The organism is Rhizobium sp. P1_E6 (genome assembly GCF_056405875.1).
Genome location: NZ_JBFUBG010000019.1, coordinates 1 through 57319, shown reverse-complemented (window position 1 = coordinate 57319; position 57319 = coordinate 1). Strand labels below are relative to the sequence as shown.

Below are 57319 nucleotides of genomic sequence, written 5' to 3'. Positions count from 1 at the left end.
TGGCGTCGTCGGCGCGCTCAACTCCTATATCCAGAACGTTCGCCAGAAGGGCTTCGAGGACGCCATCAAGAGCGACGGGATCGAGACGTCAGGGGTTGTCGACGGCCAGAATATCCAGGACAATGCGCTTGCCGCTGCTGAAAACCTCATCACCGGCAATCCTGACATGACGGCGATCTACGCAACGGGCGAGCCGGCTCTCCTTGGCGCGATCGCTGCCGTTCAAAGCCAGGGCAAGCAGGACAGCATCAAGGTCTTCGGCTGGGATCTGACTGCGCAGGCGATCTCCGGTCTTGACGATGGCTATGTCGTTGCCGTGGTCCAGCAGGATCCGGCCGGCGAGGGCAAGGCCGCGGTCGAGGCTCTCGCCAAGCTGAGCGCCGGCCAGAGCGTCGAAAAGAGCATCTCCGTTCCGATCACGATCGTGACGAAGGAAAATGTCGAGCCTTACCGGGCCGTCTTCAAATGATGAGTGACAACCGGCCTGTTTATGCCGGAGCCGGGGAGGCGCAAGCCTCCCCGCATTCCTCCGGCTCGTCTGCGCGAACGCCAGCCGTATCGTTGCGTGGCATCAAGAAGACCTTCGGTTCGCATCAGGCGCTGCGTGGCGTTGACCTCGACCTCTTTCCGGGCGAATGCCTCGGCCTCGTCGGCGACAACGCCGCCGGCAAGTCGACGCTGACCAAGATCATTTCCGGGACCTATCTGCCGGATGACGGAACGATTTCACTGAACGGCGAAGAGGTTCGCCTTTCCGGGCCTGCGGATGCCCGCGACCGCCATATCGAAATGGTCTTCCAGGATCTGAGCCTGTGCGATCACATCGATGTCGTCGGCAACCTGTTTCTTGGGCGTGAGCTGACCAAAGGTCCCTTTCTCGATCGTCAGAAAATGATGAGTGAGGCGCGCAGGATGCTGGATGCGCTGGAGATCCGCATTCCGCGGCTCTCCGCCAAGGTGGAGAAGCTGTCGGGTGGCCAACGCCAGGCAATTGCGATCGCCCGAGCGGCGTCGTTCAACCCCAAGGTCCTGATCATGGACGAGCCGACCTCGGCCCTTGCTGTCGCCGAAGTCGAAGCCGTGCTTTCTCTGATCAATCGGGTCAAGGCAAAGGGCGTGTCTGTCGTCCTCATCACCCATCGCCTTCAGGACCTGTTCCGGGTCTGCGACCGGATCGCCGTCATGTACGAGGGCACGAAGGTCGCCGAGCGCGATATCGCCAAGACCAATCTCGAGGATCTCGTCAAGCTCATCGTCGGGGGAGAAAGACATTGACCGTCTACACCGAACGCGCCAAAGGCTCGCCGATGGCCGACTTCCTGAGTGAAAACGCCCAGGTCCTGTCGATCGCCTTCTTCTTTCTGGCATGCCTCGTCTTCTTTTCGCTGACGACCACCACCTTCATGACGACGGGCAACATCCTGAACATCGTGCGTCAGGCTGCACCGATCCTCGCCGTCGCGATCGCCATGACGCTCGTCATCGTGACCGGCGGCATTGATCTGTCTGTCGGCTCGATGCTGGCGCTGATCAACGCCGTCGCGGCCATTACGCTCGCCACCGGCATTCCTTGGCCGGTCGTCTGCCTCAGCATGCTTGCCCTCGGCGGCATTATCGGCCTTCTGCAGGGCTGGTTCATTGCCTATCAGAATATTCCCGCCTTCATCGTTACCCTTGCCGGGCTTTCCATCCTGCGCGGCGTGGCGCTCTACCTTACGCAGGGCTATTCCATTCCGATCAACAACGAGCCAGGCTTCTTCTACTTGGGACGGGGGGAACTTGCCGGTTTTCCCGTTCCGGCGCTGATCGCAATCCTGGTCGCGATCGTCGGATATGTCATCATGGCCGTTACCAAATACGGTCGGCAGATCGTGGCGGTCGGATCCAACATGGAGGCCGCACGCCGGGTCGGCTTGCCCGCCAAATGGATCGTCGCCTCGGTCTATCTGGTATCAGGGGTCGCTTCGGCGCTGGCGGGCCTGTTGATCGCGGCCCGTCTCGGTTCCGGTTCTTCGAATGCTGCTGTCGGCTTCGAACTGCAGGTGATCGCGGCCGTCGTGCTCGGCGGCACCTCGCTGATGGGCGGACGCGGCACCATGATCGGGACCGTCCTCGGCACGATGACCATTGCCGTCATCGGTAACGGCCTGATCCTCATGCATATCTCGCCCTTCTTCACCCAGATTGTCACCGGCGCAATCATCCTGGTTGCCATCTGGCTGAATACCCGCATCTTCACCGCCAACTTCCGCTTGGCAGGCAGGAGGAAGAGCTGATGCCGCCGAACGAGCTTTCGCCGGGTCACGTGCGCTCCGGCAATGTAATGACGGTCCAGGGGCCGGTTCCGGTGTCGGATATCGGCATCACGCTGATGCACGAGCATATCCTCAATGACTGCCGTTGCTGGTGGCACGCGCCGAAGGAGCCCGAGCGGCAATATCTCGCCGAGGGTTTCGTCTGCATGGAGATCCTCGGCGAACTTAGGCAGGATCCCTTCGTCAACAAGCACAACATTACGCTCGACGATGAGAAGCTTGCTGTCACCGAGCTCAAGGATTTTGCCGGTCTCGGCGGCCAGACAGTCGTCGAGCCGACATGCCAGGGCATCGGTCGCGATCCGCTGGCCCTGCGACGGATCTCCAAGGCGACGGGACTGAATATTGTCATGGGAGCCGGCTTCTATCTCGGCTCTTCGCATCCCCAGAAGGTTGCGGGCATGTCGGTCGGGCAGATCGCCGACGAGATCGTCTCGGAAGCAACTGTTGGCGCTGACGGCACGGATGTCAGGATCGGCCTGATCGGCGAGATCGGCGTGTCCTCGGATTTCACCGCCGAGGAGGAAAAATCGCTGCGCGGTGCCGCACAGGCCCAGGTACGCACCGGTCTGCCCCTGATGGTCCATCTTCCCGGCTGGTTCCGCCTCGGACACAGGGTTCTGGATGTCGTCGCCTCGGAAGGTGGCGATCTCAGGCATACTGTGCTCTGCCACATGAACCCGTCACATGACGATCTCACATATCAGTCGGAACTCGCCGCCCGCGGCGCATTTCTCGAATATGACATGATCGGCATGGATTTCTTCTATGCGGACCAGCAGGTGCAATGCCCGAGCGATGAGGAGGCGGCGCGCGCGATCGTCAAGCTCGTCGAGATGGGACACACCGACCGTCTTCTCCTGTCCCACGACGTCTTCCTGAAAATGATGCTCAAGCATTATGGGGGCAATGGCTACGCCTATATCCTGCGTCACTTCCTGCCGCGCCTGAAGCGCCACGGTCTCGATCACGCAACGCTCGACATCTTCATGCGCGCCAACCCGCGATCGGTCTTTCAGGCAAGTGCCTGAGTACAAACATAAAAAGAAATGGAAACATCATGACAAAGAAGGTTCTTCTCGTCGGCGAAAGCTGGGTCAGTTCGGCCACGCACTACAAAGGTTTCGATCAGTTCGGCAGCGTCACCTTCCATCTGGGCGCCGAGCCGTTGGTCAAGGCGCTCAAAGGCAGTGCGTTCGAACTCACCTACATGCCGGCGCACGAAGCGGTCGAACAATTCCCCTTCGATATGGCAGGGCTCGATGCCTATGACGCGATCATCCTGTCAGATATCGGCGCCAATTCGCTGCTTCTTCCCCCGGCGGTCTGGCTGCATTCGAAGACCGTTCCAAACCGCCTGAAACTGATCAAGGCCTGGGTCGAAAAGGGCGGCGGCCTGTTGATGGTCGGCGGCTATTTTTCTTTCCAGGGCATTGATGGCAAGGCGCGCTGGCGCCGCACCCCGGTCGAGGATGTTCTGCCGGTCACCTGCCTGCCTTACGATGATCGGGTCGAAATCCCGGAGGGGACGACGCCTGTCCTCGTCAAGTCGGGTCACGAGACCGTAGCCGGTCTCCCGGGCGAATGGCCACTGCTTCTCGGCGTCAATGAGGTAGAGGTGCGTGAGCGCGACGATGTTGAGGTCATCGCCCGTTTGCCGGATACGGAGGGCGGTCATCCACTGCTGGTCACCGGCCGCTTCGGCAAGGGCAAGACGGCTGCCTGGACGTCCGATATCGGCCCACACTGGCTTTCGCCCGCCTTCTGCGAATGGGAAGGCTACGGGCGTCTCTGGAAGAACATCCTCGGCTGGCTGACGGAGGCGAAATAGGCGTCAATCGCCGGCAAGGATGCCGGCGAGTTCCGCCTTGCTCGGAAAGGCCGAACGCGTGCCACGGCGGCCGACGGTGATGGCAGCCGCAGCGGTCGCATGATGGATGGCCTTGGCGTCGAGCATGGTGGAGCGGAGCGCGGCCGAGGCAAGTGCTACGGCCATGAAGGTGTCGCCGGCGCCGGTCGTGTCAACGACCTCGACGGCACGGGCCGGAACGGTTGCAAGCACCTGATGTCCGCTTGCAAGGATAGCGCCGCTGCCACCGAGCGTCAGGACGGTCTGTGACACTCCGGCTTCGGCCAGACGACGGATCGCGGCCTCGCCGGACGATCCGGTCAGACTTTCGGCCTCGCCTCTGTTGAGAAAGGCGATGTCGACAAGCGGCCAGAGCTCGGCGAAGTAAGGGCGGAGCGGCGAGGGGTTGAAGGCGGTCTTAAGGCCGCGGCGTCTGGCTTCGGCAAGAATGCCGCGGGTGATGTCTTCGCTGAGATTGCCCTGCAGCACGACGAGGTCGCCGCTGACGGCGTCGCCAAGCGGGGCGAGCGCCTCTGACAGGGTCAAGGCTTCGGCCGATTCCGTCGTGGTGACGATGGCGTTTTCGCCGTCCGGCGTGGTGAAGATGATGGAGAAATCGCTGGTGCGATGCGGGCTGCCCAACAGACGGGCATCCAGCGCCTCGCCGGCAAGCTGGTCACGGATCGTCTGGGCGCGAAAATCCTCGCCGACAGCGGTGACGAGCGTCGTGGGAAGGCCCGTGCGGCCCATCACGACAGCCTGATTGGCGCCCTTGCCGCCAAGGTCGCGGGTCTCCTCCCGACCGAGGATCGAGGCGCCCGCTTCGGGCATGGACATTACGGAAATGGTTTCGTCGATGGCGACGTTACCAATGACATAGGCACGCATGGCTGGCTTTCAGAGAGGAAAGAAAAATGCAGCAGATATCGGATAAGGCCACAAGCGCCATACGGGAAATATTCGGCACTGACAAGGCGTTGATCGGGATGATCCATTGCCCGCCTTTCCCGGGTGCTCCACGCTATCGTAGCGCAGCGATGGAGACGATCTACGACACGTGCATGCGCGACGCAGACGCGCTCGTCAAAGGCGGCATACACGGATTGATCGTCGAAAATCACGGCGATATTCCCTTTTCCAAGCCCGAGGATATCGGCCATGAGACCGCGGCCTTCATGTCGGTCGTGACCGACCGCATCGCGCGCGCCGCTGGCGTGCCGCTGGGCATCAACGTGCTTGCCAATGCGCCGATCCCGGCCTTCGCGATTGCGGCGGCAGGCGGGGCGCGCTTCATCCGCGTCAATCAATGGGCGAACGCTTATGTCGCCAATGAAGGTTTCATGGAAGGTCGGGCGGCTGAGGCCATGCGCTATCGCTCGGCTCTGCGCGCCGAGCATATCAAGGTGTTTGCCGACAGCCATGTGAAACATGGCGCGCACGCCATTACCGCTGATCGCACGATCGACGAACTGACCCGCGACCTCGCATTCTTCGATGCAGACGTGGTGATCGCCACCGGCCAGAGAACGGGCAATAGCGCAACGATGGGAGAGATCGAGGAAATCGGTGCCGCCACCCACCTTCCGCTGCTCGTCGGGTCGGGCGTAACCAGGGATAACATCGTCGACATCCTCAAGCGCACTGACGGCGTCATCGTCGCCTCGTCGCTCAAGGAGGGCGGCGTCTGGTGGAACCCCGTGGACCCGGCCCGCGTGGCAGCCTTCGTCGAAGCCGCAAAACCCGGCCTGGAGGCGTAGCGATCATGGGCGGCCCCCTTTCGCAACAGATGCTCGACGAGAACCGTGACGTTTTCGAAGCCATGGTGAACCATCGTTTCGTCGCGGATATCAAGGCCGACCGCCTTTCGAACGAAGCATTCGAGCGATACCTCGTCTTCGAGGGCGCTTTCGTCGACACGGCGATTGCGATCTTCTCCTATGCCACCGCCAAAGCCGAAACCATCGGCCAGAAGCGGTGGCTGATCGGCGTTCTGGATGCGCTCGCAAACCAGCAGATCGCCTATTTCGAAAAGACCTTTGCGGCACGCGGCATCGACCCTTCACGGCATGATACAGGCCGGCCCGATGTTGCGGCCTTCCGCGACGGCATGCTGGCGATTGCCCGTGACGGTGGTTTTCTCGACACGATTGCTGCCATGTTCGCCGCCGAATGGATGTACTGGACCTGGTCGACGGCGGCGAACTCGACCGCAATCAGCGATCCCTTGCTCAAGGAATGGGTCAAGCTTCACGCAGAACCAGAGTTCGAAGCGCAGGCGCGCTGGCTGAAGGCTGTTCTGGACGACGCGGGCGAAACCATGGATTCTGCCGAACGGAAGCGGTTAAGTGCGATATTCGGACATGCGCAACGTCTTGAGATCGACTTTCACGAAGCAGCCTATTCCTGAAAGGCCGTACGATGACTGCGGATATCGATATCAACGGGGCGCGCCTGCTGGGTCGCCTCGACCAGTTTGCCGAGATCGGCGCGACCGCGCGGGGTGGCGTCAACCGTCAAGCCTTGACCGAACTGGATCGCGAAGCCCGATCCTTGCTGGCCGGGCTGGCCGCTACACGCGGGTTTGCCGTGTTCCAGGATCCCGTCGCCAATCTCTTCATCCGCCGTTCCGGCAGGGACGACCGGGCGCCGCCGCTCTTGATCGGCAGTCATCTCGACAGCCAGCCAGCCGGCGGTCGTTTCGACGGCGCGCTCGGAACGCTCTCGGCCTTCGAGGTTCTCGAAAGCCTCGAGGATGCTGGTATCGAAACGGACAGGGCGATTGAAGTCGTCGCCTGGACCAATGAGGAAGGATGCCGCTTCGCACCCGGCTGCATGGGTTCGTCCGCCTTTTCGGCGGGCGCGATCCCTGCCGCATGGCCTGACCTTGTTGCGACTGACGGTGCCGTGTTCGGCGACGAATTGAGGGAAACGCTCGAGGCTCTTCCACAGGCTGCGATGCGCGATCTTGGCATGCCGGTCCATGCCTATCTCGAGGTGCACATAGAGCAAGGCCCTTCGCTGGAGAAGGACGATATCCCGATCGGTATCGTGACTGGTATTCAAGGAACGCGATGGCTGCAGGTGGACGTATCGGGTCAGACGGCCCATGCCGGCACGACGGCTCTTTCCTACCGCCGAGATCCTCTGCGCGCCATGATCTCGGCGCTGGACACGCTCTATTCCACTGTCATGCCGCAGGACGAAAGCACCCGATTTACCATCGGGCGCATCGAGGTGGAGCCGGGCGCGATCAACGCCATTCCGGCGCTGGCGCGCTGCACTATTGATATCCGTCATCCCGATCCATTGACGATCGACCGGCTTAACGCGACGATCGAGCAATGCTTTCGCGAGCGTGCTGAGGCTCAGCGTTGCGAGGTTTTGTTCAAGCAAAGCTTTGACATGCCACCGGCAACCTTCCCCGAAAAGTTGCTGACGGTACTGGAGCGCGCCGCGGAAGGCACCGGGCTGGCGACGAAAAGGATGGTGTCGGGCGCTTTCCACGACGCTCTGTTCGTCAATCGGATCGCGCCTTCGGCGATGATCTTCGTACCTTGCCGTGACGGCCTCAGCCACAATGAAGCCGAATATACCGCGCCCGGGCATGTCGTTTCAGGCGCGAGATTATTGCTGCAGTCGACGATCGAGCTTGCCAAAGGCTGAGAGAAGAGGATCGCTGGCGCCAATGCCGTCATTAGGGCCTCGCTGCGGGCCTAGAATGATCAAGCGTTCCGCCATGCGAATAGGTCGATCCGAGCGTAGCCAGCGATCAAAAAAGGCCTGTCCCTGGAATGCAGGTCAACCTTTCCTCCTCCGGCTTTCCTCCTCCGGGCGCTCGAGATTTGGCAGCCTTGTCTCTTGTTTCAGCAGAAGCCGTTAAGCTTGAGAATCTTATGGGCGTCGATTGCAGCCCGAAGCTCGTCTTCCGAGTTCCGATCTCCGCTGTTAGCATCAGGATGATGCATCTTTAACTTCTGCTTGTAGCGGCTTCTGATCTCCGCGGGTGTTGCCTCTGGCGGAAGACCAAGTGTTTCGAAAGCTTTGGCTTCCAGCACCTTCAATTTACGTCGTTGAAGATCCGCTTTTACCGCCTGGCGTTCTGCCGCGCTTTTGCGAGCATTCGTCGCCTTTGCCGAACCCGAACGGACTGTGAAGGGGAGTGGCATCTCAGTAGGCTGGTGGATCCTCTGTCCCCAGGTCGGGCGGGCGCCGCTTGCCGCTTCTCTCTGATAGCGGGCGATGACAGGATCGGACAGATTGGTCGCGAAATTGTACCCTTTGCCATATTCCTTCACATGCTCAGAACAGAACAGCAGATACAGTCCCTCCGCATCACGTCCCACCGGAGCGCGATGAAGGCCACCCTTGTCGCACCCGTCCCATTGGCATTTTGGAGCATCTGGGTTTCGGTCTGAAACTAACTTTTTGCGGATCGGCCGCAAGCCAACGAAAATCTTGGAATCTGGACTCATCGCGCCTTATATGGCGATCCGGCCCACGCCGACAAGTGGAGAGAACAAGGTAGGCGGTCAGTTGCCCCCAACCGCTTTTAACTGACTGTGCTCAGTGAACCCAAAACTGTCGATTCTATAAATCAATGGGTAGTCGTGAAGTGAACGCATCCGACATTCAGTCAGGGGCTGAACTTTACCCTCAGGAGCAGTTGATCCTGCCACAAGCATGTCGTCAGGTCTTCGTCCGACAGGTCATGCGACTGATGGCTGGAGCGATCCACACGCCCTGATCTTACCTGGTCGCTATGGTGCGCCAAGTTTGGGAGCAGCGTCGGAGGCGTAGCGAAACGCAATCGGATTGCTGGCGGGACGGGCCGCACTGCCAAGGGATAGATGAACCTGTCGAGGAATTTCACAGGTGAATTTCTTGTGAGGGATCTTTTGTCGGTCGCAACCTTAAGGAGAAAATCCATCAGTGAGGAAGCTAATCGTTGACCAATCGAGCCGACCACACTATAGAGATGTTCATCGATCTTTTGCTTGCCGAACTTTGTCTACCGCGTGAGTGGCACCGCGCTTTAAGCGAACTTCCTTTCAAAAACAGTCGTTGTCGCAGTCTGCGGAGCCTTCGCTTCGCGGTTCCTCACTCTATGCTATGAAAGGGTTCATCAATGACCACTGGCACAGTTAAATGGTTTAATTCCACCAAGGGCTTCGGCTTCATTCAGCCTGATAACGGCGGCGCCGATGCGTTCGTTCACATCTCTGCCGTTGAGCGCGCCGGAATCCGCGAACTCGTCGAGGGCCAGAAGATCGGCTTCGACCTCGAGCGCGACATGAAGTCGGGTAAGATGTCGGCCTGCAATCTGCAGTCCGCTTAATCGATATCTGCTTCCCTTTGACCACGGATGTACTGGCACTGCCGGGAGCACCTATCCAATTAAAGGCCAGGCGTGTCGCCTGGCCTTTTTCGTTTCGGCTTGCCAGCCGAATTACTCAGGAACCCAATGAAACAAGCACACAGCAAATCCCGCCAGCAGGCGGAGATCGCCTTCGGCAACGTCCAGACGCAGTTTTTTGCCAAGAATAACGCGGTGGAAGAGCTCGAATCCGTCGCCCAGGCTCGGGACGCCAAGACCTTAAGGCTGCGAGAGGCACGTCTTGCCAAGGAACTGGCCGACCGGACGTCGGCAACGTCCGCCCTTCTTGCCAAACGCGCCAAGACGCGCTGATCACTGGCCAACACCGATTATCAGGATAAAAATTTGAAGAAAGCTAGAAACAGCGAGCTCTCTGACCGCCGTGCAGCATCCGCGGACGCCAAGACTGCTCTCCTCAATGCCTTCCGTGCGGCAAAAACTGCGGCCGAACCAGGTAAAATCGCAAGGCAGGCAGAACGCCTTGCCATTGTCTCGGCTCGTGAGGAACGACGCCTGGAGCGCGAACGCCTGAAGGTCGAGGAGCGCAAGCGCGTTGAGACCGAGGCGGCAGAACAGCGAGCAACCGCGGAGGCCGAAGCGTTGGCCGTGACCGAAGCTCGCGAGAGCGCCCAAAACGCTCGTGTAGCGCGGGTGATCGAAGATGAGGCGGCGCGAAAGGCCGAACGCGACCGTCGCTACGCCAACCGCAAGGCAAGACAAGCCTAGCCTTCTGCCGCCACCGCGCCAACCCCACAGCATGACAGTGTCATGCTCAATTCAGTCGTGCCATGGAGCCTCCGAGGCACCGGGTACGAACGAACGTCAGGCGATCAACAGGTCCTGGCAAGTCGCGATCCAGTAAATTCTGCCCATGATCATCCGTGACAGATACCATGCCGGAGGCGAGGCCGCATGCAAGTCATATATCAAACGCATCGAAGAGGTGCATGGGAAGCGGGCACCTCGATAGGTCGCCCGCTTCATTTGAAAGCGTAGTCAGTTACAGCCGGTTTGCTCGGTAGCGCTGGCGCTCCGCTTCGATCTGCTCCGGCGTATAGGGCGCTGCAGCTTCGTCGAAGCGCATCCAACCCTGTTCCTGATAGTTGGATCGGCGAGAGGCGAAATCGACTGGACGCGACCGGTCGAGGATGGCCTTCGCTTCCGCAACCCTTCCATCATCGACCTTCGCAGTCACGACCGAACCGCCACGACGGATCCCTTCTGCGTAGAAGTTCGCCTCCTCTTCCGGAACACCTTCATTAACCATCGCGCCGACAATGCCGCCGACTGCGCCGCCCGCGACTGCGCCCGCGGCAGCGCCGGCGGCCGTCGCTGCCAGCCAGCCAGCTGCAACGACTGGACCGACACCAGGAATGGCGAGCAGGCCGAGGCCGGTCAAAAGGCCGCCGGCGCCGCCCGCGACCGCACCGACACCGGCGCCGGCGCCAGCACCTTCCGCAGCGTAGCTGCCCTGGCCTTCGACGTCGGTCTTACCGTTCGCCTTGTTGGTGACGATACTGATGTCGTCGGAAGGCACCCCCGAGTCTTCCAAAGCCTTCACTGCCGCACGGGCGTCGTCGTAGCTGTCATAGAGTCCAGTAACTGTTCGCATGGGTCGTCTCCTTGGATTTTTTACTTGGCCATCGTCACATTGCCCTGGAAGTCCAGGGAGACGCCGGCATCCTTGCCATCCTTCTTGGCGGCCGCGCGCCAGACGCCCTGGTCGTCGAGCTTCAATCCGGTGACGTCTGTATAGCCCGCACCTTCGATACGCTCCTTGGCCTGTGCTTCCGTGAAGCTGTTCTTGCCGGCCACCGGTGCGCCGGGGTTGTGTTCCGTGTTGACGGCAGGGGTCGTCTGTGACGTGGAAGGGGTCTCGCTCTGGGCGTAGGCTGTAGTGGCCGACAGCAGCAGGGCGAACGAAATTGTCGTAATCTTGGTCATTTGTGTTTCCTCATGTGCCAATGAAAAACAAAGGAAAATGCTGTTTGTTCCGAGAGTTACGAAAACTTTTTCAAATGTGCTCAGCGATGCGGTGAAGGGAGAGGGCGAAGGTGATCGCGCTTGGATTTGACACCACAGCCAGTGCTCCACCATGCGCTTGGCAATCTCGCTGGCAATGTCCAGACCGAAGCCGGAGGCCTTCCTTTCCGTTTCCTGCGGCTGGGGTGAACGGCTCGAACAGTCGCTCCGTTGCAGCCGCCGAGATCGGTTGGCCTGTATTCTGGACGGAAAGTTCGAAGTCGCCGGCATCCAGCCGCGCGCCCGTGCGCGATCGCTAGCCGCTCCGGTGCGAGCTGTGCGATACTCTGTCCGTCGCAGATGACGAGAAGTGGCCATGGCAGGTCGACGTCGATCTCCCGGTCCGGATGCGCATCGGCGAACTCATTCACGACTCGCCGAAGAACAGGATCGAGATCGGTCTCCTCCAGTTCCGCCGACACGCCGCCCCAGCCTTACACGGCCGGATGTCCCCGGGATCGTATTCAGCCGAGAGTATGACGCTGAGGAAGACAGCCTGCGCGCAACTCCTTTTTCGATGCGTTGGCCTGCATGGGCGGCGATCCGGACGTGGCTAGCCTTCTCAAAGGGCGGCCTGAAACACGGGTAACGACGCCTTGAGAGCGGATGAAAGCGGTCAGGATCGATGGGAAACGCCTTCGGTTCAGCCCCGAAGTGTTCGCGAAAAAAGTCGGAAGGGGAGGAGCCTGAACGATGATGGCGGCAAAGACTGACACGGCTCTTGCCGCCGCAGCTTCGCGCGCCATCTGATTGGCTCAGACACCGGTTTCGAATGGAGGAAAAGATGGGGTCGAAAGAGGATCGGATCAGGCAGCGGGCCTATGAGATATGGGAACGGGAAGGCCGGCCACAGGGCGAGGATATGAAGCACTGGCTGCAGGCGTTCCAGGAGATCGCAGCGAGCGCCGAGGCGGATGGCCAGGCTGTCAAAAAGTCTCGAGGGAAGAAGCCGGCGGCCCTGGCTGCGCCGGCGAAGACGAAAGCCAAACCGAAAACCGGAAGCGGCGCGCAGAGCGTTCCGACGACAACGCCGCCTCCTAAGCCTGCCAAAACACCACGGGCTGCCACCAGACACTGACATGACCTGCTTGGTCGTGAGAAGCATTCCGACCGGACGTGATTTGGCGTTACCGTAATCCCGCTCGGCGATGTCACTTGTGAAAAAGTGAGGATCTCCAGTCCGTGTCGTCGAGCGGGACCGATTGCTCGAAATGCCTCTCGCAGGCTCGTGGGACAGGTGGATGAGCGTCTGTCGCGCTCAGAGCGGTCTGACGTTTTCCGCCTTTGACTTGCCCGTCTTCCGATCCTGACCGAGATCGTAGGAGACGCTTTGGCCTTCCTTCAGGACGTCGCCGTATTGCAGGGCGGAGACGTGGACGAAGACATCAGTTCCGCCGTCTTCCGGTGTGATGAAACCAAAGCCCTTGTCCGCGTTGAAAAACTTGACCTTGCCAGTCGGCATGAAAATCCTCGTGTTTGAGAGTTGATCGCACCAGCAATTTAGCGGTCAGCAGCGGTCGGAGCAAGCCTGTCGGCCGTAGTTGTTCTCGGATTTCGCGCTGGAAGAAAAGGTCGACTTTTTTCGACCGAATCGCGGTTTACGCCTTGGAGCGGTTTAGGTCGGGAAACTGGTCTTCGTGATCGTTATGCAATTTTCGGGACTCGGCCCACTCTTGAACCCCATCGGGCCCTCAAAAGGTGTGACGGCCGAGGCCGGGATGCAAAGCGTCGCCCTAGGCTGGATGGATTAAACACAGCGTGACAATCTTGCTAGGGTCCCGAATTCACGACGACAATCCGAATTGCTGGTTGCAACCCTCGCCTGTTGCGGGCAGTCGAATGGCTTTCTGTTCACATGAACTGAACTCAACTGATATCACATCAATGCCTGCCGATAGGATGCCGCCAAGTCGGTATCCTGAGCAATCAGGGCGGGAGCGGCGCAAACCGCCTTTTCGATTACGGTCTGCGCCTTGCTGCAATCGAAGGATTGCGCGTGTCAGACCGTCGAAAAAGGGCGCAACCGAGGGCAACAAGCACACGCAGGCGGAAGACGAATGCCATGAATAACTCGTTTCTTAGGTGGCCGGCACACTAGTGAATATGAGCATCCTTGATCAAGACAAGAGCGCCTCAGCGGATGCAGCAAGCCGAGAACCGCTAACAAACAAAATGTTTGACGGTGTGGCTTCGACACCCTTTCGCCTTCCTTAAAGGCGACCTGACACCGAGGCTTGTTTAAATGCCTGAGCCGTCGAAGTTTTGGTCGTCCTCGCCTTCCCAGGGGGCGGGCATCGAGTTGCGACTGAGGTTGGCCGAGGGCATCGGCATCCAACACTTCAATTCCGGTTCGGCATATTCGATGATCTGCCCGGGCGAGGAATCAGACGCGCGCCAGCCTTCTCCCCCGAACCGATCGCCTTTCGACCAGTAAGCGAGGTCAACTTCTGCCGGGCCCTGTTCGGACTGGCGGATCGTGACCAGGATCCGACTACCGTCTTTCGGTGCGTTTGCCATATGGTGCCAATGGTCTGGGTCGTCCATCGTTTTTCCTCCTGCCTCGCTGCAGGTTGGGAATGTCGCCTCGCCATCGAAAGCGGTCAACTCAAACTTTGGACCGGCACGTGGTCGCGTCGGCAAAAAACGAAAGCAATCATCAAACTGTGCGGATAGCCCGGTCACGGACTTCAGGTGAAAACTTGTTCGTCGTCATGATCATATCGGCTCCGCTCTCTCATGAGCTGAAGCCTCCGCTGAACCGGTGCGGTTCAAATCTCTCAATTGAGAAGGATCAGGCTTGCGGCGCCGATCAAGCCGGCATGCCTTCCGAGTTGCGCGGGCACGACCGGCACATCGCGATAAGCGGGCATCGCCCGCTCCTGAATGGTGGCCTCGATCGGGTTGTGAAGGAGATCGTAGCCGTGGGAAATTCCACCGCCCATGACGATCATGTCAGGCGAGTAGAGATGGAGCAGATTGGTAAAACCGATGCCCAGCCAGCGGGCTTCCCTGTCGATCAGCGCAAGGGCTGCTTCGTCGCCGCCGCGCGCAGCCTCGACAACGTGTCGGCCCGTCACTTCACCGTCGTGGGACAGTGTTCGAAGCGCCGAACCGTCGCCCGGCTTTGTCAGAGCCGTCGCACGTCGGCCGAGTGCAGTCCCCGACGCCACCGCCTCGAAGCAGCCCACCGCCCCGCAAAGGCATCGTTCGCTCTCGCTTGTGATGGTCATATGGCCGATTTCGCCTGCGAGCCCGCGGCGCCCGTGCACGATCCGGCCATCGGAGATCACCCCGCCGCCGATGCCGGTGGAGACGGTGACGAACACCAGCGAGGCGGCGCCGCGGCCGGCGCCGAAACGCCATTCGCCGAGAGCGGCGGCGTTTGCATCGTTCTCCAGCCGGACAGGCAGGTTCAAGCGGTCCTGAAGGAGGCTCGCGAGGGGGACTTCACGCCAGCCCGACAGCGTCGGCGGTGCAGTAAGAATGCCTGCGACCGGATCAAGCGGGCCGGGCGCTCCGATGCCGATACCGAGTGGCCTGGCGTCGGGAACTTCCGAGCAGGTTTTTTCCGCAAGCATCGTGATCTGCGCGATGACTGCATCCGGTCCATCCCTGGCGCGCGTCGGCACGGATGCGAAGGCCAGCAATTTGCCGCCGTCGCCGACCAGTGCGGCGCGCAACTCCGTTCCACCCAGATCGAATGCAAGCGCAATCCTGCTCATCAGGGCCGGGTCTCCAACGCATGCAGCCAGGCGATACGGCCCGGCAGATCCGTGTCACCGAACGCCAGTGATCCGAGCACGACCGTCTCGGCACCTGCTGCCCGCAACAGTGGAACGGTCTGTTCGCGGATGCCGCCGTCCGCTGCGAGAACAATCTCCTTTTCACGTCCGGCGCGCTTCATCAGCGACCGCGCTTCGCGCAGCCGGTCGCAAGCCTTGTCCGAAAGGCTTTGTCCCTTGACGCCGATCGAGGTCCCGAGCAGCGTGAAGAAAGCGACCTCTGCGAGGAACGGTTCTGCCTCGGCGACCGGGGTTTCCAGTCGCAGAACGACGCCGGCTTCGGCCCCAAGCTCTTTTGCGAGCGCCACCGCGCGCAAACCTGCTTCACCGTTCTCCGCATGAACACTGACGAGATCGGCGCCCGCCTCGATGAACTGGCGTGTCTGCTCCTCGACGATCTCGGCCTCGACCATCAGATGCACATGGATCGGTTTTGCCGTCAGCTTGGCGATGCGGGCGACGAAATCGGGAAAGAACAGGAAGCCGGGCGTGAAGCGTGCGTCGGCAACGTCGATATGGTGGAGATCGACATAGGGTTCGATGCGGTGAAGGTCGCGCTCCATATTGGCGAGATCCGCTGACCAGAGCGAAAACTCGCCGAGCAGCCTGTGGCGGGGCAATGCGGTGATGGCGCCGCTCGCGAGAGATTTCGATGTCATGGCTGAGCGACGCTCCGATGTTTGAATTCTGTGGTGAGGAATTGCTGGATCACCGTTCGAACCGCGGCGAAATGCGCTTCGGCATCCGCCGCCTTCGCGGGCACTTCGAGGAAATGCGCATTGGGTAGCGCATCAGCCATCACTTGTGCGACGGCGAGGGGGTGAATGGCATCCTGCCGGTTGCCGAGGACGAGCGCGGGAATAGCCAGCTTTGCCGCGTCCTCTCGCGAAACGTCGGTGCCATCTGAAGCGATGTCATCAAGCACGGCGGCAAAGGCAAAGGCATCAGGACGCTTGAAATAGCCGAGCAGGGAGGCGAGATTGTCCGGCGCTTCCACGCGCAGACGTTCCGCCGTCGCCGACCCGGCAAAAAGTGCCTGGCCTTCGGCAGGCGGATGGGATCTCAGCAAGTCCGCGATTTCGCGGATCGGTGCGAGGTTGTCAGGCGCGCGGGCAAACGACCAGGCTGGACGGACCAGAATGAGACCCGTGACACGCTCGGGATGGGTTTTTGCCAGATGCAGCGCGATGGCTGCGCCCATGGAGATGCCGCCGGCGATGAACCGGTCTATTCCCTTTTCGTCCGCCGCGGCGATGACGTCGGCTGCAAACATCGCAATCGAGAAGGGGCGTCGCGTGCCGAGCGTTGAGCTCCCATGCCCGCGGCACTCAGTCGTGATCCGCCGCCAGTCGAGCCCTTCGGGGATGACCTGTGCGACCTGCGCCTCATTGCCTCCTAGCCCGTGTTGAAAGAGCAAGGCTTTGCCTGTTCCGCAGTCGTAAACTGAAAGGTCGGTATCGTCTCGTCTGAAGGCGACGTGGGTCTTCATCGGATCAGATCCGAAAGAAATCTGGCGACGGCGGGTGCTTCTTCTGCCGCAAGACCGTGCGTGACGAGCGTACCGTCGAAACCGGTCACGCGCAGGCCGTCGATGAAGGCAGGGAAATCGACGATACCTTGACCTGCTGTCGTGAAGCGGCCATCGGCATAACGATCTTTCGCATGGGCCATCGTCACGTACCCGGCCGAGATATCGATCGCCCTGTCGACGATGTCGGACACTTCGGCCGGTGTCGCCTGCTCGAAGAGGTTTGCCGGATCGAGCACGATGCGCAGGCGCCTCGACCCCATCTCTCCGATCAGCCGCACCGCATCAACAGCGGAGGTGACGATGTTTGCCTGTTCCGGCTCAATGCCGAGATCGATGTCGTGCCGCTCGGCGAATTCCAGCGCTTTTTCCATTTCGGCCGCCATATCGGCCCAGGCGGACGGAAGCGCATTGTCCGGATGATGCATCCATTGGTCTTGGGCATGGCGGCTGCCGGTGCAGAGCGTCACCAGCGGAATCTGCAGGGCCGCTGCCGTTTCAATCACCACCCCAAGCTGTTTGAGCCCCCTTTCCCGCACGGATTTGTCCGGATGGGCCATGTTATAGGTGCCTGAAAGTGCCGCGAGTGAAACGCCGGTCTCTTCAGATGCCGCCCGGATCGCGGTAATCGTTTCCGGCGCCACTGCGTCCGGCATCGATGGCAGACCGACGCAGGCGAAATTGAACTGAGTCGTCGCAAATCCACTGTCACGCACGGCGGAGAGCACCTGCCGAGGATCGGTGCCGGGGAAGGTCTTTGCAAAGATGCCAAGCTGCATCAGACCGATCCTGTGACGGTTGCGAGTTCGACACGTTCGCCCGTTTCGACCGACCGGGCGATGGCGACCATGGCGCGGATGGAGGCGATGCCGTCCTCTATATCGGCGCCGCGCATCGGCGCGCCGTTCAGCACGGTATCGGCAAGCCCTTCCAGTTGCCGGCGGAAGAAGTGCCCGTCGGCGCCTAGTGGCTTGCGCGTGGTCGTGTCCTTTTCGTGGAAGATCTCGACCTCGCTCGCCCTGAGGTACCAGGGATTGAAGGTCTTAGCGATCACCGAACCGTTTTCGCCATAGAGCTGGAAGCCCTCATGCCAGTCCATGCGGACCGCGACCGTCAGATCGAGATGACCGAGCGCGCCATTGGCGAACTCGGTTTCCACGAACCAGCAATAGGCGCCGGCACGCTCGAGAAGGCGGGCTCGCACCGCGACGATCTCGCCACACAGGAAACGGGCGGTATCGACGAGATGCGAGCCATGCGCCAGCATGAAATACTGGCGCAGGTCAGCCTTGGGATTTCCTGCGGGTTTTCTGGCGAACTTGCTGGTGATCGGTAGCGGCTGAACCGCATCGGTATTGGTGTAGCGGTGGGTGGAGTCGCAGTACCAGGCCTTCAGCGCGAAGATCTCGCCGATATCGTCGCGGACAAAATCCCGGGCAGCCTCCAACGCAGGGTCGAAACGCTTCATATGACCCACCTGCAGCACCTTGCCGGAGCGCTTAACGGCGTCGGCGAGCGCCTGGCCCTCCTCGATCGTCACACCGGTAGGCTTCTCGCAGAGCACGTGCTTTCCTGCATCGAGCGCCTTGACCGACATCGGCACGTGATAGGCGTCCGACGTGGCGATGATGACGGCTTCGAGCTCTGGATCGGCGAGCATCGCGTCATAATCGGCATACATCTTCCGAGGTTCGTATGTCGCGCCCATGCGCGCAAGCAGGTCGGGTGCTGCGTCACAAATGGCATAGAGGTCGGCATTCCCGGCCTTCACGCAGGATTCGAGATGGGCGAACTGTGCGATCGGCCCGCAGCCGAGAACGCCCACACGCAGCCGCCGGTCTTCCTTACGGATCATGTCTCTTCCTCAGGCGCCGTACCGGCGCATCGTTTCGCGGTTCGTCTTCACGGCAGTCGCAGGGTCGGCAGCGGCCGTGTCTGATTCCTCTTCCAGGACCAGCCAGCCATTGAAGCGCGGCGCAGCGGCAACGATGTCGATCACGGCAGGCGTATCGCAGATCCCCTTGCCAAGAATGGCCCACTTGCCGTTCGCATCCACGTCCTTGAGATGGAGATAGCGGATGCGGTCCTGATAGGTCCGGAGCGTATCGAGAATATCCGCATGGCCGCGCAGGATATGGCCGGTATCGGGCACCCAGCCGACGAGGTTCTTGTCGATGAGCGAGAAGATCCGGTCATAATCGGCGCGGTCGAACAGCAGCGTATTGTGGTGCGAGCTCGGATGCACAGCGATATGCACGCCCGAAGCCTTGCCCAATTCGCCAGCCCGATTGTAGAACTCCGCGGCGATTTCGAATTTTTCCGCCCGCGGCCCCTCGGAAACAACCGTCGCCGAGCCGATCGAAACGAGTGCGCCGGAAAAGGTGGCCGCGAAATCGATCCAGCGCTGTGTGGTCCTGAGGTCGCTCTCGATCTCTTGCCTGACGGTAAAGCCGCTTTTCGAGCCCATTGCGAAAGACGCGAGCGTCAGGCCATGTTTCTTCAGGCTCGCGGCGAAATTATCGGGACTATCTGCGTAGTGGCCGATCATCGTGTCGGTAATCTCGATGCCCGCGTAACCGCCTTCTGCAATGGCTTCCAGCAGATCGTCCGGGCCGCCATTCCAGTTTCTCCCGAGCATTTCCCAGGTGAATGTCTGGCAGCCGACTTTCAGGTCTTTGATACTCATGCCCATTCCTTGACCTCGACCTGGGTAGACCTTCGTTTATATGCCGCTGGACCGGTATGACCGCGCTTTTGGCATGATGGTGAAGTGGCGACATCCCCTGGCGAGCCGCGTGTGACGGTCGGATTGCTATTTCCGTATGTTTTATAAAAATTTATCGCGCGTCAAGAAATAAAATGTTCTATAGCGATTGTCGCGGTAGCAAGCCCATCGAGGATGGGCGAAACATCTGTGAAATTGGTGGGGAGGCCAATTCATGAAAGTATATCTGGGAACCAGGCTGGGCATCGGCGTGATCGGCTGCGGCAATATCTCGATGACCTACCTGCGCAACGCCGCCCTGTTTGCCGGAGTCGAATTGAGAGCCTGTGCCGACATCTCATCCGATATTTCGGCACTGAGGGCGAAGGAATATGGCATCCGGGCCATGGAGGTCGATGCGCTCTTGGCCGACCCCGAAATCGACCTTGTCCTGAACCTCACCATCCCGGCCGTCCATTTCGACGTGACGATGTCGGCGCTTTCCGCGGGCAAGCACGTCTTCACTGAAAAGCCGCTCGCGACGTCGGCCACCGAGGGCCGCAAGCTAGTGGCGGAAGCCGGAGGTCGCGGTCTTCTGTTAGGTTCGGCTCCCGATACATTCCTCGGCGCCGCTGGCCGGCGTGCACGAGGCCTGATGGATGCAGGTGCGATCGGCCGCCCGGTCAGCGGCACTGCCTTCATGTTTGGCCGTGGCATGGAGCATTGGCACCCCAATCCGCAATTCTACTATCAACCCGGTGGTGGCCCACTCTTTGACATGGGGCCCTACTATCTGACGATGCTCGTCAATCTGCTCGGCCCGGTGAAAAGCGTCATGGCGATGGCGACGAAAGGCCAGGAAGAACGGCTGATCACGGCTGATGGCCCCTTCAAGAACACGACGTTCAAGGTGGGGACGCCGACCAACGTGCTCTCGCTTCTTGAGTTTCAGTCGGGCGCGACGGTGAATTTCGGTGCGTCGTGGGACGTCTTCCGGCACTCCAATCATCCGATCGAGTTGCACGGCACAGAAGGTTCGTTGCGCTTGCCCGATCCCGATACGTTCGGCGGAACGGTCTCGCTTTCCGAGCGCGGCGCCGAATGGAAGAATTTCGAAAGTGAAGGCGATCTGTATGGCGCCCCGAACTGGCCGTATAGCGCTCCCGACCGCGCCAACTATCGTATGCTGGGCGTTGCCGATCTCGTCCGCGCGCTTGGCGAGGGCAGGGCGCCGCGCGCTTCCGGCGATTTGGCGCTTCACGTGCTCGAGATCATGGAAGCGACCCTGGCATCCAGCGAGATCAGGAGCGCGGTTACGATTGCGGGCACAGTTGCGCAACCGCCGCTGCTCGGCGAAGATGAAGCCCGCAGCCTGCTTGCTTGAGGTGAAGCGATGAAAGATCGATTGGATCCCGGCGCCGCGCATGTCCTGGCGCTCGGTCGCGCCGCAAAGCAGCCACCCTTTGAGCGCGGCACAGCAGACGAGGCGCGCGCTGCCTATGACGCGGGTTGCCCGACATTGCAGGGTGATCGCGAGCCGGTCGCTGCCATCGAGGACAGAACGATCGCCGGGGCAGGCGGCCCGATCCCGCTCAGGATCTATCGCGGTGTGGGTGCTCCAGACGCGGATGCGCCGGCACTTCTCTACCTTCACGGCGGCGGCTGGGTCGTCGGCACGCTTGAATCCCACGACGAGATCTGCCGGTGGTTTGCAAATATCGGCGCCTGTATCGTATTTTGCCCCGACTATCGGCTGGCCCCCGAGCACAAGTTCCCGGCGGGTTTGGAAGATTGCGTATCGGCCCTTGCCTATGTGGTGGAGCAGGCACGCGCGTTCGGTATCGATCCGGATCGGATCGCGGTCGCGGGCGATAGCGCCGGCGGCAATCTGGCCGCTGTCCTGTCACTTCTCTCGCGGGATGGCGTCGCGCGGAAAATTTCTGCGCAGCTTCTGCTCTATCCCAACACCGATGCCGGACAGACGGCCGACAGCTATGTCAGGTTTTCCGAAGGATACGGGTTGACGACCTCGACGATGCGCTGGTTCCGGGATCATTACGTCCGCGATGCGGCTGATATTGCTGATTGGCGCGTTTCCCCCCTGCGCGTCGGAAATATCGCGGGTGTGCCACCGGCCTTCGTCGCGATTGCCGGCCATGATATCCTCGCAGACGAGGGCGACGCCTATGCCCGCCGGCTTGCAGAGGCGGGTGTCCCTGTAATCCCTCGGCGTTGGCAGGACCAGATCCATGGTTTCGTTTCCATGGGGCGGCACATTCCGGCGGCGCGGCGGGCGGTGGAAGAGGCGGTTGCCGGATGGCGCAGCCTCCTCAATCACGCCGACTGACGCATCACCAATGTACCGTCGAGGATGATCCTTCGTGCAACGACCTGCGTGGTGTCATTGTCTTCGTCCAGCATCGAAAGCAGTGTGTCGACACTGCTGCGTGCCATGGCGGTGAAGTCTTGCGCCATCGTCGTCAGTGGCGGGCAGGTATAGCGGCTGAGGGGATGGTCGTCATGGGCGGCGATGCGAAGATCGCTATCGCTCCTGCGGCCGACGCGAAGGCCGCGAGAATGGGCGGCGGCCATCGCGCCGAAGGCGAGGCGATCGTTCGCGCAGAGGATTGTCCTGCCCGGCAGCGTTCCAGCCGCGATCATTGCATCGGTCTGCTCATATCCCATACGTTCGAAATCCCAGCCGTAGCTCTCGGTGGCGCCAAACACGACCGGTTCGAAACCGAGCGACTCCATCGTGGCGATATAGCTTGCCAGCCGCTCCCCGGAATTGTGATTGACATGCGGAATGTCGAAATATGCAGGCGGCTCGCCCGATCGGCAGAGATAGTCGACGATCGTCGCAACGCTTTGGGCGTTGTTATTGCCAATGAAGGGCGTGTCGCCTTCGATGAACGTATCGAAGTAGACAATGGGGATGCTCTCTCGGAGTTTTTCGAAGATGCCCGGCTCGGAAGTGAGACCCAGCGGGGCGATGATCGCGCCGGCTGCCTTCAGGGACAGGAGTGTGTTGACAGCCTCGGCTTCGAGATCCGGCAAGCCGTGGGACGAGATGACGATTGGCCAGTAACCCTCATCACGGACGCGCAACTCGAGACGATTGACCATTTCGGCATAGAATGGATCTGTAATGACGGGCACGAGAATGCCGACGTTACGTGTCCTCTTGCGATTAAGGTTGCGCGCATAGAGATTGGGACGGTAGTCCGATGCCGACAGCGCGTCCTCGATGCGTTTGCGCGTCCCCGGCTTTACACTGCTCGGGCTATCGAAATACCGCGAAAGCGTTGGACGGGAAACGCCGCAGGACCGGGCGAAATCGTCCATGGTTTTGATCGTCATCTTGTCCATTGGCAATTCTGGTTGCACTGCGCCAAGGCTCGTCTGCGTCAGCCGATATCGCAAAGGCGGTCAGTGTGAGGGCTTTCGAATTGCGTTTCTAGCCTGACAATGTCGCATGCGCAAAATTTTTTGTTACACAAGCACAAACAGCGGCGCAACCGCCGCCGCCCTACACGTAGCGCACCTCGACCCCCAGCTTGTCCAGCCGACTGCGAATCCCATGCGGCATGCCAGTGTCGGTGATGATCAGATCGACCCGTGAAAGCGAAAATGCCTTGGACGAGGCACCAATATCCCACTTGCTGGAATCCGCCACGAGGATCACGCGTCTCGCCATGCGGACCAGATTACGTTTGGTGCGCGCTATGTCTTCCGAGACGTCGACGACGTCGAATGCGTGATCGATGGCATGAGCGCTGAGGAACGCCTGATGGGCGACGAGACCGCCCACGGCCTTGTCTGAATCCGACACGATCGTGCTGACGGTGCTCGGAAAGACCCGGCCGCCAATCATGTGCACATCCAGCCCCGGCCGATACATCAGATGCTGCGCGATGTTCATGGCGGTTGTGGCCACCACGACGTTATTGACCGGGGGCATTTGCATGGCGACCTGTAGCAGCGTCGAGCCGCTGTCGAACACAACGGATTGGTTGTCGATGATCTGGCGTGCCGCCATCTGCGCGATGCGTCGTTTGGCGTCGAAATTTCGGTTCATCCGTTCTTCGAAGGCTGCCGCGGGAGAGCTGGCCGGCAATGCGATCGCGCCACCATGCGTCTTGATGAGCTGCTTCTTGGCATCCAGAATTTCCAGGTCGGATCGGATGGTCACCTCGGAGACGCCGAAGTTTTCCGCCAGCTGGCTGGTGCGCGCCTGGCCGGTCCGCTGAAGTTCCAGCATGATCTGATGTCGCCGTTGTTCCGCCAGCATGTGTGACCTCGAATTCCTTTCATATAAGCGAGGGTGCCGAGGTTTCGAAATTCGAAAATACGCGACAACCACTTTAACTCAAAAGGCGCGAGGAAAGGCAGTGTCGATGGGAACCTAGCGCGCGTTCTAGCCATCTTAAATGAAAACGAAAGAAATCGAAATATTGAACATTCGTTTATTTTCGAGTTAGTGTTTCTCAACACGAAATCAAACTGGTAAAGGGACAGCATCGATATGGGCCTTGGAACCAAAATTCGCCTGTCACGGCTGTTTTCACATCCGTCAGGGCATTTGTTCGGTGGCGCCGTCGACCACTTCGTTGGCTATGGCAATGTCCGTGAGGGTGGTCTCGCGGATCTGCCGGGCGCTCTTAAGCGGGTGATGGCCGGAGAGCCGGACTATATCAGCATTCAGCCTGGTGCTGCGCGCCACTTGTGGCCCGCCTATGCAGGCAAGGCCGCATTGGTCATTCAAGCCGGTTGCTTTACGCCCGACGACCGAATTCGTCAGTTGATCGCGACCCCTGAGGATGCGGTACGATACGGTGCAGATGCTCTTGCCGTCGCCATTCCGGTGCGCGGCAATACCGAAGGCGAATACATTCGCTGGCTCACCGATACCGTCAACGCCGCGGCTCGCTTTGAAATGCCGGTCGTTGCGCATGTCTATCCCCGCGACTATTCAAACGGCGGCAAGATCGTCTTCACCCCCGACGAAATCGCCTATGCCGTACGGATCGGGTTCGAGACCGGCGTTGACGTGATCAAGGTCGGGTACACCGGGGACTTCGACTCTTTCCGGGAAACCGTCGCCACCTGCCCGGTTCCCGTCGTTATCGCGGGCGGCCCGAAAACGGAAAATCTGCTCGGGGCTCTGACCCAGACCGCCGATGCCTTGCGTGCAGGGGCGAAGGGTGCCGTGGTGGGGCGAAACCTTTGGGGTCACGGCGATACGACGATGGCGGCGCGCGCCTTCAAGCTTGTCATTCACAGCGGTATGGCGCCGCAAGAGGCGCTCGCTGCCGCGGGCGGTTGACAGGTGATAAATAACCTTCAGGTTCTGGGCTTCGGGGCTCTCGCGATCGACGATATCATCTATGTCGACCGACCGCTGAGTGCCGGTAAGGGAAAGGTGACAAATCGCACCCAGGACCACGGCGGCAATGTCGCGACAGCCCTTGTTGCGGTCGCAAGGCTGGGGGGACGGGCTGGTTTCATCGGCTGGCTGAGCGATCATCCTCTCACCGATGTCAGCGCCCGCGAACTTGAACGGCACGGGGTCGATATATCCTTTGCGCCGCGCCGTCCCGACGCCAGGCCAATACGGTCGGTGATCACGGTCGGACCCGAAGGCGACAGGTTTATTGCCTATGACGATGATGTGCCGCACGGAACCTCAGACGCGCTGACCGACAGAACTCTTGCACAAGCCCAGGTGCTGTTGATCGACGGCTATGCCACTCACGCAGATACGATCGTTGCGCGCGCCCGCATGCTGGGCCTGGCAGTGGTGGCAGACATTGAATGGACGATCGGGCCTGCGACCGGACGATTGATGAGCCTGTCCAACCATCTGGTATTGCCGTTGAAATTCGCGCAGACTTATTCTTGCGAAACCGATCCGACGGTGATCCTGCACAAGCTTTGGTCTGACGACCGCACCGCAGTCGTTCTGACTGACGGTGAGCGAGGGTCTTATATCAGGCAGACGGGAGATGCCGTTTTGTGGCATGTTCCGGCCTACGAGGTCAAAGCGGTCGACACGACAGGCGCCGGAGATTGCTTCCACGGCGCTTATGCCTTTGCGCTGACACAGGGAAAGCAGCCTGTCGCCTGCGCCGTCTACGCAACTGCGGCAGCCGCGATCTCTGTGACCGGCCCGGGCGGCCGCATGGCTCTGCCGGATCAAAGCACCTGTCTCGCCTGGATGGCTGAGGAAAATGCGCCCGTGCCCAGACCGATTGCGTCGCCGGACTGAGAGTTCATCACTCTGGTGCCCTGGACGATCGGATTGGCGCTGCGCAAATGACTGTTTGAGTTCGATCTGAAGGCGGCGCCGGGAGGGCTGTCCCCCTGAGGATTGGATGACAATGATACGAGGGAGGAAGTGCAGTGGCTGTTGTTGTGCTGGACAAGATTTGCAAGACCTTTGGAACCAAATTCCACGCGATCAAAGATCTTAGCCTGACGATAAATGATGGCGAGTTCCTCATCCTTGTCGGCCCTTCGGGATGCGGAAAATCGACGGCATTACGCATGATTGCCGGGCTGGAGGAGATCAGCAGCGGGACCCTGAGCATCGGTGGAGAGAATGTCGAGGATCTCGCGCCGAAGGACCGGGACATAGCGATGGTGTTTCAGAGCTATGCGCTCTATCCGCATATGACGGTGTTCGACAACATTGCCTTCTCGATGAAACTTGCGGGGAAGAGCAAGGCCGAACGCACGAAGCGGGTCCACGAAATAGCCAAGACCCTTCAGCTGCATACGCTGCTCGACAGCAAACCGGCAGCGCTCTCCGGCGGCCAACGTCAGCGGGTCGCCATGGGACGCGCCATGGTGCGCGAACCGGCGGCCTTTCTCATGGACGAGCCCCTGTCTAACCTCGATGCCAAGCTGCGCGTGCAAATGCGCGCCGAAATCGTCAGCCTGCAGAGACAGCTGGGCGTGACGACGATTTATGTGACGCACGATCAGACCGAAGCCTTGACCATGGGTGACCGGGTTGCGGTCTTGAAGGGCGGCGTCCTTCAACAGGTCGACACGCCAAAGATATTGTACAGCCGACCGGTCAATGCCTTCGTTGCGGGTTTCATCGGGTCGCCGTCCATGAACCTGTTCGAAGGCCGCCTGCAGAACGGCAGGATCGATCTGCCCACCTTTTCCATACCGGTCGCGGCGAGCGCATTCGAGCAGTCTCCTGGTCTGGCGGCGTTCGAAGGCAAGACGATCATCTTCGGCATTCGCCCGGAAGACCTTTACGACAGCGGTCTGGAATCGGGATCGCGCTACGCGACGATCCCGGGTCTTGTAAAATCGATCGAGGAACTGGGCTCCGAACTGATCGTCCATCTGAAGATCGAAGCGGTGCGGATCGATTCCGGTGACCCCGATGCCGTCGAGGATCTGAGCGGCGCGGCAAACGCCGTGGCGAAGTTCGAATCCATCAGTACAGCCCAGCCGGGCGCAATGATCAACCTGGCGATCGATGTGGCCAAGTTGCACTTCTTCGATCCCCAGACGCATCTGGCAATCTAGCATGATCCGCAAATAGCGGAGCTGGTTGGTGGGATCAGGCTCTTAGCTTTCCCTTCCATCCTTCGGTCGACCTGCGTAGCGCAAAGGGATGCTTGTTCCGTTGCTCAGAAGCGTTCGCCGATAAGTTCATCGCGCGAGAGCGTGGGATGTCACACCGTCCCGCAGCCTTTAAGCTCGCTGCGGAGGTGGGTCCTTCCGGTGTTCGTTGATAATCCGAGCACACCTGGCCGTTGGTTGAACGCATTTTAGGTGCGATATCGACAGGCGCCACGACCGATCCGAACCCCGCTTCTCTTCGATCCGCAAGCCTTTCATTTGTTTTCCTTTGAGCGGAACGGCTTTCATTTGTTTACGAAAGTAAAGAAAAAATGCGACACGAGAAATATGCGGAGCAGAAAAAAGCAGCTCGAAATCCATGGATAAAACCACAATTAATCAATGACTTACGTTGATTTTTCCGGTCTTTGCCGCCTGCTTGCTTTTGCCGATTGCAGTTCTTCATTGACAGCCAGACCCCTAAAGGAACCTACTTTGGTCTCGATCGGGAGGATCGAACGAAATATCGTTTTCAGGGAGGGAAACATGAACGTCAGAAGATTTATCGTGGCGGCTCAGTCGGCCGTGGCCGCCTGGGCACTATGCGCCACGTGCGCCTTTGCTCAGACCAATCTCGAGTTCATCCAGTGGTGGGAGCCGGAAATGCCCGCCGGTGCTCTGCGAAGCATCATGGATGACTTTGAAGCCAAAAACCCCGGCATCAAGGTGACGCTCGTCAGCGGTCCCTATTCCGCTACCCATGATCAGATTGTTGTCGGCGCAGCGTCGGGGACACTCAGCGATGTGGTCGGCCTGGACGGCGCATGGGTCAACGGCTTGGCGAAGCAGGGAGCAATCGCCTCGATGGACAGCCTGATGGCTGACGCCAAATATGATCAGAGCCAGATCGCCGACATCATCAAGGTCAACGGGCAAAGCGTCATGTTCCCGCTTGCCTCGTTCGTCTACCCTGTTTTCGTAAACCTCGATCTGGCAAAGGCGGCCGGCGTCGAAAAGCTGCCGACAAACCGCACCGAATTCGCCGATGCCGCCAAGAAGATGACCAATGCGGACAAGAACCAATACGGTTGGGTGCTACCGCTTTCGCTGCAAAATCCCGGCGGCATCCAGAATGACGTGATGTCCTGGGTTTGGGCATCCGGAGCATCCATGCTGAAGGATGGCAAGCCCGACCTGGAAAACGCCTCCGTTGTCGGCACGCTTGAATACATCAAGTCGCTGCAGGATGCCGGCGTCATCTCACCTGGTATTTTTGCCAAGAAGGAGCAGGACAAGGTCGAAGAATTCGTCAACGGGCGTGTCGGCATGATGATCGACTCGTTGGCCCACATCAATCTCATTCGCCAGCGAAACCCCAATCTCAAGTTCGGCATCTCCGCCCTTCCAGCCGTCGACGGCTATACCGGCAAGCGCGGGCTTCCCTATGCTTCCTGGGGTATCGGCATCAGCGACAAAAGCGAGCACAAGGCGGAAGCCTGGAAGCTCGTCGAATATCTGATGAGCCCGGAAGTGAACAGCCGCCTCGTGTCGATCGCCAATGCCTTCCCGGGCAATATCAACGCCAAACCGGATTTCTCCAAGTCCGACCCGCTGTTTGAAGAAGCCTTCAAGATATTCCAAAGCGGGAAGCTCGCCAACGAATTCGTCGGACTGCCGGTGGCCGAAGATCTCATGCGCCAGATGAACGTCGAAGTTCAAAAGATGTTCGACGGTCAGCAAACCGCAAAGGACGCGGCTGCCAATACGCAGAAGCAATGGTTGGTCGAGTTTAACAAGTAAGCACCCCACCGACCAATCGTCGGCAGCGCGATAGAGTTTATTGCGCTGCCACTACATCAGGACGAATTGATAGATTTCACGACCAGGCGGAAAATCACATCTCATGAGCCTCGCCACAGAAACTATGATCCGGACGCAAGCGAAAATACGCAAGCGTGGCATGCTGTCTTACAAAACAAGAAAGAGGCTGGTTCCCTACTTCTATGTTGCCCCAGCGACGTTTCTGTTCTGTCTCCTGATGCTGTTTCCCATGATCACTGTCCTGCGCTATTCGCTCATGGACGGTGCGATCACTAAAAAGGACGCGTCCTTCGTCGGTTTGCAGAACTATGTGACGATCTTCAGAGATCCGGTTTTCTGGCAGTCGGTCGGGCAGACACTCTATTTCACGGTGATGAGCGTCATCTTCCATCTCCTGATCGGTCTGGCCTTCGCCCTTCTGCTCAACAGCCAGCGTGTCGATCCGTTGATCAGAAGCATCCTGCGGGTTCTCTACATTTTGCCCTGGCTCTTCACGGCGGTGATCATCGCCATCATCTGGCGGCTGCTCCTGGACCCAAATGGCGTGGTCAACAGCATCCTGATGACGCTCCATATCATTGACTTCAAGGTCGAGTGGTTTTCTTCGACGAAAACCGCGCTGCATGCGCTGACCTTTGCGAATATCTGGGCGGGATATCCGCTCTATATGGTCAGCCTTCTCGCTGGCCTTCAGGGCATACCCAAGGATCTCTACGAGGCAGCTGGCATTGACGGCGCCAACGAGTTCCAGAAATTCCGCTACATCACGATCCCGCAACTGATGCCGATCATCATCAGCATTGCCTTGCTTGATTTCATCTGGACGATGCAGGTCTTCCCCCTTGTGTGGATGACGACGGGAGGCGGTCCGATCTACGCGACCGAGGTGCTCAGCACCTACACCTACAAGCTTGCGTTTTCGAGTTATGAATTTTCGCGCGCGTCGGCGAGCGCAATCTTCATTCTGATCATCTCGATGGGCGCCACGTACTTCTACATCAAACATCAGAAGGCCAGGTGACCGGCAATGGCAAAACGCTCTCTCAGTCGCACCATAGTACCGACCCTCCTGACATATCTCGGGCTGGCGGTCGGTCTGGTCTTCGCGGGCTTTCCGATCCTGTGGATGTTCTTCACATCCTTGAAGTCAAACACCGAGATCTTTGCCCTGCCGCCGCGGCTGCTGCCCGAGCAATTCACCAACGTCGCCTATCTTTCGATCTTCAACGACCCGACGAAAGTTCGCTTCTTTCTCAACAGCTATCTCGTCGCGGGAGTGGTAACGGTTCTGACGGTGCTGATCGCCATCCTGACGGCCTATGCTTTCAGCCGGTATTCATTCCGGCTCAAGAAAACGCTGAACGTGTTCATCATCAGCACGCAGACCGTTCCGCCGATCACGCTTTTGATCCCCTATTTCGGCATGGTCGTCGCCTTCGGTATTTTCAACACCTATTTTGCGCTGATTTTGACCTACATGGTCTTCACCCTGCCTTATGCGATCCTTCTGATGACCGGCTATCTCAATACCCTGCCGAGGGAGCTCGATGAGGCCGTACTTGTCGATGGCGGGTCAAGCTGGACGGCGCTGTGGCGTGTGATCATCCCGCTGTCGGTGCCCGGTATCGTCGCGACCGCGGTCTACACATTTCTGCTGGCATGGAACGAATTCCTCTTTGCGCTGACTTTGACGAAGTCGATGGACATGCGGACTGTTCCCATCGGTATCGAGTTGCTGATGGGCCAGCATGCGTTCGAATGGAACGAGATGATGGCGATGAGCGTGCTGGGATCGCTCCCGCTTTTGATCCTGTATCTGATTGCTCAACGCTACTTCCTCGCAGGCATGGCAGCCGGGTCGGTGAAGAGCTGAGCAGGCGAATGATCGTTTAGCGGGCGGCGGCGGCGTTTGCGTTTTGGAAAATAGAGCCGCTCGCGGGTGAAGCCAGATATGTGAGACCCGTTCCGTGTTCACTTGATTATCGCGGCCACTCCATGGCTTCGCACCAGGTCGACACGTGAGAAGCCTATCCGCGTGTCGCGCTCGGAGACTTTCGGGCGGCACAGTTTTGGAGAACTGGTGACACGCGCAGGCGAGCCACAAGAAACTCGACATCAAGATGGGACGAGGGCAGCATTTCGCTGGCCTTCAAAAAGACAGCATTGAGACGAAGGCGAGGCGGCCTCGCGCGTCTGGCGTTCCTCATCCCGTCCCCATGACGCCGCCGCGGCAGGTGCCCGCCACCGCAGATCGCCCCCGGGCGGCGTAGCAATTGGAATAGCCTTAAAGGTGGTCACATTTCCATCGGTGGTGCTTCGCACCTGGCCTTGCTTCACTGCAATATCCCCAAGGCATGACGATTTCTCAAAAAAAGCTTCACAAAAATTTTAGAAGCACTAATATTTCAGTTGTGGTGCTGCTCGTTTTAGGGCCGAGCCGCGTCGCCGCGGGGCATGACAAGTCGAGCTCCGGACGGTGAAGACGGAAACTGGATCGCATGAACCCACATGGGTTTCACTCGGGAGGAGTGGCATGAAAAGTTTCATCGGCAAGCGGGCGATCGCCAGTGGCGTATCGCTCGTGGTGCTCATCGTCATCGTATTCTTCTTGTCCCGGCTGACGGGCGATCCGACTGATCTCTACCTGCCAATCGACGCAACCTCGGAAATGCGCCAGCAATTCCGTGAGATGAACGGTTTCAACGATCCGTTGATCGTGCAATTCGGCCGTTACGTTTCCGATCTCGCACAGGGCAATTTCGGTCAGTCACTGCGACAGGCCCGTCCGGCCGTTGATGTCGTGCTGGAGGCCTTCGTCTGGACCTTCTGGCTGGCTGTCATCACCATGGCGCTGGTCACAGTCGCAGCGATCGTCATTGGTTCGCTAGCGGCGTTTCGCGTCGGCGGTGTATTCGACCGTCTCGCCACTTTCTTCTCGCTGATCGGCGCTGCGGCACCGGATTTCTGGCTGGCCATCGTGGCGATCGTCATTTTCGCCGTCAAACTGCATGTCCTGCCGACATCGGGAACGGGAAGCGTCTGGCACTGGGTCCTGCCGGTCAGCGTGCTGTTCATCAGGCCCTTCGGTCTGATCCTGCAGGTGGTCCGCGGCTCGATGATCAGCGTTCTTTCTTCCGCCTATGTGAAGACGGCCCGTGCCAAGGGCGTCCGCTCGAACTCGATCATCTTCATTCACGGACTGCGCAACGCCATGCTTCCGGTGATCACAGTCATAGGCGACCAGGCGGCTGCCATCTTGAACGGTGCCGTTGTCGTAGAGACGGTGTTTGGCTTTCCGGGCATCGGCAAGCTGATGATCGATTCCATCCTACTTCGCGATTTCGCCGTCGTGCTGGCCGTCATCATGGTTTCGGCACTGGCGATCTTCATCATGAACCTGTTGATCGACCTCGCCTATGTGCTGCTCGATCCACGTATCCGGTATTGAGCGATGACGATGACCGACACACAAATCCTCGCCGTGAAAAAACCGAACGGCCCGATCGGACGTTGGCTGACTATGCTGTGGGCGGACAAGCTCGCTTTCTTCGCTGCTGTTTTTCTGTTGATCGTTCTTCTCTGTGCGCTGTTTGGTCCGTTCTTGCTGGAGGGCATTGCCACCAAGCAGAATCTGCGGGGCCGCAACGCGCCGCCGTTCGATATTACACGCGGATTGCTTTATGTCCTGGGCGCCGACGCTCTGGGCAGGCCGCTTCTTGCCCGCGTCGTCGTGGCGGCGCAAAACACCATCCTCGTGGCCGCGGCAGCGGTGCTCGCATCATCGATCGTTGGGACGACGCTTGGTCTGGTGGCGGGTTACAGCCGCTCTTCCGCCGCTCAATGGATCATGCGCCTCGGCGACGTGATCATGTCCTTTCCGTCGCTGCTTCTGGCGGTGATCGTGCTCTATATGCTCGAACCTTCGGTCGCCAATATTGTCCTGGTATTGGCGATCACCCGCATTCCCATCTATCTGCGCACCACCCGCGCCGAAGTGCTTGAGGTGCGCGAGCGGATGTTCGTGCAGGCGGCGAAGGTCATGGGAGCATCGCACTGGCGCATTGTCTTTTGTCACATCTTGCCGGTGATCCTGCCCACGCTGGTTACGATCGCGACGCTTGATTTCGCCTTCGTCATGCTGGCCGAGTCCTCGCTGTCGTTCCTTGGGATCGGCATTCAGGCGCCGGAGATCACCTGGGGCCTCATGGTTGCCCAGGGGCGGCCTTATCTCACCAATGCCTGGTGGCTTTCCTTCTGGCCGGGCCTTGCAATCATCCTGACGACGCTGTCGCTCAACCTTCTGTCGAACTGGCTGCGCATCGCGCTCGATCCGATACAACGCTGGCGCCTTGAAATAGGAGGCAGGAAGAATGGCTGAACATCTTTTGGAAGTCCGTGACCTCTCGGTCGAGTTCCACACAGTGACCGGCACCGTCAAGGCGGTACAAGATGTTCGCTGGCATCTCGATCGTGGTGAGACGCTCGCGATCCTTGGGGAAAGCGGCTCGGGCAAGTCCGTGTCTGCCTCGGCGATCATGAATCTGATCGATACACCGCCCGGCAAGATCACCAGTGGTACCATTCTCCTCAATGGGCGCGACATGCTGAAAATGACGCCTGAGGAGCGGCGTTCGATCAACGGCGCAAAGATCGCCATGATTTTTCAGGACCCGCTGGCGCATCTCAATCCGGTCTATACGGTCGGCTGGCAAATTACCGAAATGATGACCACGCATGGTCAGTCGGGGGAGCGCGCCGGTGCGAGGGCGCTCGAATTGCTTGGGCGCGTCGGCATAGCCGATCCGCAAGCGGCGATGCGCAAGTATCCGTTCCAGTTCTCCGGCGGACAGCGGCAGCGTCTGATGATCGCTATGGCGATCGCCTGCAAGCCCGACATCCTGATTGCGGATGAACCCACCACGGCGCTGGACGTTACGGTGCAGGCGCAGGTGCTCGAACTTCTGCAGGAGTTGCAGCAGGAAACCGGAATGGGCATGTTGCTGATCACGCACGATCTCGGCGTCGTTGCGGAAATCGCCGACCGGGTCGTGGTGATGAGTTCCGGATGCATCGTCGAAACGGGCAATGCGGCCGAAGTCTATCGCAACCCGCAGAACCCCTATACGAAGAAGCTGATTGCCGCCGCGCCCGGGAAAGGTGCGATGCCGCAAGAGCGTGACCGGCAGGGCGAACCGCTGCTGCGCGCAATTGGTTTGAAGAAGAGCTATGGCCTATTCCAGGCTCTGAAAGGCGTAGATTTCGTTATCATGCCGGGCGAGACGGTTGCCGTTGTCGGCGAGAGCGGCTCCGGTAAGTCGACGCTTGCCCGGGCGATCGTTCGCCTCGATGATCCGCAGGAGGGCCAGGTCCTCTATCGCGGCAACGATCTGCTTGCGATGAGCCCGAGGGAAATATTCGGGCTGCGTCGCGATTTGCAGATGGTCTTTCAAGACCCGACGCAGTCACTCAACCCGCGGATGAGCGTGTTCCGGTTGATTTCCGAGGCCTGGGTCATTCACCCGGATATCCTGCCGAAAGCGAGGTGGAAGGAGAGAGTGGCCGAATTGCTGGTCAAGGTTGGCCTAAAACCGGATATGGCGGACCGATATCCACATCAGTTCTCCGGCGGCCAGCGCCAGCGCATCGCGATTGCCCGTGCGCTCGCCATGGAGCCGAAACTGATCATCTGCGACGAGGCGGTGTCAGCGCTCGACGTGTCGGTCCAGGCACAGGTGATCGCGCTACTCGAGGGTCTGCGTCGTGAATTCGGCCTGTCCTACCTTTTCATTGCACACGACCTGCCGGTGGTGCGCGATTTTGCCGATCGTGTCATCGTCATGAAGGCCGGCACGATTGTCGAAGAGGGCCCGGTTCGCCAGATCTTCGACGCGCCCTCCCACCCCTACACTCAGGCGCTTCTTGCCGCCAGCCTCGATCCCGACCCGGAGGTTCAGGCCGCCCGCCGCGCCGCACGTTACAAACAGGAAGGACTCGTTCCCGCATGAAGCCCGATGTCATCGTCGCCTATCCGCTCCGGCCCCGTCAGATGGCGATGCTGGAGGAGACCTATACGCTGCACCGGCTGGATCTTGCAAAAGGCGAAGAACGCGATGCTCTCCTACGGAAAGCCGGCCCGATCTGCACAGCTCTGGTCTGCAACGGCCATGTGACGATCGACGAAACCCTGCTTTCGCAATTGCCGGCGCTGAAGCTCGCCGCCTGTTCCTCGGCCGGCTACGACCAGATGGACGTCGAGGCGATGACACGGCGCGGCATCAAGCTCACCAACACATCCGAGGTGCTTTGCGACGACGTCGCCGACATGGCGCTGCTTCTGATGCTGGCGGCGCGTCGGCGCTTGCCGCAAGGCGACCGCTATGTGCGCTCCGGCGACTGGGCGCTGAAGGGCATGATGCCACTGACCACATCGACGTCGGGCAAGAAGGCAGGGATCGTCGGCCTCGGCCGGATAGGTATTGCGATTGCCAGGCGATGCGAAGCTGTCGGGCTGACGGTCGGCTATTATGGGCGGACGGAGAAAGCTGACAATGATTTTGCCTATTTCGACGACCCGGTAAAGTTGGCGGACTGGGCTGATATCCTGATCGTGGCGACGCCGGGCGGCCCCTCGACTGAAGGGTTGATTTCGGCGGAAGTGCTGAATGCGCTTGGACCAACGGGCAGCTTCATCAACATTGCTCGGGGCACTGTGGTCGATGAACCTGCCCTGATCGGGGCCTTGCAGGAAAGGCGGATCGCTTCGGCCGGCATCGATGTCTACCTCAACGAACCCAATCCCGATCCGCGCTTCGCAACGCTGGACAACGTTGTGCTGTATCCCCATCACGCCAGCGGCACCGAGGAAACGCGCGACAGGATGGCGCAATTGACGGTCGACAACCTTGCCGCCTTCTTCGCGGGCAGGCCGCTGTTAACCCCGGTCAATTGAGACCGGCGGCAACCCACGGCGCGGCAGTATCAGACGAAATAATGCGGGAATTCCTTCCGCAGGTCTTCGACTTTTGCGACGGTGCGGCTCAGATGGTCACGGATCGCATCGACAGCACCCTGTTCGTTGCGAGCGGCAATCGCGTCGATAATCGCATGGTGCCCCTCGAGAATGGTCATGATCTTGCCCTTTTCGGGTAGATGCAAACGACGAATGCGCTCGAGATGGCCGGACCGCTCGCGAACCAGCTGGTGAAGGCTGCTACGCTTCACGCCAGCGAACAATGTCTGGTGAAAGAGCTCGTCAAGCTCTTGGAAGATCGCAATCTGATCGGCGTCATCGGCGACTGCCGACTGCATCTTGATGATCGAGCGGGCCCGCGTGATGACGCTCGGATCCAGATCCGGGTCGGTCGCCAGGCGGCGGCAGACTTCCGTTTCCAGTGCGATGCGAAGGAAATGCGCCTCGTAAATCTGCAGGACGTCGATTCGGGTCACCACAGTACGGGACTGCGGATGAATGCGAACCAGCCCCTCCTGTTTGAGAAGCTGCAATGCGTCACGAATGGGAGTCTGGCTGACTTCATAGGTCTCCGTCAGCTCGGTGCGCGACAGCGTGGTGTCTGGCGGCAGCTGAATGGTGATGATGCGCTTTCGCAGATCATCATAGACCCGTTGGACGGTACCGGCGGCGGCGACTGGAAAACCGGGTGCAGTCAGGCCGAATGTGGAGGCGAACTGGGAATTCATGTGAGGCAATCCTTTTCGCTCCATTCATAGCTGTGCGCCGCCTAATGTACAAGAATGCAAATTTGCCATTGATATATGTGTTGAACTAAAATATCAGTTGGAGCGAACGTGCAGACGGGCGAGTGGGACAGATGGGAGAAAGCCGTGACCGCGAGGAAAACTTACGAGCAATTGCGGTCTGCCCGATGGATGCTGCCGGATGATCAGCGCTCATTCGGTCACCGGTCGCGGACCATGCAGATGGGTTATGCGCCGGAGGATTGGCAGGGAAGGCCGATCATTGCCGTCATCAACACCTGGTCCGAAGCTCAGCCGTGCCACATGCATTTCCGTGAACGCGCCGACTGGGTGAAGCGGGGAATCCTACAGTCGGGTGGTTTCCCCATGGAACTTCCTGCGCTTTCCCTTTCCGAAAACTTCGTCAAGCCGACCACTATGCTCTATCGCAATATGCTGGCGATGGAGACCGAGGAACTGCTGCGTAGCCATCCGATCGATGGCGCCGTTCTGATGGGCGGCTGCGACAAGACGACACCGGGCCTGGTCATGGGTGCAGTCAGCATGGGCATTCCCTTCGTCTACCTACCCGCGGGCCCGATGCTTCGCGGCAACTATGCCGGCAAGACGCTCGGCTCCGGTACCGACGGCTTCAAATACTGGGACGAGCGCCGTGCCGGCACGATCACCAAGGAGGAGTGGCAGGGCATCGAAGGTGGGATCGCCCGCAGCTATGGCCATTGCATGACCATGGGCACGGCGTCGACGATGACGGCGATCGCAGAGGCTATGGGGCTGACGCTGCCGGGCGCTTCTTCGATCCCGGCAGCCGACGCCAACCACCAACGCATGTCAGCAGCCTGTGGCCGCCGCATCGTCGATATGGTGTGGGAGGATCTGACGCCAGACAAGATCATCACTCCGGCGGCCGTCGACAATGCCGTTACGGTCGCCATGGCGACCGGCTGCTCCACCAATGCGATCATCCACCTGATCGCCATGGCCCGACGCGCCGGCGTTCCGCTGGAGCTGGACGATCTCGATCGCATCGGTCGCACAACGCCGGTTCTCGCCAACATACGGCCTTCCGGTTCGACCTACCTGATGGAGGATTTCTTCTATGCGGGTGGCTTGCGCGCACTGATGAAGCAACTCGGGGACAAGTTGGATCCAACCGCGATTACCGTCACCGGCAAGCCCTTGGTGGATGGTCTCGACGAAGTGAAGGTCTACAATGACGACGTTATCCGGCCATTGTCGAACCCGGTCTATCACGAAGGTTCTCTCGCCGTGCTCAAGGGGAACCTGTGTCCCGATGGCGCGGTCATCAAACCAGCGGCCTGCGACCCAAAATTCCATCGCCATCGCGGCCCGGCATTGGTCGCCGACAGTTATGCGGACATGAAGAAGATCATCGACGATCCCGACTATCCGTTGACGCCGGACACCGTGCTCGTGCTGCGCAATGCCGGCCCGCAAGGTGGGCCGGGCATGCCGGAATGGGGCATGATCCCGATGCCGAAGGCGCTGTTGAAGCTTGGCCTGCGCGACATGGTGCGCATCTCGGATGCCCGCATGTCGGGGACCAGCTTCGGCGCCTGCGTGCTGCATGTCGCACCGGAATCCTATGTTGGGGGCCCTCTGGCACTGCTGAGAACGGGGGACATGGTCGACCTCGATATTCCGGCACGCAGCCTCAATATGCTGATTTCCGAAGAAGAGATCGTAGCGCGGCGTGCCGCCTGGGTTGCGCCGACCCGGCGTTACGAGCGCGGTTACGGCTTCATGTTCTCCAGCCATATCGAGCAGGCCGACAAAGGCTGCGACTTTGATTTCCTGAAGACGGAATTCGGTGGCAAGACACCTGAACCGGCTATCAACTGAGGCACCACGATGATTGATCCCGATAGACGCACGATCCCTGCACAGCCTCCCAAGGCTGGCTTCGCTGCCGGTCCGTCCAAGCTGGACGCCATCCGCTCGGTCACCCTGTCGCTCGCCTACCTGCCGTTGGCGCGGCCGATCAGCGATGCCAAGGTTTTGACGGGCCGGCAGAAGCCGCTGACGCAGGTGGCGTTTCTGTTTTGCGAGATCATGTCCGAAGCGGGCCATAGTGGTCTCGGCTTCAGTTACGCGAAGCGGGCAGGCGGGCCCGGCCTCTATGCACATGCCTGCGAGATTGCCGACAACCTGATTGGCGAAGACCCCAACGATACCGCGCGGATATGGGACAAGCTCTGCTGGGCCGGGGCCTCGGTCGGCCGCTCCGGCATTGCTACACAGGCGATCGCCGCCATCGACATCTGCCTCTGGGACCTGAAGGCGAAACGTGCCGGTCTGCCGCTTGCAAAACTACTTGGCGCCCATCGCGACAGCGTCGCCTGCTACAACACCTCCGGAGGCTTTCTGTCATCGAGCGTCGAGGAAATCCGCGATGCTATCGATCACTCTATCGCCTCCGGTATCGGCGGCATCAAGATCAAGGTCGGACAGCCCGACCCGATGGCCGACCTTCGCCGGCTTGATGCCGTGACCAGCCATATCGATGGCCGTGTACCGCTGATGGTCGATGCAAACCAGCAATGGGACCGCACGACGGCCTTGCGCTTCGGCCGCCTGGTCGAGCCGCTCAATCTTGAATGGATCGAAGAGCCGCTCGACGCCTATGACGCCGAGGGCCACGCGGCACTTGCGCGAGAACTCGCCACACCGATCGCGACCGGCGAGATGCTGGCAAGTGCCGAGGAGCATATGGCGCTCATCCGGGCCGATGCCGTCGACTTCATTCAGCCGGATGCGCCGCGGGTCGGCGGCATTACGCCCTTTCTGCGCATCTGCACGCAGGCCGAGGCGAAACGCATGCGCCTGGCGCCGCATTTCGCCATGGAAATCCATCTGCACCTGGCTGCCGCCTATGCGCATGAGCCGTGGGTAGAGCATTTCGATTGGCTGGCGCCACTGTTCAACGAACAGCTCGACATCAAGGACGGCCGGATGATCGTGCCCGCGCGTCCGGGGCTCGGTTGCAGCCTGACGGGCAAGGCCCGCGACTGGACTGTGGAAACGCTCAGCTTCGGCGCCTGAACGAGGAGGAGAAGGAAACATGAACCCCGCAACCCGTGAAAAGCTGATGGGTGTCTCTGTCGCGACGCTCTGTTCGGCACTCTACAAGCGCGGTCTGAGAAACCAGACGGTCCAGGACGTTCGGCCCGTGCAGCCGAAGGGCCGCAATATGGTGGGGCCGGCCTTCACTCTGCGCTACATGCCGGCGCGCGAGGACCGCAACGCGATGAACGTCTTTCGCAACCCGAAACATCCGCAACGGCTTGCCATCGAGACCTGCCCTGAAGGTCATGTTCTGGTGATGGACAGCCGCAAGGATCCGCGCGCCGCCTCCGCCGGCGACATCCTGATTACCCGCCTGATGATGCGTGGCGGCGGCGGCGTCGTCACCGATGGCGGTTTTCGCGACGCCATGACAATCGGTGGCCTTGATATTCCCGCCTATCACAATCGTCCCTCCAGCCCGACGAACCTCACGCTCCACGAGGCGATCGACATCAATGTGCCGATCGGTTGTGGCGATGTGCCGGTCTTCCCGGGCGACATAATTGTCGGCGACGACGAAAGCGTAATCGTCATCCCGGCTGAGATCGCCGACGAGATCGCTGACGAAGCGGTAGAGATGACTGCCTACGAGGATTTCGTCACGGAGCGCGTCAAGCAAGGTCATACGATCATTGGCCTCTACCCGGCCACAGACGAAAACAATCTGACGCTCTTTGCCGATTGGCGGAAGGTGAATGGCCGATAGGGCGACGCGTCCTCAACAACAGATCGACATGCATAAGCACGGAGCAAGGCTCCGCCGAGGAGGATAACAATGACCTGGACCCCTTCAGGCAGGCATCTCATCGCCGGCGAGTGGATTGCCGGAACGGCGACATTTCGTTCCGAGCCGGCCCATGGGCAGGCTCATGATTTTGCCGTCGGTACGACGGACCTGGTCGACCGCGCCTGCCGCGCGGCCGAAGCTGCCTTTGCGGCGTTTTCGGCAACGACACGCGAGGAGCGCGCCATCTTCCTTCAGGCAATCGCCGAGGAGATCGACAAGCGCGGTGAGGCCGTCACCCTCATCGGAACGCAGGAAACCGGGCTTCCAGAAGGCCGCCTCGACGGCGAACGCAGTCGCACCACCGGCCAGCTCAAACTCTTTGCCGACCATATCCGCAAGGGCGCGCATCTCGACGCTCGCCTCGACGCGGCCCAACCCGATCGGAAACCGGCGCCGCGGCCCGAGATCCGCCTGGTGCAACGGCCGATCGGCCCGGTCGCCGTCTTCGGCGCCTCGAATTTTCCGCTCGCATTCTCGACGGCCGGCGGCGATACGGCAGCAGCGCTTGCCGCGGGGTGCCCGGTCGTGGTGAAGGGACATTCCGCCCATCCCGGCACAGGTGAGATCATTGCCGAGGCCATTGCAGCCGCTATCGAGCGCACCCGCATGCCGGCCGGCGTGTTCAGCCTGATCCAGGGCGGCCGCCGTGATGTCGGAACGGCTCTGGTGACCCATCCGGCCATCAAGGCCGTTGGATTTACCGGCTCGCTCGGCGGCGGCCGTGCGCTCTTTGACCTTTGCGCCCAGCGCCCTGAGCCGATCCCCTTTTTCGGGGAACTCGGCAGCGTTAATCCGATGTTCCTGCTGCCGGCCGCTACCGCTGCCCGGGCAGAGGCGCTCGGTTCAGGCTGGGCCGGTTCGCTGACGCTTGGTGCCGGCCAGTTCTGTACCAATCCCGGCATTGCCGTCGTCGTCGACGGGCCAGAGGCGGACAAGTTCACCGGTGCTGTCAAGGCAGCTCTTCAAAAGGTGGCGCCGCAGACCATGCTGACCAAAGGCATCGCCAACGCCTATCACGAAGGTGTCGAACGTATGCGGGCAAGCAACGCAGTCGCGCCGGTTCTGACGACAGAGAGTGCTGAGCGTGCTGCAGGCCCGAACCTGTTCGAGACGAATGGCTCGGCCTGGCTTGCTGATCACTCGCTCAGCGAGGAGGTGTTCGGTCCTCTCGGCCTCGTCGTGCGTGTCGGCTCGCCTGAAGAAATGGTCGCCCTTGCTGAAAGCTTCCAGGGGCAACTGACCGCGACGATCCATATGGACGACGCAGATATTGGCCTTGCCCGCGACCTGCTGCCGATCCTCGAAAGGAAGGCGGGCAGGGTGCTCGTCAATGGCTTCCCGACCGGCGTCGAGGTTGTCGATTCCATGGTGCATGGCGGACCCTACCCGGCCTCGACCAATTTCGGCGCAACCAGCGTCGGGACCATGTCGATCCGCAGGTTCCTGCGCCCCGTGGCCTACCAGAATTTCCCCGCCGCGCTGTTGCCCGCAGACCTGCGGAACTGAAACGAGGAGTAGCACGATGATCGCCCCGACCGAACTTCGCGAGATCATTCGAAACGGCCTTCTGTCTTTTCCCGTCACGCCTTTCGATGCGGAGGATCGATTTGCAACCAAGCCGTTTTCAGCGCATTTGGAATGGCTGTCATCTTATCCCGTTGCCGGCCTGATCGTTGCCGGCGGCACGGGTGAGCTGTTTTCGCTGACGCCGGGGGAGGTGGTTGAGGTGGTGAAAGCCGCCCGTGCCGTGTCCGGCGACGCACCGGTGATTGCCGGATGCGGCTATGGAACGCGCATTGCCTGCGACATGGCCCGCGAGATCGAGGCGGCAGGTGGCGACGGCATTCTTCTTCTGCCGCATTACCTGACCGAGGCGCCGGCCGACGGCATCGCGGCGCGTGTCCGGGCCGTCTGCCGGGCCACCAAGATGGGCGTTATCGTCTATAATCGTGGCCAGGCGAGGGTTTCGGCCGAGCAGCTTGCCCAGCTTGCCGACGAATGCCCCAATCTGATCGGTTTCAAGGATGGTACCGGTGACATCGATACGGTGCGCCGTGTCACGATCGCCCTCGGTGACCGTCTTTCCTATATCGGTGGCATGCCGACGCACGAACTGTTCGCCCAGGCTTATCGCGGCGCCGGCATGTCGACCTATTCCTCGGCGGTCTTCAATTTTGTGCCTGAAACGGCATTGAGATTCCACAAGGCATTCCTTGCCGGCGATGACGCGACCTGTGAACAGATGCTGCGCGACTTCTATTATCCTTTTGCCCGCATCCGCGATCGCAAAACGGGTTATGCGGTATCCGCCGTCAAGGCAGGCGTGCGTTTGCGCGGCTTTGAGACGGGACCGGTACGTGCGCCGCTGACAGATCTCACCGACGAGGAAGTCGAGATGATGCGCGCACTGATTGCTTCGGCCAAGTGAAGTTTTAGCGTCCCGGACAGGGTTGCAAGCTCGTGCGTCGGGTGACGCGTTTGATCGAGTATTTCAACTAAAATATTAGTGCTTTTGTGTATCAGATGATCCGCCTACCAGGAGGAAAATGGTGCCGGATCCCAGAAAGTAGACGAGGAAACTTTATGTGAGGAGCGCCGAAGGCGCATGGGAGGAGAACGGAATGAAACTGCACATCAGAGCTGCCTGCTTATCCACCACGATGATCGCGCTGGGCTTCGGCTCGGCCCAGGCTGAAGATGCCAAACGCAACGTAAGCGTTGTGCTTGCCGAAACCGTCGATGTCGTCGAGCCTTGTATGGCTGCCCGCCAGGACGTTGGCCGGGTCATTTCTGAAAACGTCAACGAGATGCTGGTTGAATTCGACTACGTCAATGGCGGCCTCAAGCCCCGCCTGGCGACGGAGTGGTCAAAGATCGACGACGACACCTGGGAGTTCAAGCTGCGCCCGAATGTCAAATGGCACGATGGCAAGCCGTTCACCTCCAAAGATGTCCAGTTCACGATCGAGCGCAACAAGAACAAGAAGCTCAGTTGCGAGACCGGCGGCAAATATTTCGGCGGCACGGAATTCAGCTTCGAAACGCCGGACGCCAACACGATCCGCATTACGACAAAACCGGCGCAGCCGATTCTTCCGCTTTTAATGACCGTGATGGCCGTGGAATCGGCCGAGGCGACGCCAGCAAACGAGTTCACCCGCAAGCCGATTGGCACCGGCCCTTACACGTTCGACAAATGGGATATCGGCCAGTCCATCGTGCTGAAGCGCAATCCGGACTATTGGGGTGAGAAGCCGCAGGTGGAGCAAGCGACCTATCTCTTCCGTTCTGACAGTGCGGTCGCCGCCGCCATGGTCGATGCAGGCGAAGCAGATGTCGTTCCCGCCGTATCCGTGCAGGATGCCACCAACAAGGAAACCGATTTCGCCTATCCGAATTCGGAGACGACATCGCTGCGCATTGACACGCGCGAGGCGCCGCTTAACGACCGACGCATACGCGAAGCTATGAACCTCGCCATCGATCGTCAGGCGATGCTCGGAACGCTGTTCCCAGAACAAGCGAAGATCGCAACACAGCTCGTCGTGCCGACCACCATCGGATACAATGCCGATATCCCCGTCTGGTCCTATGATCCGGAAAAAGCAAAGGAACTGGTGGAAGCGGCGAAAGCTGATGGTGTCCCGGTCGATCGTGAGATTCGCATCATCGGTCGCAACGGGCAATATCCCAACGCGACCGAAGCGATGGAAGCGATAATGGCAATGCTTCAGGAAATAGGTTTGAACGTAAAGCTCGACATGTATGACGTTTCCGTGTGGAACGGATACTTCGTTGCACCTTTCGTAGCCAATTCAGGTCCGACGCTGACCCAGTCGCAGCATGATAATGCGACCGGCGATCCCGTCTTCACCGCTTTTGTAAAATACGCGACCGACGGCTCCCACTCCATGGTTCGGGATCCGGCTGTCGACGCACTAATTGCCAAGGCGACCGCCGCCACCGGCGACGATCGCACGAAACTCTGGAAGGAGCTTTTCGCCAAGGTGAACACCGAGATCATTGCCGACATCCCGATGTTTCACATGGTGGGTTTCACGCGTGTCTCGCCGCGTCTCGACTTCAAGCCGACGATTGCGACGAATTCCGAGCTGCAGTTGTCGCAGATCCACTTCAAGTGACCTCGTGAGCCGATTCAGGCACGGGCTGCCCGCTCATGGCGGCCCGTACTTTCTCGGATATGACGGATGGATGCCCATGCCTCTGATCGACCGTATTGCCCTAACCCAATTCGCCGAGCAAATACTTACCTGCGCGGGCATGGAGGCCGACAAGGCCGAAACGACAGCCGCCATCCTGGTGGAAGGCGACATGATCGGCCATGAAACGCATGGCGTCAGCCTTCTGAACTGGTATGTCGAGGCGTTAGAAGACGGTTCGCTGGCAAAGTCGGGCAGCTATGAGGTCGTCAACGACCGTGGCGCAGCCTTTGTTTGGGACGGCAAATCGTTACCAGGCGCATGGCTGCTGACTATGGCGATCAACCAGGCCTGCGAACGCGTACGCGATCATGGCGTCGTCACCGCCGCAATCCGCAATTGTCATCATACCTGTGCTCTTTCAGCCTTCATGCGAAAGGTCACCGAACAGGGCCTCATCGTACAGTTGTCGGTGTCGCACCCGGCCGCAAGCCGTGTTGCGCCTTATGGAGGCACAAAGCCGCTACTGACGCCCAACCCGATGGCTGCCGGCTTTCCGACGTCCACGGATCCGATCCTGATCGACGTTTCGGCATCGATTACCACCACGACCATGACGCAAAATTTGGCCAAGGCCGGCAAGAGATTTCCCGAGGCTTGGGCTTTCACCGCCGCAGGCGAGCCGACCGACGATCCGCGCGAGGTGACCGAACGTGGCGGGACGATGATGCCTCTCGGCGGTCAGCTGAAGGGACACAAGGGGTTTGGTCTCAGCCTGATAGTCGAACTGCTGGGGCAGGGGCTTTCCGGCAAGGGGCGGGCGAATGCGCCATCCGGTGTCTTTTCGCAAAGCGCTTTTGTGCAAGTCATTGATCCCGCCTTTTTCGCCGGGCTGGACGCCTTTACAGTGCAGTCTGACTTTCTTGCGACCGCATGCCGCAATAATCCTCCGGCGCCCTGGAACAATGGCCCCGTCCGCATGCCGGGTGACAGCGCAGCGCGCCGGCGCCGTTTGGCGTTGGAAGAGGGTGTGCCGGTCGGCGATTTGCCCTGGGAGAAGCTCTGTAAACATGCCGAGATACTAGGCGTGCCTGTTCCTGACGTCGCCGCGTAAAGAAAGCACCGGGACGTTTTTGTCGGCCGCCATGGCGTCGTGGATGACGCAGAACCTTCCTTGCGGAACGGGTCTCGTTTGGAGAGAGGTGACAGGGCGTGTCGAGCCGCATCCACTCGACGCTGCCCCGCGATGCGAAGACCTCGCTGCCGATCGCAGTGCAGCCCGCGGTTAGAGTGGTTCATGGTTTTGCGGAACCGGCGCGGGATTCCCAAATCATCTGCGTTGCAAGTCGGATCTATTTTTGCGTCAGCCAGGCTTTTACCTTGCGGCTGAAGGCATCCGACAGTCTCTGCGCGAGAGCGTCCTCTGTCTGGGAAGACTGCGCGGCATTGATCGCCATGGCTATGACGATCCCGATCTCCCCGTCACCTCGAATTCCCTTGTCTTCGCCGCGAATGTTTTGGGCCTCAGCAATCAGTCGGCCCGTCTTTGCGTCCTCCAAGCGAACCGTTCCGGAGATATAGCTGTCATTGCCGGCAATGATGCGTCCGGCTTTACTGGAAAGATCGACGATGTGCAGGGTGACGATCAGTCTGCTCGCTGTCTTGCCGTCCGGCACTCCCTTAACGTCACGGTTCAGCGAATTATCGAGCGCGCGAACGACTGCTGGTAGTTGTGGATCGGCTCGCGTGCGGTCGAAGCCTCCCATGTTGATATCGGGCGCCGTCTCCACACGGATTTGGGTGACAGAGGTCTCCCGAAGCACCGACGCAAGCCTCGGATCCGTGGTTACGCAAGAGGTTAGGAGGACAAAAAGAGGAAAGGCCACGAGAAGCCGTGATAGGCGCATGATAACTCTCTGAGGACGTTGAAGTGATAAGTCTGGGAGATCGCCAGCCGGCTCTTGCAGCTTGCCAATTTCTTTACCGATAATAATTTTATCTTTTATAAACAGTATCTTGCATGAAAGTGGCGGCGTCTGCCCTACATTGGAAAGAGATGGGTCAAAGGGAAACCTGTCGGCTTTGAGAGGGAAAGATGTTGTGTGAAAGAATCCGCGCGGGACATGAATGAAATGCAACTTGAGGAAATATTCCTGACGAATCCTCTTCAGGCGCCCCGCTGTTGATGTCAACGTATGATTGTACAGGATAGTGAATTGTTTTTTGTCGATAAGTACTTCATTCTAGCGAAAGTTGATTTTGCCAATAAGCGATGGCAAGAGCTGGACGGTGGGCTCGAACGCCTGCAGATACAGCCGTATCCTTCGCCCCGCTCCCTCATTTAGAGGTTAGTTTCGCCCGTTCGATGTCTTCGCCAGCATCTCGCTGAGCGTTGCCGCCGAGAGCATGGCCTCGGCCAAAAGCTTCTTGAGCTTCTGGTTCTCTTCCTCCAGTGCTCTCACCCTTTTGGCTTCGAGACCGACATTTCGGAACTGCAGGGATTGCCACCGGTAGAAGGTCGGCTCGCTGATACCGTGTCTGTGGCAAACATCTGCCACCGTCACTCCGGCCTGGTGCTCCTTCAGAATGCCGGTAATCTGGTCGTCGTCGAATTTTCTCTTGCCCATCACCGTGTCAGTCCTCGCGAAATGCTCTGTTGAAACTGTCGAGGAGTGGTCTAACGGCATAGAGCGCCACGCTGCTTTTGCCCGTTTCGATCAGTGTCTGTGCGGGCATGCCCGCGACCAGTTCGACATCATTCATTTTCGCCAACCGCTCGTCCGTGACACGGATTGTCGCGGCAAAGTAGGGCTGGCCGTTCTGCGTATCGGTGAGACGGTCCGCTGAAACATACTCGACACGACCTTTCAGGAGTGGAACGCGCCGCTGATTGTATGGAAGGAGATGAACCTGTGCCTCGAGCCCCACACGGACGAGATTGATGTCTTCCGGCCTCACGTGGACAGACACGATAAGGCGATCGGAGCGTGGCAAGAGATCGACGAGCGGCTCGCCCGCGCCGATCACTCCACCTGATGTGTGGATGCGCAGATTCATGATTGTTCCGTCTTCGGGAGCTCGGATATCGGTCCTTGAAAGTTGGTCGTCGATCGCCCGCAAGCGCTCGCGCAGTTGCATGATCCGACTTTCCATATCGCGCATACCTTGGGCGACTTCGCTCAACCGGTCGCTCTCAAGCTTTGCGAGATCGGCCTGTGATTCGCTGATCACCTGGTAGGCGCGAGAGATCTGTGCCTCTACTTCACCCTGCTGGCCGTCAAGGTCTGCTTTTTCCCGCTCGAGGTTGAGAAGCCGGCTCTTTTTTTCCAGTCCTTTGGCGTTGAGGACCGCAACCTGTTCCATTTCCTGCTGCGAGATTGTGACTCTGTCGGCCAGTGCTGCCTTCTGCGCGCCAAGCCCGACGATTTCCTGCCGCACCTGCGCGATTTTTTCATTGGTGATCCTGATTTCCGCCTGCATGACCCGGCGACGGGCTTCGAAAATTTTCTGTTGCCCGGTCAGAATCGCGCTGACCGCAGGATATTTGTCCATTGCTGCCCTGAGATCCTGGGGATAGGCGACATTGTCGCGGCCCGTCTGCTCCGCAAGCAGGCGGGCGCGGCTTCCTTCGGCGTCCCAAAGTTGCCCTTGAATGCTGTCGCGCTCCGAGCGAGATTTCGTATCGTCGAGTTCTATGACGACTTCCCCGGCCGTGACCGCATCGCCGTTTTTGACGAGTATCCGTCGCACGATCCCGCCTTCCAGATGTTGAATGGTCTTGCGGCTGGATTCCGGCTCGATGACGCCCGATGCGATCGCAGCGCTTTTAAGCGGCGCCAGAACCGACCAGATCCCCAATCCGACGATGAAGACCAGGATCAACAGGTTACCCGTCCAAACAACGCCTCTGAGCCCCGGCATGGGTGAAGGGGGGGCGAGCCCGCGCTGTTGCGATCCGATATCAGACGAATAGGCCGTCTGTTGCCTGGTTGCCGCTGTCGATCGTCGAGCGAACCGCTGGACCGTCCTTGACCAATTTGAAGATCTCGCCGGCTTTGCGTCCAGTTGAACAAGGGTCATGGCAGCGTCCTTCCCTATGTTCTTGTTCGAGACGGTGGTTGAAGATAAGTTTCATAAATCCGCTCACTGTCGCCGAAGGCAGCCACGGTCCCGTTACGCATGACGGCAATCTTGTTGGTGACCGGCAGGATCCCCATCCGGTGCGTTATGATGACGATGGTCATGCCCCTGGATTTCATGCGCTCGATTGCCATGAACAGCATTCGTTCGCCGTCATAATCCAGGCTCGAATTCGGATCGTCGAGAACGATAAGAGATGGATTTCCATAGGCCGCCCGTGCCAGTCCCAGCTGCTGGCGCTGAGCTCGAAGGAGCAGGTTTCCCCCTTCACCGATATCGGTCTCATAACCCCGGGGGAGCCGCATGATCGCTTCGTGCAATCCGACCAGCTTTGCGGCGTCGATCGCCTTGCCGGGATCTCCCCCGTCCAGCCGGCCGATCACATCCTTGATTGCTCCGCCGAAGAGTTCGATGTCCTGCGGCAGGTATCCGACGTGGCGGGTCCCGCCGCAAAGGCGTAGAGCCGAGATATCGACCCCACCGAGAAGAGCACATCCGCTCGTCGCCTGCACAACGCCTGCTATGACGCGTCCAAGTGTCGATTTTCCCGATCCGGACGGACCGATAAGCGCTACGCAATCGCCAGGTGCCAGGCGCAAGGTGATATCCGTCAATATTGGCTGATTGGCGAATGGCTTGATATAGCTGACGTTATCGAGAACGAGGCCACCGGGTTCCGGTACCGGCACCATTCGGGCATCGGATCCCGATGCAACTGTTATCAGCATATTGTTCAGACGATTAAAGGCATTGCGCGCATACGTGAAGGCGCGCCATGCCCCTATTGCGCCCTCGATCGGCGCGAGCCCGCGTCCGAGCAGCAGGCTGGCAACGAAGATGATTCCGGGGCTGCCATTGTTGGCGAGCACCAGCCATGTCGCCGATCCCATCATGAGGATCTGCGCGAGTGTGCGGATCGATTTGGAGAAACCAAGAATGATCTCCGTGCGATGCATCGCGATGTCCTGCGACCTTCTTGCCATTTCCGCATCGCGATAGACGATCTGCGCTGCGCCATCCTGCATGCCCATCGCCCTGATAACCTCGATGTTTTTGAGGGCGGTCGCAAATCGCAAATAGCTCCTCGAAAGGGCAAGATTGGCCTGGCCAAGCGGCTCTCGCGTCGCCAGTTCCGTCAGGAATGCAAACAGCAGAAGCGCAAATGCGCTCAGAAGACCGATGGTCCCGAGCAGCGGATGAACAAGAAAGAGCAGGAGCAGGAATAGCGGCGCCCAGGGAACGTCAAAAAACAGCGAGCTGGCCGGTGAATCGAGGAACTGGCGCAATGCGGCCAGATCCCTGTAGCATTCCGTGGCGGCTCCCGTATCGGCGCGAGCGGCATATTCGAATGATGCGGTCAGCACCACGGGCCGCAGCCTGTGGTCCAGCCAGCTCCCGATGCGCGAAAGAGCTGCCCTGCGCACGATATCGAGCATGGACCCGACCAGCACCGCGACGGCGATGATCAACGTCAGCATCAGGAGCGTGTCAGAGCTTCGGCTCGACAGGACCCTGTCATAGATCTGCAGGAGGTAGATGGAAGGCGCCAGAAGAAAGAGATTGTAGCCGCAGCTATAGAGGAAGACCAACGTGAAGGCTCCTGCACAAGCTCGGAGCGCGACAACGAGATGTGTCTGCGGGCGCGATGGCTTTGTAGAAATCGTTGCCATTATCAGATCTCGCTGCATTTGATACTGACAAGAAGAGGCTGCTTGCTGGTTCAGCAAATGATCAGGGTCGCCAGCCGAAACCGGCGACCCTCAAGGCGAATGAGTTCATGAGCCAAGATGGCTGACGTCGATATGGCCGAAGGCGTTGATGAAATGATCGAGAGCATTGTTCACCGTCGTCGTTTCGGGATCGGTGTGAACCAAAGCTGACGAGATATCGCCGCCCAGAGCGTTGTTCCCGTTGCCGCCGTTACCGCCGACGCCTGCGAGGATGGTGGCGTGCTGATCGGCCACGAGCTGCGTATACTGTGTCGCGGTCGTCGCCGCAGCCACCGCAGCCGTATCGCCGCCGCTCGTGTTTCCTTGATCGCCGTTGGAGTGTGAATCTCCACCAGCGCCGCCAGCGCCGCTGGTGAGCGATGCCAGGAAACCGTTCTGGGCCTGGCTGAAGCCACCGGCTCCACCGCCGCCGGCGTCCCAATCTGCCCCCTGCCAGACGTGATCGCCGTTATGCACATCGGTGGTTGCTCCGTAGACCGTTTGCACGGGGTCTACATATGCAACCGGGTTGTAGTTAATGTTGCCACCGTTGTGGCCATCACCGCCGTTGCCGGCATTGGCGTCGCCCGCATCCGGGTTGTTGAGATAAATCGTGTCAGACATTTGTGGAATAGGCATTGATGTCACTCCTTCTACTTCGTTTCGTCCGTGAACCTTTTACGGCGTCCACCTTACGGCGTGGGTATTCGTTATCACCGCCAGCCAATACAACCGCGGGCGAATATTGCTCGCGATTTAATCTGCGAACTATCTAGATATTCGGCGACGTTCCTTTGGGCGTATACTTGGAGATGATAAGGCGTTGCTTTGGATTGGTATCTGGTGGTCCGACTTCGTCGAAGCGACGCCGCTCTTCGAAGCACGGCCGTCCGGGCGAACCGGCAGTATTGCGGGGTTTTGATCAGCCTGCGCCTGGCGGAAGAGATCCTGTTCGAGGCTGCAAAACTTTCATGTCCGCCGCGAGAAAGTGGGTGCAAGCTGCAGGACCTTTCGTCCGAAGACGGATGGTGCTCTCGAACCCGGACAATGGGACGCTCCGGCCATGACAGCCAAATGGCTACGGTACTAGCCGCGGGGATGTAGACGAATTGCAGGCTCTGCTTTTCTGACGTTCAGAGGCACAATGCTGAAAAATTCAGGCTGCATGTGCTGCACGCCCGATGGACGCGCGGTCGGACGCGGAACGGAGACGGTAATGACGGAAACTCGTCCCTTACTGGAAGACGTGCCCAAAGCGGGCACCGATCAAAACCTCGCTTCAAATGTGGCCGCGGGGCATCTGGCGCTGGTGCCGACCTGGCTTCCGTTGGATGTCGCTTCAGGTCCGAGCTATACGTCGGCCGGTAGCGGTGGTGACGGGATAAGCGAAGGCGTGATCAGCAGCAACGCATTGGCCGTCTTCATGCCGTCCAATGCCGCTATTGCTGGACCTCATTCGAGTGTCGACGCCTTTCAGGGCAACAACGCGCTCATCAATCAGCATCCCACCGAAATGGCTGGAATTGGGGGGAATGGTGGAAGCGGAAATGTTGCCATCGGCGGCGGTGATGGCGGCAGTCATGCCGGCGGCGGGGGCAATGGGCTCTTCTACGGCGGACTCGTCAGCACCGAAGTCGCGCTGTTTGCCCCCGTGAATGCTGCTGTGGCTGCCGGCCCCGGTGCCACGGCTCACTCCGAGCAATCCAACAATGCACTGTTCCTGCAGGGCGCAACCCAGATTGGCGGTATGGGTGGCTCGGGCGGAGACCATAACGTTGCGGGCCATGGCCCGTCGATGAGCCCGGGAACTGCGCTGACATTGACCGGCGACTATTATGCGGGCCACGGCGGCGATGGATATTTCGTCGGCAGCATGGTCGACGTCAGCATAGCGATCTTCTCGCCGATCAACATCGCTATCGGCGCCGCAGGCGGCTCGGCGCAGGCTCATCAGACAAACAATGTCATTTTCGATCAGGGCACTGTGCAGATCGCCGGCATCGGCGGCGATGGCGGTGGCTTCAACCTGTCGTCAGACACGATTTTTACCGGTAACCACGCGGGCGGCGGTGGCGGGGTTGGATCGTCAACCGGCAGCATGGTTGACGTCAATTTCGCCTATTTCCATCCCATCAACATTGCCGTTCCCGCCGGTGGCACGGCAGACGCCCAACAGATCGATCACGTTCTCTATGATCAGGATGCGCTTCAGCTGGCCGGCATCGGGGGCCATGGCGGCGGGGGCAACCTCACGGACGCCCATTCGGCTCTCGTAGACGACATTCTGGGCTTCATGCATAGCTAGCGCAACTCCAGCAAAAGCGTGCAGCGGTTTGCGTTCGGAATCGCGTGAAAACAATACTCTAGCGGATGGACTCCCCACTTGCTTTGCGGAGGCTCAATTGCACGAGACTGTTCTTCGTGCCATTTCAAGCCATATGTCGAATTGCTTCCTCCGCCCGGCTTTCGTCTCCCGGGCCGACATGGCCACGGCCGGCTCATTGAGACGCCGAACATTCCACCATGACCTATCCGCATTGCTTTAAGGCGTGTCACAATCTTTCAGATTCGCTTGCCACACTTTAGAACGCCGTGCGTCCATTCGGACGCGCTAAGGACCTCTAACTCTTTTAATCTACGCACCGGCCCGCAAATCGATTCCGATTTTCGGGCCGATGCGTAGGCCTTTGTTTTCGCATGTCGTCGTCGCAAAACCGCTGTACACTTTTGGGTGACATGCTTTGGATTTCGGCGGCGAGGCAGTTGCCTCCGGCCTGCATCTGCGGGTACCGGCGCAGTGCTGCCTGAGTGAAAACGATGCTAACTGGTATTTATGCGTCGCCAGAGCCGAGTTTTTCAATAATCATAACGGGTTATCAGCGATCTCACGCTTGTGTCACTTTTCGCGTTAGTCGCTTTCACTGTCGAGGTCTGCACCTGCTTTGAATTGAGAAATGGAAACAAAGCCGAGCTGATCGGCAGCTCGTTATATCCAACGGCTCTTTCCGGAAAGGGTCTGTAGTAGATCGGCTGCCTTTTCAGTGCCTTTGAAAGCTTTGTTGACTTGCTTGCCGTACGTCAATTGGGCGGAGACTGGAAAGTCTGCAGCGACAAGTCGATTCAGCAGATCCTCGAAACAAGCTTTTCAACATGCTCTGCAAGCCCAGTTATCTCTCGATGAAGCTTTATAGACTATAAGAATTATCATGAGAGATCAGACTATTGATATCGAAAATACACTCGCTTTTTATCATGACATGAAGCGAGAACAGGAATAGTATCCAAAACTGTTGGGTTGCAAATATTCCGGGGAGCACGCAAGTGTCCGACAGTGTTAAACCTAAGCGCCGTATGGGGCGCAATGCACCAACTGTGATCGTTATTGAGCATTCTACACTGGCGCGCACCACCGTGGTGAAGCTTCTCGAGCGTGAACTCGCCGGTTGGAGTTTTATCGATCTGGTCTCGACCGAGAGCCTCGACCGAGCTCTTGGAGCTGAGGTGCGCTTGATTGCACTAGATCTCGCCGGTAGAGGTGTCGAGAGCACCAGCCTGCGGGATGACCTCGCGGCAATTGCTGCACGTTTTCCCGAGGCTTCTATCACGTTGCTCTCAGGTACCGACGACGTCGACATAGCCCGTCAGGCGCTCAAGATGGGTATCCGCGGCTTTTTCTCGACTTCACTGCCGATTGACATTGCCCTCGCCGGTCTTCGTCTCGTTCTGGCAGGAGGAACATTTTTCCCGCAGCTGTTGGGAGCTGTTACAAACGGCTCAAACGAGCATGGTCCGGCCAGAAGCGAGGCCGAAAAAAGCTTGGATGACAGGATGCAGTACCTGGCGATTGCCGATTTCACTCCCCGGGAAGCTGATGTCCTCGCAGAGTTGCAATCCGGCTGCTCAAACAAGGTAATTGCCGGAAAACTCAATTTATCGGGACATACGGTGAAGATGCATTTGCAACACATAATGCGCAAGTTGCAGGCGCAGAACCGCACTGAAGTTGTTGCCCGCTTAGGTCAAAGAGCCGCCGGCGGTCATGACGCCTCGCCGAGTTAGGCGGCGGCGAAGCGACGACCTTACGAACCAAACGAAATCACCACAAATTTTGCTTTTCACGCGCCTCGCATATTCGGACGACGGGGTCGTTGGTTCACGTCCTTTCAAGGCGGAAGCCGATCCTGCGACGCCCGAAAAGTCAAACTGAACGGTTGTGTGCCACAAGCGAGCGGATCAAAGCCGTTCGAAGCGGAAATTGCGGACGCGACCGCTGTTCATCAGCACGCCGGTGACCCGGCCGTCTCCGTCGCGGGTGAAGGTGAACCGGTCGCCATCACCGAGAAAATGATCCGGAGCGACTGCAGTCAGCGAGATTTCTCGGGATTTCAAAGATCTGAACACCAAGCCCGCCTCCCTGACCTTCACTTCATAGGGCATGTCGTTTTCGACCGGACGATAGGAGCCGGCCAGGTCGGCAAGCTCCGTTGGTGAAGGCGTATATGCAGGCAATCGCCGGTATTGGTAGCCGCGCTTGCCGTCGACATAGGACGTAAGCTCGGTCGCCGGCTGACCTTCTTGTTGCTCCAGCTCGATCTCACTGTTTGGGAAATCGCTGAAACGGAAGCGACGATCATCCACTGCTTCAAGGGCATAGCCATCATACTCGATGTCGTAGCCGCCCAGCAACTTCCCATCATGCGTCGCGAGGCGGGCGACCCGGCCGGCTAGTCGCGCCTCGGCGTAATAGCCGGTGAGCAGTTCCAATGCATCCGCGTCGGGCTGTGGAAACCTGCTCGGCGCAGGTTCCGGTACCGGCTGCAACACATCCGCGAGGTAGATATCGGCGATCCGTCGGACGAGGGCGCTGGGCACGATCGACCCGAAATTGGCGAGGATCGCCACGGAGAAATGCTGCTCGGGAAAACGGATGAGATCGGAGCGGAAGCCGGCATCGCCGCCGGTATGTTCGACGATCGTTATGCCGCGATAGGTACCGATGCCGAGGCCCGCGGCATAGCCGATTTCACTGCCATCGTTCAGCCGGCCGCGTTCGAGCATCTTTGCGATGACGTCTGGCCCTCCTACGCGCCGATGGTAAAAATTTTCGTCCCAAAGCGCGAGATCTTCGACTGTCGTCAGCAGGCTGGTCGCGCCTGCCGTGTCGAAATTGGTGTTCGAGATCTCTATCCCGGATTCCGTCTCCACATAACCGTCGGCGACATTCCTGACGACCTCGGCATAGTTGTCGCGAAAGAACGTATTGCGCATCCCGAGGGGTTCGAAAATCCGGGCCGAGCTAAAGGCACGCAGGGACTGGCCGCTGACCGTCTTCACGGCTTGCGCCAGTAAGGCATAACCCGTGTTGCAATAGAGATGTTCGTCGCCCGGCTGGAAGTTCAGATCCTGCTGGCGGGAGACGACGGCAAGGATGTCGTCGTCGGTGATCAAGTCCTTGGAGTAACGCCAGCCTGCGAGGGACAGCAATTCCCAATGATCGCGGATGCCGCTGGTATGGTGGAGCAGATGTCGCAGGGTGATCGGCGCGCCGAAATCAGGCAGGTCGGGCACGTATTTCCGCACGGCATCGTCAAGGGACAGTTTTCCTTCGGCTGACAGCAGCAGGATTGCAAATGCCGCGAACTGTTTGGAGACGGATGCCGAATGAAAGACAGTGGACGGCCCGATCGCGATGCCATGGGCCAGATTGGCCATGCCGAAGCCGCGCTTATGGACAATATCCCCATCGCGTATGACCGCAACCGCGCAGCCGGGCGACTCTTGATTGTTCCAGGCCTCGAACAGTTGATCGACGCGTTCGAATTCCCTCATCCGTGCCTCCCAAAACATTTTCGTACAGCAAGGAAGCGGAGAGCTGACGCAATTGCAAGGCGCGGAAAATGAAAAGCTGCGGACTGAGAGAGGAATCTTCCGGGACGGCGGCCCTTGCGCTAGCGGAAGAGCTGGCTGACATGGATACCGGCCGCTTTGGCTGCGCTCTCGCGCTTATGTCAACGACGATACCGTCCTCGGCCTTCGCTCCGATCGGCGCGCTCTGGCCAGGCCTGGCAATGAGAGAACCGGAAGGCGCCTGACGACTGTCGAGACCGGCGACGCCGAAATCCCCATGACCACTTCGTCAGCGAAGCTTGAGACGCGTGACCAATGTCTTCGAGCGGCGGATCGTTGTAAGGGCTGCTCCCAGCGCTATTACCCAGAGTCCGATCATCAGGATCTGATTTTGCCCGCCCCACAATGGCTCGAGAAGGGATACCAACGCCGCCGCCGTTACCGCCGCCATCCGATGCTGCTTTGCCATCGGGCCAGAGAAGTCGCTGGGATTGCCGGTGGCGCGACCGAGTTCGCGGACATAGGCTGTCAACACAGCGAAGGCGCCGGCCTCCCAGCCCAGGCCCGGCATACCGATTCCATATCCAACGCCGGCGAATATCATCAGATCGGCGATGCGATCCGGAAACTCGTTCCAGAAAGGACCGTCAGCCTCTCCCTTTCCGCCTTCGACGGCGACCATGCCGTCGAACAGATTGCAAAGGAGGCGTGCCTGGCAGAATAGAACGGCCAGCAACAGGTAGCAGGCACGTGGCAGGCCTGTTGTCTGTCCCGCCAGATAGAAAGCGCCGCCGGCGATTGCTGCCGCCAGCATGCTGGCTTGCGAAATCTGGTTCGGCGTGATGGCCCGCGCGGCCATCCATCGGGCAATTGCGCCCGCCCAGCGGGTATTGC

General features: G+C 59.5%; 55 protein-coding genes and 1 pseudogene (1 of these 56 cut by a window edge). 33 read left to right on the top strand and 23 right to left on the bottom strand.

Features of this window, described 5'->3' with window-relative positions; translation table 11 throughout:
• The 5 genes in view from AC1D35_RS12565 to AC1D35_RS12545 are tightly spaced (at most 29 nt apart) and all read left to right on the top strand, a layout consistent with a single transcriptional unit that may run on beyond the window.
• Window positions 1-469 carry the 3' end of a substrate-binding domain-containing protein gene (locus AC1D35_RS12565; RefSeq protein WP_113301339.1) on the top strand. It extends 482 nt beyond the left edge of the window, so 469 of the gene's 951 nt are visible here — the last part of the coding sequence; the start codon falls outside the window, past its left edge; its stop codon occupies window positions 467-469.
• On the top strand, window positions 466-1275 hold the full coding sequence (locus tag AC1D35_RS12560; RefSeq protein WP_113510180.1) for a sugar ABC transporter ATP-binding protein: 810 nt from the start codon (window positions 466-468) through the stop codon (window positions 1273-1275). The genes AC1D35_RS12565 and AC1D35_RS12560 overlap by 4 nt, the downstream gene beginning before the upstream one ends.
• Entirely contained in the window at window positions 1272-2276 is a 1005-nt protein-coding gene (locus AC1D35_RS12555; protein WP_477854037.1) for an ABC transporter permease, read from the top strand. Before AC1D35_RS12560 ends, AC1D35_RS12555 begins: the two co-directional genes overlap by 4 nt.
• Complete coding sequence (locus AC1D35_RS12550; protein ID WP_477854036.1) at window positions 2276-3346, top strand: phosphotriesterase family protein; 1071 nt, start codon at window positions 2276-2278, stop codon at window positions 3344-3346. Before AC1D35_RS12555 ends, AC1D35_RS12550 begins: the two co-directional genes overlap by 1 nt.
• A 29-nt stretch (window positions 3347-3375) precedes the next feature.
• Window positions 3376-4146 (top strand): glutamine amidotransferase, encoded by a 771-nt coding sequence (locus tag AC1D35_RS12545; protein ID WP_477854035.1) that lies wholly within the window; start codon window positions 3376-3378, stop codon window positions 4144-4146.
• 3 nt (window positions 4147-4149) lie between these two features.
• Here the strand turns inward: AC1D35_RS12545 and AC1D35_RS12540 are convergent, their stop codons facing one another.
• Window positions 4150-5052, bottom strand: a complete 903-nt coding sequence (locus tag AC1D35_RS12540) for a PfkB family carbohydrate kinase (protein ID WP_113308998.1) — start codon at window positions 5050-5052, stop codon at window positions 4150-4152.
• Window positions 5053-5078: 26 nt separating this feature from the next.
• Between AC1D35_RS12540 and AC1D35_RS12535 the strand changes: the two genes are divergently transcribed.
• The 3 genes from AC1D35_RS12535 to AC1D35_RS12525 are packed head-to-tail and all read left to right on the top strand — an operon-like array spanning window position 5079 to window position 7827.
• A complete protein-coding gene (locus AC1D35_RS12535; RefSeq protein ID WP_477854034.1) occupies window positions 5079-5921 on the top strand; it encodes a BtpA/SgcQ family protein in 843 nt (280 codons plus the stop codon).
• Window positions 5922-5926: 5 nt separating this feature from the next.
• Window positions 5927-6571 carry a TenA family protein gene (locus tag AC1D35_RS12530; protein ID WP_115037839.1) on the top strand — a complete coding sequence of 215 codons (645 nt, stop codon included), beginning with the start codon at window positions 5927-5929 and terminating at the stop codon, window positions 6569-6571.
• An 11-nt stretch (window positions 6572-6582) separates the two neighbouring features.
• Window positions 6583-7827 carry a Zn-dependent hydrolase gene (locus tag AC1D35_RS12525; protein WP_115037837.1) on the top strand — a complete coding sequence of 415 codons (1245 nt, stop codon included), beginning with the start codon at window positions 6583-6585 and terminating at the stop codon, window positions 7825-7827.
• Between the two features lie 200 nt (window positions 7828-8027).
• Here the strand turns inward: AC1D35_RS12525 and AC1D35_RS12520 are convergent, their stop codons facing one another.
• Window positions 8028-8636, bottom strand: coding sequence for a J domain-containing protein (locus tag AC1D35_RS12520; protein ID WP_477854032.1), 609 nt, complete (start codon window positions 8634-8636; stop codon window positions 8028-8030).
• A 653-nt stretch (window positions 8637-9289) separates the two neighbouring features.
• Here AC1D35_RS12520 and AC1D35_RS12515 point away from each other — a divergent pair.
• From AC1D35_RS12515 to AC1D35_RS12505, 3 genes are all read left to right on the top strand, one after another.
• Window positions 9290-9499, top strand: a complete 210-nt coding sequence (locus tag AC1D35_RS12515; RefSeq protein ID WP_477938642.1) for a cold-shock protein — start codon at window positions 9290-9292, stop codon at window positions 9497-9499.
• Window positions 9500-9625: 126 nt separating this feature from the next.
• Entirely contained in the window at window positions 9626-9850 is a 225-nt protein-coding gene (locus AC1D35_RS12510; protein ID WP_113301349.1) for a hypothetical protein, read from the top strand.
• A 33-nt stretch (window positions 9851-9883) separates the two neighbouring features.
• A complete protein-coding gene (locus AC1D35_RS12505) occupies window positions 9884-10264 on the top strand; it encodes a DUF6481 family protein (RefSeq protein ID WP_113301350.1) in 381 nt (126 codons plus the stop codon).
• A gap of 274 nt (window positions 10265-10538) precedes the next feature.
• Here AC1D35_RS12505 and AC1D35_RS12500 read toward each other — a convergent pair whose 3' ends face one another.
• Window positions 10539-11150 carry a general stress protein gene (locus AC1D35_RS12500; RefSeq protein ID WP_477854031.1) on the bottom strand — a complete coding sequence of 204 codons (612 nt, stop codon included), beginning with the start codon at window positions 11148-11150 and terminating at the stop codon, window positions 10539-10541.
• Between the two features lie 20 nt (window positions 11151-11170).
• On the bottom strand, window positions 11171-11482 hold the full coding sequence (locus AC1D35_RS12495) for a PepSY domain-containing protein (RefSeq protein ID WP_113309003.1): 312 nt from the start codon (window positions 11480-11482) through the stop codon (window positions 11171-11173).
• Window positions 11483-12332: 850 nt separating this feature from the next.
• Between AC1D35_RS12495 and AC1D35_RS12490 the strand changes: the two genes are divergently transcribed.
• Window positions 12333-12638, top strand: a complete 306-nt coding sequence (locus tag AC1D35_RS12490; RefSeq protein ID WP_477854030.1) for a DUF2934 domain-containing protein — start codon at window positions 12333-12335, stop codon at window positions 12636-12638.
• Window positions 12639-12818: 180 nt separating this feature from the next.
• Here the strand turns inward: AC1D35_RS12490 and AC1D35_RS12485 are convergent, their stop codons facing one another.
• From AC1D35_RS12485 to AC1D35_RS12450, 8 genes are all read right to left on the bottom strand, one after another.
• Window positions 12819-13022 (bottom strand): cold-shock protein, encoded by a 204-nt coding sequence (locus AC1D35_RS12485; RefSeq protein ID WP_113301354.1) that lies wholly within the window; start codon window positions 13020-13022, stop codon window positions 12819-12821.
• 776 nt (window positions 13023-13798) lie between these two features.
• A complete protein-coding gene (locus AC1D35_RS12480; protein WP_113301355.1) occupies window positions 13799-14104 on the bottom strand; it encodes a hypothetical protein in 306 nt (101 codons plus the stop codon).
• Window positions 14105-14337: 233 nt separating this feature from the next.
• Complete coding sequence (locus AC1D35_RS12475; RefSeq protein ID WP_477854029.1) at window positions 14338-15282, bottom strand: ROK family protein; 945 nt, start codon at window positions 15280-15282, stop codon at window positions 14338-14340.
• Window positions 15282-16001 carry a ribulose-phosphate 3-epimerase gene (locus tag AC1D35_RS12470; RefSeq protein ID WP_477854028.1) on the bottom strand — a complete coding sequence of 240 codons (720 nt, stop codon included), beginning with the start codon at window positions 15999-16001 and terminating at the stop codon, window positions 15282-15284. The genes AC1D35_RS12475 and AC1D35_RS12470 overlap by 1 nt, the downstream gene beginning before the upstream one ends.
• Complete coding sequence (locus AC1D35_RS12465) at window positions 15998-16831, bottom strand: alpha/beta fold hydrolase (RefSeq protein ID WP_477938641.1); 834 nt, start codon at window positions 16829-16831, stop codon at window positions 15998-16000. The genes AC1D35_RS12470 and AC1D35_RS12465 overlap by 4 nt, the downstream gene beginning before the upstream one ends.
• On the bottom strand, window positions 16828-17649 hold the full coding sequence (locus tag AC1D35_RS12460) for a sugar phosphate isomerase/epimerase family protein (protein ID WP_477854026.1): 822 nt from the start codon (window positions 17647-17649) through the stop codon (window positions 16828-16830). The genes AC1D35_RS12465 and AC1D35_RS12460 overlap by 4 nt, the downstream gene beginning before the upstream one ends.
• Window positions 17649-18725 carry a Gfo/Idh/MocA family protein gene (locus tag AC1D35_RS12455; protein ID WP_477854025.1) on the bottom strand — a complete coding sequence of 359 codons (1077 nt, stop codon included), beginning with the start codon at window positions 18723-18725 and terminating at the stop codon, window positions 17649-17651. The genes AC1D35_RS12460 and AC1D35_RS12455 overlap by 1 nt, the downstream gene beginning before the upstream one ends.
• Window positions 18726-18734: 9 nt before the next feature.
• The gene (locus AC1D35_RS12450) at window positions 18735-19556 is read right to left on the bottom strand and encodes a sugar phosphate isomerase/epimerase family protein (RefSeq protein WP_477938640.1); all 822 of its coding nucleotides are present in this window, start codon (window positions 19554-19556) and stop codon (window positions 18735-18737) included.
• A gap of 253 nt (window positions 19557-19809) precedes the next feature.
• Between AC1D35_RS12450 and AC1D35_RS12445 the strand changes: the two genes are divergently transcribed.
• Window positions 19810-20958, top strand: a complete 1149-nt coding sequence (locus AC1D35_RS12445; RefSeq protein ID WP_477854023.1) for a Gfo/Idh/MocA family protein — start codon at window positions 19810-19812, stop codon at window positions 20956-20958.
• 9 nt (window positions 20959-20967) lie between these two features.
• Window positions 20968-21921, top strand: coding sequence for an alpha/beta hydrolase (locus AC1D35_RS12440; RefSeq protein ID WP_477832188.1), 954 nt, complete (start codon window positions 20968-20970; stop codon window positions 21919-21921).
• Here the strand turns inward: AC1D35_RS12440 and AC1D35_RS12435 are convergent.
• Both AC1D35_RS12435 and AC1D35_RS12430 read right to left on the bottom strand, forming a co-directional pair.
• Window positions 21909-22943, bottom strand: a complete 1035-nt coding sequence (locus tag AC1D35_RS12435; protein ID WP_113301364.1) for a LacI family DNA-binding transcriptional regulator — start codon at window positions 22941-22943, stop codon at window positions 21909-21911. The genes AC1D35_RS12440 and AC1D35_RS12435 overlap by 13 nt on opposite strands.
• A gap of 160 nt (window positions 22944-23103) precedes the next feature.
• Window positions 23104-23865 carry a DeoR/GlpR family DNA-binding transcription regulator gene (locus tag AC1D35_RS12430; protein WP_037123396.1) on the bottom strand — a complete coding sequence of 254 codons (762 nt, stop codon included), beginning with the start codon at window positions 23863-23865 and terminating at the stop codon, window positions 23104-23106.
• Between the two features lie 234 nt (window positions 23866-24099).
• Between AC1D35_RS12430 and AC1D35_RS12425 the strand changes: the two genes are divergently transcribed.
• From AC1D35_RS12425 to AC1D35_RS12400, 6 genes are all read left to right on the top strand, one after another.
• Window positions 24100-24900 carry a class I fructose-bisphosphate aldolase gene (locus AC1D35_RS12425; RefSeq protein ID WP_113301365.1) on the top strand — a complete coding sequence of 267 codons (801 nt, stop codon included), beginning with the start codon at window positions 24100-24102 and terminating at the stop codon, window positions 24898-24900.
• A 3-nt stretch (window positions 24901-24903) separates the two neighbouring features.
• On the top strand, window positions 24904-25842 hold the full coding sequence (locus AC1D35_RS12420; RefSeq protein WP_477938639.1) for a PfkB family carbohydrate kinase: 939 nt from the start codon (window positions 24904-24906) through the stop codon (window positions 25840-25842).
• Window positions 25843-25976: 134 nt separating this feature from the next.
• Complete coding sequence (locus tag AC1D35_RS12415; RefSeq protein WP_113309015.1) at window positions 25977-27122, top strand: ABC transporter ATP-binding protein; 1146 nt, start codon at window positions 25977-25979, stop codon at window positions 27120-27122.
• A 582-nt stretch (window positions 27123-27704) separates the two neighbouring features.
• A complete protein-coding gene (locus tag AC1D35_RS12410) occupies window positions 27705-28958 on the top strand; it encodes an ABC transporter substrate-binding protein (RefSeq protein ID WP_113301368.1) in 1254 nt (417 codons plus the stop codon).
• A gap of 124 nt (window positions 28959-29082) precedes the next feature.
• Window positions 29083-30000, top strand: coding sequence for a carbohydrate ABC transporter permease (locus AC1D35_RS12405; RefSeq protein WP_477832274.1), 918 nt, complete (start codon window positions 29083-29085; stop codon window positions 29998-30000).
• A 6-nt stretch (window positions 30001-30006) separates the two neighbouring features.
• Window positions 30007-30852: a carbohydrate ABC transporter permease gene (locus AC1D35_RS12400; protein WP_113309018.1), complete on the top strand. Its 846-nt coding sequence runs from the start codon at window positions 30007-30009 to the stop codon at window positions 30850-30852.
• A 242-nt stretch (window positions 30853-31094) separates the two neighbouring features.
• Here the strand turns inward: AC1D35_RS12400 and AC1D35_RS12395 are convergent, their stop codons facing one another.
• The gene (locus tag AC1D35_RS12395; RefSeq protein WP_477854076.1) at window positions 31095-31301 is read right to left on the bottom strand and encodes a carboxylesterase family protein; all 207 of its coding nucleotides are present in this window, start codon (window positions 31299-31301) and stop codon (window positions 31095-31097) included.
• A gap of 211 nt (window positions 31302-31512) precedes the next feature.
• Between AC1D35_RS12395 and AC1D35_RS12390 the strand changes: the two genes are divergently transcribed.
• From AC1D35_RS12390 to AC1D35_RS12375, 4 genes are read left to right on the top strand one after another with little or no spacing between them, the layout of a single operon-like run.
• The gene (locus AC1D35_RS12390; protein WP_113301372.1) at window positions 31513-32427 is read left to right on the top strand and encodes an ABC transporter permease; all 915 of its coding nucleotides are present in this window, start codon (window positions 31513-31515) and stop codon (window positions 32425-32427) included.
• Window positions 32428-32436: 9 nt separating this feature from the next.
• Complete coding sequence (locus tag AC1D35_RS12385; RefSeq protein WP_477854019.1) at window positions 32437-33357, top strand: ABC transporter permease; 921 nt, start codon at window positions 32437-32439, stop codon at window positions 33355-33357.
• Window positions 33350-34984, top strand: coding sequence for an ABC transporter ATP-binding protein (locus AC1D35_RS12380; protein ID WP_477938638.1), 1635 nt, complete (start codon window positions 33350-33352; stop codon window positions 34982-34984). Before AC1D35_RS12385 ends, AC1D35_RS12380 begins: the two co-directional genes overlap by 8 nt.
• Window positions 34981-35928, top strand: coding sequence for a 2-hydroxyacid dehydrogenase (locus AC1D35_RS12375; protein ID WP_477938637.1), 948 nt, complete (start codon window positions 34981-34983; stop codon window positions 35926-35928). The genes AC1D35_RS12380 and AC1D35_RS12375 overlap by 4 nt, the downstream gene beginning before the upstream one ends.
• Window positions 35929-35957: 29 nt before the next feature.
• Here the strand turns inward: AC1D35_RS12375 and AC1D35_RS12370 are convergent, their stop codons facing one another.
• A complete protein-coding gene (locus tag AC1D35_RS12370; protein ID WP_477854016.1) occupies window positions 35958-36677 on the bottom strand; it encodes a GntR family transcriptional regulator in 720 nt (239 codons plus the stop codon).
• A gap of 144 nt (window positions 36678-36821) precedes the next feature.
• On the opposite strand from AC1D35_RS12370, the gene araD reads away from it, so the two are divergent.
• The 7 genes from araD (at window position 36822) to AC1D35_RS12335 (ending at window position 45843) form a co-directional block, all read left to right on the top strand.
• Window positions 36822-38558, top strand: a complete 1737-nt coding sequence (gene araD, locus AC1D35_RS12365) for an L-arabinonate dehydratase (RefSeq protein WP_477938636.1) — start codon at window positions 36822-36824, stop codon at window positions 38556-38558.
• A gap of 9 nt (window positions 38559-38567) precedes the next feature.
• Complete coding sequence (locus AC1D35_RS12360; protein ID WP_477938635.1) at window positions 38568-39758, top strand: L-talarate/galactarate dehydratase; 1191 nt, start codon at window positions 38568-38570, stop codon at window positions 39756-39758.
• Between the two features lie 19 nt (window positions 39759-39777).
• Window positions 39778-40488, top strand: coding sequence for a ribonuclease activity regulator RraA (locus AC1D35_RS12355; protein ID WP_477938634.1), 711 nt, complete (start codon window positions 39778-39780; stop codon window positions 40486-40488).
• Between the two features lie 69 nt (window positions 40489-40557).
• Complete coding sequence (locus tag AC1D35_RS12350; RefSeq protein ID WP_477938633.1) at window positions 40558-42075, top strand: aldehyde dehydrogenase (NADP(+)); 1518 nt, start codon at window positions 40558-40560, stop codon at window positions 42073-42075.
• Window positions 42076-42091: 16 nt separating this feature from the next.
• Window positions 42092-42997 (top strand): 5-dehydro-4-deoxyglucarate dehydratase, encoded by a 906-nt coding sequence (locus tag AC1D35_RS12345; RefSeq protein ID WP_477938632.1) that lies wholly within the window; start codon window positions 42092-42094, stop codon window positions 42995-42997.
• A 193-nt stretch (window positions 42998-43190) separates the two neighbouring features.
• Window positions 43191-44711, top strand: a complete 1521-nt coding sequence (locus AC1D35_RS12340; RefSeq protein ID WP_477854010.1) for an ABC transporter substrate-binding protein — start codon at window positions 43191-43193, stop codon at window positions 44709-44711.
• A gap of 70 nt (window positions 44712-44781) precedes the next feature.
• On the top strand, window positions 44782-45843 hold the full coding sequence (locus tag AC1D35_RS12335) for an Ldh family oxidoreductase (protein ID WP_477938631.1): 1062 nt from the start codon (window positions 44782-44784) through the stop codon (window positions 45841-45843).
• Window positions 45844-46081: 238 nt separating this feature from the next.
• Here AC1D35_RS12335 and AC1D35_RS12330 read toward each other — a convergent pair whose 3' ends face one another.
• The 5 genes and pseudogenes from AC1D35_RS12330 to AC1D35_RS12310 form a co-directional block, all read right to left on the bottom strand.
• Window positions 46082-46636, bottom strand: a complete 555-nt coding sequence (locus AC1D35_RS12330) for a hypothetical protein (protein WP_477854075.1) — start codon at window positions 46634-46636, stop codon at window positions 46082-46084.
• 462 nt (window positions 46637-47098) lie between these two features.
• Window positions 47099-47356 (bottom strand): annotated as a pseudogene (locus AC1D35_RS12325) (transposase); the annotation flags it as partial.
• 7 nt (window positions 47357-47363) lie between these two features.
• Window positions 47364-48809, bottom strand: a complete 1446-nt coding sequence (locus AC1D35_RS12320; protein WP_477938630.1) for an HlyD family type I secretion periplasmic adaptor subunit — start codon at window positions 48807-48809, stop codon at window positions 47364-47366.
• 14 nt (window positions 48810-48823) lie between these two features.
• Entirely contained in the window at window positions 48824-50539 is a 1716-nt protein-coding gene (locus AC1D35_RS12315; RefSeq protein WP_477938629.1) for a type I secretion system permease/ATPase, read from the bottom strand.
• A gap of 105 nt (window positions 50540-50644) precedes the next feature.
• Complete coding sequence (locus AC1D35_RS12310) at window positions 50645-51217, bottom strand: PE-PGRS family protein (RefSeq protein ID WP_113298626.1); 573 nt, start codon at window positions 51215-51217, stop codon at window positions 50645-50647.
• Between the two features lie 577 nt (window positions 51218-51794).
• Here AC1D35_RS12310 and AC1D35_RS12305 point away from each other — a divergent pair.
• Window positions 51795-52883: a hypothetical protein gene (locus tag AC1D35_RS12305; RefSeq protein WP_115037803.1), complete on the top strand. Its 1089-nt coding sequence runs from the start codon at window positions 51795-51797 to the stop codon at window positions 52881-52883.
• Between the two features lie 1046 nt (window positions 52884-53929).
• Window positions 53930-54637, top strand: coding sequence for a response regulator transcription factor (locus AC1D35_RS12300; protein WP_477938649.1), 708 nt, complete (start codon window positions 53930-53932; stop codon window positions 54635-54637).
• Window positions 54638-54811: 174 nt separating this feature from the next.
• Here the strand turns inward: AC1D35_RS12300 and AC1D35_RS12295 are convergent, their stop codons facing one another.
• The gene (locus tag AC1D35_RS12295; RefSeq protein ID WP_477938628.1) at window positions 54812-56407 is read right to left on the bottom strand and encodes a serine hydrolase domain-containing protein; all 1596 of its coding nucleotides are present in this window, start codon (window positions 56405-56407) and stop codon (window positions 54812-54814) included.
• Window positions 56408-56714: 307 nt separating this feature from the next.
• A partial coding sequence (locus AC1D35_RS12290; protein WP_477938627.1) for a CDP-alcohol phosphatidyltransferase family protein occupies window positions 56715-57319 on the bottom strand: 605 nt, incomplete at its 5' end.

Coding starts and splice junctions, on each gene's coding strand:
- AC1D35_RS12495 (WP_113309003.1), bottom strand. CDS start 11,482: ATGACCAAGATTACGACAATTTCGTTCGCCCTGCTGCTGTCGGCCACT.
- AC1D35_RS12405 (WP_477832274.1), top strand. CDS start 29,083: ATGATCCGGACGCAAGCGAAAATACGCAAGCGTGGCATGCTGTCTTAC.
- AC1D35_RS12320 (WP_477938630.1), bottom strand. CDS start 48,809: ATGACCCTTGTTCAACTGGACGCAAAGCCGGCGAGATCTTCAAATTGG.
- AC1D35_RS12550 (WP_477854036.1), top strand. CDS start 2,276: ATGCCGCCGAACGAGCTTTCGCCGGGTCACGTGCGCTCCGGCAATGTA.
- AC1D35_RS12485 (WP_113301354.1), bottom strand. CDS start 13,022: ATGCCGACTGGCAAGGTCAAGTTTTTCAACGCGGACAAGGGCTTTGGT.
- AC1D35_RS12480 (WP_113301355.1), bottom strand. CDS start 14,104: ATGGACGACCCAGACCATTGGCACCATATGGCAAACGCACCGAAAGAC.
- AC1D35_RS12350 (WP_477938633.1), top strand. CDS start 40,558: ATGACCTGGACCCCTTCAGGCAGGCATCTCATCGCCGGCGAGTGGATT.
- AC1D35_RS12515 (WP_477938642.1), top strand. CDS start 9,290: ATGACCACTGGCACAGTTAAATGGTTTAATTCCACCAAGGGCTTCGGC.
- AC1D35_RS12390 (WP_113301372.1), top strand. CDS start 31,513: ATGAAAAGTTTCATCGGCAAGCGGGCGATCGCCAGTGGCGTATCGCTC.
- AC1D35_RS12315 (WP_477938629.1), bottom strand. CDS start 50,539: ATGGCAACGATTTCTACAAAGCCATCGCGCCCGCAGACACATCTCGTT.
- AC1D35_RS12455 (WP_477854025.1), bottom strand. CDS start 18,725: ATGATCCGTAAGGAAGACCGGCGGCTGCGTGTGGGCGTTCTCGGCTGC.
- AC1D35_RS12425 (WP_113301365.1), top strand. CDS start 24,100: ATGGGCCTTGGAACCAAAATTCGCCTGTCACGGCTGTTTTCACATCCG.
- AC1D35_RS12510 (WP_113301349.1), top strand. CDS start 9,626: ATGAAACAAGCACACAGCAAATCCCGCCAGCAGGCGGAGATCGCCTTC.
- AC1D35_RS12475 (WP_477854029.1), bottom strand. CDS start 15,282: ATGAGCAGGATTGCGCTTGCATTCGATCTGGGTGGAACGGAGTTGCGC.
- AC1D35_RS12445 (WP_477854023.1), top strand. CDS start 19,810: ATGAAAGTATATCTGGGAACCAGGCTGGGCATCGGCGTGATCGGCTGC.
- AC1D35_RS12295 (WP_477938628.1), bottom strand. CDS start 56,407: ATGAGGGAATTCGAACGCGTCGATCAACTGTTCGAGGCCTGGAACAAT.
- AC1D35_RS12330 (WP_477854075.1), bottom strand. CDS start 46,636: ATGCGCCTATCACGGCTTCTCGTGGCCTTTCCTCTTTTTGTCCTCCTA.
- AC1D35_RS12530 (WP_115037839.1), top strand. CDS start 5,927: ATGGGCGGCCCCCTTTCGCAACAGATGCTCGACGAGAACCGTGACGTT.
- AC1D35_RS12335 (WP_477938631.1), top strand. CDS start 44,782: ATGCCCATGCCTCTGATCGACCGTATTGCCCTAACCCAATTCGCCGAG.
- AC1D35_RS12370 (WP_477854016.1), bottom strand. CDS start 36,677: ATGAATTCCCAGTTCGCCTCCACATTCGGCCTGACTGCACCCGGTTTT.
- AC1D35_RS12430 (WP_037123396.1), bottom strand. CDS start 23,865: ATGCTGGCGGAACAACGGCGACATCAGATCATGCTGGAACTTCAGCGG.
- AC1D35_RS12540 (WP_113308998.1), bottom strand. CDS start 5,052: ATGCGTGCCTATGTCATTGGTAACGTCGCCATCGACGAAACCATTTCC.
- AC1D35_RS12310 (WP_113298626.1), bottom strand. CDS start 51,217: ATGCCTATTCCACAAATGTCTGACACGATTTATCTCAACAACCCGGAT.
- AC1D35_RS12355 (WP_477938634.1), top strand. CDS start 39,778: ATGAACCCCGCAACCCGTGAAAAGCTGATGGGTGTCTCTGTCGCGACG.
- AC1D35_RS12535 (WP_477854034.1), top strand. CDS start 5,079: ATGCAGCAGATATCGGATAAGGCCACAAGCGCCATACGGGAAATATTC.
- AC1D35_RS12560 (WP_113510180.1), top strand. CDS start 466: ATGATGAGTGACAACCGGCCTGTTTATGCCGGAGCCGGGGAGGCGCAA.
- AC1D35_RS12380 (WP_477938638.1), top strand. CDS start 33,350: ATGGCTGAACATCTTTTGGAAGTCCGTGACCTCTCGGTCGAGTTCCAC.
- AC1D35_RS12435 (WP_113301364.1), bottom strand. CDS start 22,943: ATGGACAAGATGACGATCAAAACCATGGACGATTTCGCCCGGTCCTGC.
- AC1D35_RS12375 (WP_477938637.1), top strand. CDS start 34,981: ATGAAGCCCGATGTCATCGTCGCCTATCCGCTCCGGCCCCGTCAGATG.
- AC1D35_RS12305 (WP_115037803.1), top strand. CDS start 51,795: ATGACGGAAACTCGTCCCTTACTGGAAGACGTGCCCAAAGCGGGCACC.
- AC1D35_RS12460 (WP_477854026.1), bottom strand. CDS start 17,649: ATGCAGCTTGGCATCTTTGCAAAGACCTTCCCCGGCACCGATCCTCGG.
- AC1D35_RS12410 (WP_113301368.1), top strand. CDS start 27,705: ATGAACGTCAGAAGATTTATCGTGGCGGCTCAGTCGGCCGTGGCCGCC.
- AC1D35_RS12545 (WP_477854035.1), top strand. CDS start 3,376: ATGACAAAGAAGGTTCTTCTCGTCGGCGAAAGCTGGGTCAGTTCGGCC.
- AC1D35_RS12440 (WP_477832188.1), top strand. CDS start 20,968: ATGAAAGATCGATTGGATCCCGGCGCCGCGCATGTCCTGGCGCTCGGT.
- AC1D35_RS12500 (WP_477854031.1), bottom strand. CDS start 11,150: ATGCGAACAGTTACTGGACTCTATGACAGCTACGACGACGCCCGTGCG.
- AC1D35_RS12345 (WP_477938632.1), top strand. CDS start 42,092: ATGATCGCCCCGACCGAACTTCGCGAGATCATTCGAAACGGCCTTCTG.
- AC1D35_RS12450 (WP_477938640.1), bottom strand. CDS start 19,556: ATGAGTATCAAAGACCTGAAAGTCGGCTGCCAGACATTCACCTGGGAA.
- AC1D35_RS12525 (WP_115037837.1), top strand. CDS start 6,583: ATGACTGCGGATATCGATATCAACGGGGCGCGCCTGCTGGGTCGCCTC.
- AC1D35_RS12490 (WP_477854030.1), top strand. CDS start 12,333: ATGGAGGAAAAGATGGGGTCGAAAGAGGATCGGATCAGGCAGCGGGCC.
- AC1D35_RS12470 (WP_477854028.1), bottom strand. CDS start 16,001: ATGACATCGAAATCTCTCGCGAGCGGCGCCATCACCGCATTGCCCCGC.
- AC1D35_RS12340 (WP_477854010.1), top strand. CDS start 43,191: ATGAAACTGCACATCAGAGCTGCCTGCTTATCCACCACGATGATCGCG.
- AC1D35_RS12520 (WP_477854032.1), bottom strand. CDS start 8,636: ATGAGTCCAGATTCCAAGATTTTCGTTGGCTTGCGGCCGATCCGCAAA.
- AC1D35_RS12360 (WP_477938635.1), top strand. CDS start 38,568: ATGATTGATCCCGATAGACGCACGATCCCTGCACAGCCTCCCAAGGCT.
- AC1D35_RS12400 (WP_113309018.1), top strand. CDS start 30,007: ATGGCAAAACGCTCTCTCAGTCGCACCATAGTACCGACCCTCCTGACA.
- AC1D35_RS12300 (WP_477938649.1), top strand. CDS start 53,930: ATGGGGCGCAATGCACCAACTGTGATCGTTATTGAGCATTCTACACTG.
- AC1D35_RS12465 (WP_477938641.1), bottom strand. CDS start 16,831: ATGAAGACCCACGTCGCCTTCAGACGAGACGATACCGACCTTTCAGTT.
- AC1D35_RS12385 (WP_477854019.1), top strand. CDS start 32,437: ATGACCGACACACAAATCCTCGCCGTGAAAAAACCGAACGGCCCGATC.